Annotated in this window: 65 protein-coding genes (2 of these 65 only partly in view); 8 read left to right on the top strand and 57 right to left on the bottom strand. The window is 37.0% G+C overall.

All coding sequences use genetic code 11. From position 1 onward, the window contains the following. The 13 genes from era to rpsU all read right to left on the bottom strand — a co-directional run. Positions 1-11, bottom strand: partial view of a GTPase Era gene (gene era / locus BLE01S_RS03655; protein WP_066137403.1) — the beginning only. Its footprint begins 907 nt before the window's first position; 11 of the gene's 918 nt are visible here — the first part of the coding sequence; it begins with the start codon at positions 9-11; its stop codon lies off the left edge, out of view. Next, a complete protein-coding gene (locus BLE01S_RS03650; RefSeq protein ID WP_274379894.1) occupies positions 4-426 on the bottom strand; it encodes a cytidine deaminase in 423 nt (140 codons plus the stop codon). Before BLE01S_RS03650 ends, era begins: the two co-directional genes overlap by 8 nt. Before the next feature lie 212 nt (positions 427-638). Then, positions 639-1019, bottom strand: coding sequence for a diacylglycerol kinase family protein (locus BLE01S_RS03645; RefSeq protein WP_231955912.1), 381 nt, complete (start codon positions 1017-1019; stop codon positions 639-641). Then, entirely contained in the window at positions 1009-1476 is a 468-nt protein-coding gene (gene ybeY / locus BLE01S_RS03640; RefSeq protein ID WP_066137395.1) for an rRNA maturation RNase YbeY, read from the bottom strand. The genes BLE01S_RS03645 and ybeY overlap by 11 nt, the downstream gene beginning before the upstream one ends. Continuing rightward, positions 1463-3643, bottom strand: a complete 2181-nt coding sequence (locus BLE01S_RS03635) for an HD family phosphohydrolase (protein WP_066137393.1) — start codon at positions 3641-3643, stop codon at positions 1463-1465. The genes ybeY and BLE01S_RS03635 overlap by 14 nt, the downstream gene beginning before the upstream one ends. 120 nt (positions 3644-3763) lie before the next feature. Next, a complete protein-coding gene (locus tag BLE01S_RS03630; RefSeq protein ID WP_066137391.1) occupies positions 3764-4738 on the bottom strand; it encodes a PhoH family protein in 975 nt (324 codons plus the stop codon). A 3-nt stretch (positions 4739-4741) separates the two neighbouring features. Further along, on the bottom strand, positions 4742-5938 hold the full coding sequence (gene yqfD / locus BLE01S_RS03625; protein WP_326255679.1) for a sporulation protein YqfD: 1197 nt from the start codon (positions 5936-5938) through the stop codon (positions 4742-4744). 3 nt (positions 5939-5941) lie between these two features. Beyond that, positions 5942-6226 (bottom strand): sporulation protein YqfC, encoded by a 285-nt coding sequence (yqfC, locus tag BLE01S_RS03620; protein ID WP_066137388.1) that lies wholly within the window; start codon positions 6224-6226, stop codon positions 5942-5944. 72 nt (positions 6227-6298) lie between these two features. Next, on the bottom strand, positions 6299-6781 hold the full coding sequence (locus BLE01S_RS03615) for a YqfB family membrane protein (RefSeq protein ID WP_066137386.1): 483 nt from the start codon (positions 6779-6781) through the stop codon (positions 6299-6301). A 34-nt stretch (positions 6782-6815) separates the two neighbouring features. Then, entirely contained in the window at positions 6816-7814 is a 999-nt protein-coding gene (gene floA / locus BLE01S_RS03610; RefSeq protein WP_066137384.1) for a flotillin-like protein FloA, read from the bottom strand. Between the two features lie 33 nt (positions 7815-7847). Then, positions 7848-9149 (bottom strand): NfeD family protein, encoded by a 1302-nt coding sequence (locus BLE01S_RS03605; protein WP_066137382.1) that lies wholly within the window; start codon positions 9147-9149, stop codon positions 7848-7850. Between the two features lie 184 nt (positions 9150-9333). Next, entirely contained in the window at positions 9334-9780 is a 447-nt protein-coding gene (locus BLE01S_RS03600) for a GatB/YqeY domain-containing protein (protein ID WP_066137380.1), read from the bottom strand. A gap of 14 nt (positions 9781-9794) precedes the next feature. After that, on the bottom strand, positions 9795-9968 hold the full coding sequence (gene rpsU / locus BLE01S_RS03595; protein WP_017380145.1) for a 30S ribosomal protein S21: 174 nt from the start codon (positions 9966-9968) through the stop codon (positions 9795-9797). A 179-nt stretch (positions 9969-10147) separates the two neighbouring features. On the opposite strand from rpsU, the gene BLE01S_RS03590 reads away from it, so the two are divergent. Then, positions 10148-11077 (top strand): Na/Pi symporter, encoded by a 930-nt coding sequence (locus tag BLE01S_RS03590; protein ID WP_066137378.1) that lies wholly within the window; start codon positions 10148-10150, stop codon positions 11075-11077. Positions 11078-11087: 10 nt separating this feature from the next. Here the strand turns inward: BLE01S_RS03590 and deoC are convergent, their stop codons facing one another. The 10 genes from deoC to lepA form a co-directional block, all read right to left on the bottom strand. Next, a complete protein-coding gene (gene deoC / locus BLE01S_RS03585) occupies positions 11088-11759 on the bottom strand; it encodes a deoxyribose-phosphate aldolase (RefSeq protein ID WP_066137376.1) in 672 nt (223 codons plus the stop codon). A gap of 339 nt (positions 11760-12098) precedes the next feature. Next, positions 12099-13451 (bottom strand): tRNA (N(6)-L-threonylcarbamoyladenosine(37)-C(2))-methylthiotransferase MtaB, encoded by a 1353-nt coding sequence (gene mtaB, locus BLE01S_RS03580; protein WP_066137375.1) that lies wholly within the window; start codon positions 13449-13451, stop codon positions 12099-12101. Positions 13452-13455: 4 nt separating this feature from the next. Further along, positions 13456-14208 (bottom strand): 16S rRNA (uracil(1498)-N(3))-methyltransferase, encoded by a 753-nt coding sequence (locus BLE01S_RS03575; protein ID WP_066137373.1) that lies wholly within the window; start codon positions 14206-14208, stop codon positions 13456-13458. 12 nt (positions 14209-14220) lie between these two features. After that, on the bottom strand, positions 14221-15159 hold the full coding sequence (gene prmA, locus BLE01S_RS03570; protein WP_066137372.1) for a 50S ribosomal protein L11 methyltransferase: 939 nt from the start codon (positions 15157-15159) through the stop codon (positions 14221-14223). A gap of 21 nt (positions 15160-15180) precedes the next feature. Next, a complete protein-coding gene (dnaJ, locus tag BLE01S_RS03565) occupies positions 15181-16296 on the bottom strand; it encodes a molecular chaperone DnaJ (protein WP_066137370.1) in 1116 nt (371 codons plus the stop codon). A 189-nt stretch (positions 16297-16485) separates the two neighbouring features. Continuing rightward, complete coding sequence (gene dnaK / locus BLE01S_RS03560; protein ID WP_066137368.1) at positions 16486-18318, bottom strand: molecular chaperone DnaK; 1833 nt, start codon at positions 18316-18318, stop codon at positions 16486-16488. A 30-nt stretch (positions 18319-18348) separates the two neighbouring features. Next, positions 18349-18942 carry a nucleotide exchange factor GrpE gene (grpE, locus tag BLE01S_RS03555; protein WP_066137366.1) on the bottom strand — a complete coding sequence of 198 codons (594 nt, stop codon included), beginning with the start codon at positions 18940-18942 and terminating at the stop codon, positions 18349-18351. 146 nt (positions 18943-19088) lie between these two features. Next, positions 19089-20117, bottom strand: coding sequence for a heat-inducible transcriptional repressor HrcA (gene hrcA / locus BLE01S_RS03550; RefSeq protein ID WP_066140834.1), 1029 nt, complete (start codon positions 20115-20117; stop codon positions 19089-19091). A 120-nt stretch (positions 20118-20237) separates the two neighbouring features. Further along, positions 20238-21368: a radical SAM family heme chaperone HemW gene (gene hemW / locus BLE01S_RS03545; RefSeq protein ID WP_066137364.1), complete on the bottom strand. Its 1131-nt coding sequence runs from the start codon at positions 21366-21368 to the stop codon at positions 20238-20240. 140 nt (positions 21369-21508) lie between these two features. Continuing rightward, positions 21509-23344: a translation elongation factor 4 gene (lepA, locus tag BLE01S_RS03540; RefSeq protein WP_066137363.1), complete on the bottom strand. Its 1836-nt coding sequence runs from the start codon at positions 23342-23344 to the stop codon at positions 21509-21511. A gap of 136 nt (positions 23345-23480) precedes the next feature. Here lepA and BLE01S_RS03535 point away from each other — a divergent pair, with 136 nt between their 5' ends. Then, positions 23481-23924 (top strand): hypothetical protein, encoded by a 444-nt coding sequence (locus tag BLE01S_RS03535; protein ID WP_066137361.1) that lies wholly within the window; start codon positions 23481-23483, stop codon positions 23922-23924. Between the two features lie 16 nt (positions 23925-23940). Here BLE01S_RS03535 and BLE01S_RS03530 read toward each other — a convergent pair whose 3' ends face one another. Continuing rightward, the gene (locus BLE01S_RS03530) at positions 23941-24267 is read right to left on the bottom strand and encodes a DUF3679 domain-containing protein (protein WP_066137359.1); all 327 of its coding nucleotides are present in this window, start codon (positions 24265-24267) and stop codon (positions 23941-23943) included. Positions 24268-24328: 61 nt separating this feature from the next. Continuing rightward, the gene (gpr, locus tag BLE01S_RS03525) at positions 24329-25462 is read right to left on the bottom strand and encodes a GPR endopeptidase (RefSeq protein WP_066137357.1); all 1134 of its coding nucleotides are present in this window, start codon (positions 25460-25462) and stop codon (positions 24329-24331) included. 200 nt (positions 25463-25662) lie between these two features. On the opposite strand from gpr, the gene rpsT reads away from it, so the two are divergent. Beyond that, on the top strand, positions 25663-25926 hold the full coding sequence (gene rpsT / locus BLE01S_RS03520; protein ID WP_066137355.1) for a 30S ribosomal protein S20: 264 nt from the start codon (positions 25663-25665) through the stop codon (positions 25924-25926). A gap of 47 nt (positions 25927-25973) precedes the next feature. Here rpsT and holA read toward each other — a convergent pair whose 3' ends face one another. Further along, positions 25974-26993 (bottom strand): DNA polymerase III subunit delta, encoded by a 1020-nt coding sequence (gene holA / locus BLE01S_RS03515; protein ID WP_066137353.1) that lies wholly within the window; start codon positions 26991-26993, stop codon positions 25974-25976. A gap of 315 nt (positions 26994-27308) precedes the next feature. Between holA and BLE01S_RS20300 the strand changes: the two genes are divergently transcribed. Beyond that, positions 27309-27443, top strand: a complete 135-nt coding sequence (locus tag BLE01S_RS20300) for a YqzM family protein (protein WP_082788572.1) — start codon at positions 27309-27311, stop codon at positions 27441-27443. A 77-nt stretch (positions 27444-27520) separates the two neighbouring features. On the opposite strand, the gene BLE01S_RS03510 is transcribed toward BLE01S_RS20300, so the two are convergent. The 3 genes from BLE01S_RS03510 to BLE01S_RS03500 all read right to left on the bottom strand — a co-directional run bounded on the left by BLE01S_RS03510 (position 27521) and on the right by BLE01S_RS03500 (position 31052). Continuing rightward, positions 27521-29848 carry a DNA internalization-related competence protein ComEC/Rec2 gene (locus BLE01S_RS03510; protein WP_066137351.1) on the bottom strand — a complete coding sequence of 776 codons (2328 nt, stop codon included), beginning with the start codon at positions 29846-29848 and terminating at the stop codon, positions 27521-27523. Between the two features lie 55 nt (positions 29849-29903). Further along, positions 29904-30362 (bottom strand): ComE operon protein 2, encoded by a 459-nt coding sequence (locus BLE01S_RS03505; protein WP_066137349.1) that lies wholly within the window; start codon positions 30360-30362, stop codon positions 29904-29906. A gap of 75 nt (positions 30363-30437) precedes the next feature. Next, positions 30438-31052, bottom strand: coding sequence for a helix-hairpin-helix domain-containing protein (locus BLE01S_RS03500; RefSeq protein ID WP_066137347.1), 615 nt, complete (start codon positions 31050-31052; stop codon positions 30438-30440). An 82-nt stretch (positions 31053-31134) separates the two neighbouring features. Between BLE01S_RS03500 and comER the strand changes: the two genes are divergently transcribed. After that, positions 31135-31959, top strand: a complete 825-nt coding sequence (gene comER, locus BLE01S_RS03495) for a late competence protein ComER (protein WP_066137344.1) — start codon at positions 31135-31137, stop codon at positions 31957-31959. Positions 31960-32202: 243 nt separating this feature from the next. On the opposite strand, the gene BLE01S_RS03490 is transcribed toward comER, so the two are convergent. Genes BLE01S_RS03490 through BLE01S_RS03455 form a run of 8 tightly spaced genes read right to left on the bottom strand, consistent with a single transcriptional unit; the run spans position 32203 to position 37257 of the window. Beyond that, complete coding sequence (locus tag BLE01S_RS03490; protein WP_066137340.1) at positions 32203-32964, bottom strand: class I SAM-dependent DNA methyltransferase; 762 nt, start codon at positions 32962-32964, stop codon at positions 32203-32205. Next, complete coding sequence (rsfS, locus tag BLE01S_RS03485; RefSeq protein WP_066137338.1) at positions 32961-33317, bottom strand: ribosome silencing factor; 357 nt, start codon at positions 33315-33317, stop codon at positions 32961-32963. The genes BLE01S_RS03490 and rsfS overlap by 4 nt, the downstream gene beginning before the upstream one ends. 1 nt (position 33318) lies before the next feature. Then, on the bottom strand, positions 33319-33888 hold the full coding sequence (yqeK, locus tag BLE01S_RS03480) for a bis(5'-nucleosyl)-tetraphosphatase (symmetrical) YqeK (protein WP_066137335.1): 570 nt from the start codon (positions 33886-33888) through the stop codon (positions 33319-33321). After that, positions 33878-34447, bottom strand: coding sequence for a nicotinate-nucleotide adenylyltransferase (locus BLE01S_RS03475; protein WP_066137333.1), 570 nt, complete (start codon positions 34445-34447; stop codon positions 33878-33880). The genes yqeK and BLE01S_RS03475 overlap by 11 nt, the downstream gene beginning before the upstream one ends. Positions 34448-34459: 12 nt before the next feature. Continuing rightward, a complete protein-coding gene (gene yhbY / locus BLE01S_RS03470; protein ID WP_066137331.1) occupies positions 34460-34753 on the bottom strand; it encodes a ribosome assembly RNA-binding protein YhbY in 294 nt (97 codons plus the stop codon). Then, complete coding sequence (gene aroE / locus BLE01S_RS03465) at positions 34747-35589, bottom strand: shikimate dehydrogenase (RefSeq protein WP_066137329.1); 843 nt, start codon at positions 35587-35589, stop codon at positions 34747-34749. The genes yhbY and aroE overlap by 7 nt, the downstream gene beginning before the upstream one ends. Positions 35590-35632: 43 nt before the next feature. Next, positions 35633-36739 (bottom strand): ribosome biogenesis GTPase YqeH, encoded by a 1107-nt coding sequence (yqeH, locus tag BLE01S_RS03460; protein WP_066137326.1) that lies wholly within the window; start codon positions 36737-36739, stop codon positions 35633-35635. Then, positions 36736-37257, bottom strand: coding sequence for a YqeG family HAD IIIA-type phosphatase (locus BLE01S_RS03455; RefSeq protein ID WP_066137324.1), 522 nt, complete (start codon positions 37255-37257; stop codon positions 36736-36738). Before BLE01S_RS03455 ends, yqeH begins: the two co-directional genes overlap by 4 nt. 335 nt (positions 37258-37592) lie before the next feature. On the opposite strand from BLE01S_RS03455, the gene BLE01S_RS03450 reads away from it, so the two are divergent. Next, entirely contained in the window at positions 37593-37742 is a 150-nt protein-coding gene (locus BLE01S_RS03450; protein ID WP_066137323.1) for a sporulation histidine kinase inhibitor Sda, read from the top strand. 37 nt (positions 37743-37779) lie between these two features. Here BLE01S_RS03450 and BLE01S_RS03445 read toward each other — a convergent pair whose 3' ends face one another. Then, on the bottom strand, positions 37780-38568 hold the full coding sequence (locus BLE01S_RS03445) for a phosphatidylserine decarboxylase (RefSeq protein ID WP_066137321.1): 789 nt from the start codon (positions 38566-38568) through the stop codon (positions 37780-37782). A 110-nt stretch (positions 38569-38678) separates the two neighbouring features. Between BLE01S_RS03445 and pssA the strand changes: the two genes are divergently transcribed. Then, the gene (gene pssA, locus BLE01S_RS03440) at positions 38679-39218 is read left to right on the top strand and encodes a CDP-diacylglycerol--serine O-phosphatidyltransferase (protein WP_066137319.1); all 540 of its coding nucleotides are present in this window, start codon (positions 38679-38681) and stop codon (positions 39216-39218) included. Between the two features lie 496 nt (positions 39219-39714). On the opposite strand, the gene sigK is transcribed toward pssA, so the two are convergent. Then, the gene (gene sigK, locus BLE01S_RS03435) at positions 39715-40449 is read right to left on the bottom strand and encodes an RNA polymerase sporulation sigma factor SigK (RefSeq protein ID WP_066137317.1); all 735 of its coding nucleotides are present in this window, start codon (positions 40447-40449) and stop codon (positions 39715-39717) included. 130 nt (positions 40450-40579) lie between these two features. On the opposite strand from sigK, the gene BLE01S_RS03430 reads away from it, so the two are divergent. Next, positions 40580-42388, top strand: coding sequence for a M3 family oligoendopeptidase (locus tag BLE01S_RS03430; RefSeq protein WP_066137315.1), 1809 nt, complete (start codon positions 40580-40582; stop codon positions 42386-42388). A gap of 82 nt (positions 42389-42470) precedes the next feature. Here BLE01S_RS03430 and BLE01S_RS03425 read toward each other — a convergent pair whose 3' ends face one another. The 18 genes from BLE01S_RS03425 to recD2 form a co-directional block, all read right to left on the bottom strand. Then, the gene (locus BLE01S_RS03425) at positions 42471-42752 is read right to left on the bottom strand and encodes a hypothetical protein (RefSeq protein WP_066137313.1); all 282 of its coding nucleotides are present in this window, start codon (positions 42750-42752) and stop codon (positions 42471-42473) included. A gap of 76 nt (positions 42753-42828) precedes the next feature. Then, positions 42829-43983, bottom strand: a complete 1155-nt coding sequence (locus BLE01S_RS03420) for an anti-sigma factor (RefSeq protein WP_231955910.1) — start codon at positions 43981-43983, stop codon at positions 42829-42831. Beyond that, on the bottom strand, positions 43976-44464 hold the full coding sequence (locus BLE01S_RS03415) for a sigma-70 family RNA polymerase sigma factor (protein ID WP_066137312.1): 489 nt from the start codon (positions 44462-44464) through the stop codon (positions 43976-43978). Before BLE01S_RS03415 ends, BLE01S_RS03420 begins: the two co-directional genes overlap by 8 nt. Positions 44465-44646: 182 nt before the next feature. Continuing rightward, on the bottom strand, positions 44647-45336 hold the full coding sequence (rpiA, locus tag BLE01S_RS03410; RefSeq protein WP_111703621.1) for a ribose-5-phosphate isomerase RpiA: 690 nt from the start codon (positions 45334-45336) through the stop codon (positions 44647-44649). Between the two features lie 168 nt (positions 45337-45504). Beyond that, positions 45505-46197: a 5'-methylthioadenosine/S-adenosylhomocysteine nucleosidase gene (mtnN, locus tag BLE01S_RS03405; protein WP_066137308.1), complete on the bottom strand. Its 693-nt coding sequence runs from the start codon at positions 46195-46197 to the stop codon at positions 45505-45507. 29 nt (positions 46198-46226) lie between these two features. Then, on the bottom strand, positions 46227-46859 hold the full coding sequence (locus BLE01S_RS03400) for a YrrS family protein (protein WP_066137305.1): 633 nt from the start codon (positions 46857-46859) through the stop codon (positions 46227-46229). A 282-nt stretch (positions 46860-47141) separates the two neighbouring features. Continuing rightward, complete coding sequence (gene greA / locus BLE01S_RS03395; RefSeq protein ID WP_066137304.1) at positions 47142-47618, bottom strand: transcription elongation factor GreA; 477 nt, start codon at positions 47616-47618, stop codon at positions 47142-47144. 138 nt (positions 47619-47756) lie between these two features. Then, positions 47757-48392 (bottom strand): uridine kinase, encoded by a 636-nt coding sequence (gene udk, locus BLE01S_RS03390; RefSeq protein ID WP_066137302.1) that lies wholly within the window; start codon positions 48390-48392, stop codon positions 47757-47759. Further along, a complete protein-coding gene (locus BLE01S_RS03385) occupies positions 48389-49045 on the bottom strand; it encodes an O-methyltransferase (RefSeq protein ID WP_066137300.1) in 657 nt (218 codons plus the stop codon). The genes udk and BLE01S_RS03385 overlap by 4 nt, the downstream gene beginning before the upstream one ends. After that, the gene (gene mltG, locus BLE01S_RS03380) at positions 49038-50225 is read right to left on the bottom strand and encodes an endolytic transglycosylase MltG (RefSeq protein WP_411825153.1); all 1188 of its coding nucleotides are present in this window, start codon (positions 50223-50225) and stop codon (positions 49038-49040) included. Before mltG ends, BLE01S_RS03385 begins: the two co-directional genes overlap by 8 nt. Before the next feature lie 313 nt (positions 50226-50538). Further along, complete coding sequence (locus BLE01S_RS03375) at positions 50539-50829, bottom strand: DUF1292 domain-containing protein (RefSeq protein WP_066137298.1); 291 nt, start codon at positions 50827-50829, stop codon at positions 50539-50541. A gap of 13 nt (positions 50830-50842) precedes the next feature. Further along, a complete protein-coding gene (ruvX, locus tag BLE01S_RS03370; protein WP_066137296.1) occupies positions 50843-51259 on the bottom strand; it encodes a Holliday junction resolvase RuvX in 417 nt (138 codons plus the stop codon). Positions 51260-51262: 3 nt separating this feature from the next. Continuing rightward, positions 51263-51529, bottom strand: a complete 267-nt coding sequence (locus BLE01S_RS03365) for an IreB family regulatory phosphoprotein (protein WP_066137292.1) — start codon at positions 51527-51529, stop codon at positions 51263-51265. A gap of 89 nt (positions 51530-51618) precedes the next feature. After that, on the bottom strand, positions 51619-54252 hold the full coding sequence (gene alaS / locus BLE01S_RS03360) for an alanine--tRNA ligase (protein WP_066137290.1): 2634 nt from the start codon (positions 54250-54252) through the stop codon (positions 51619-51621). 611 nt (positions 54253-54863) lie between these two features. Continuing rightward, positions 54864-55940 carry an AI-2E family transporter gene (locus BLE01S_RS03355; protein ID WP_066137287.1) on the bottom strand — a complete coding sequence of 359 codons (1077 nt, stop codon included), beginning with the start codon at positions 55938-55940 and terminating at the stop codon, positions 54864-54866. Between the two features lie 110 nt (positions 55941-56050). Further along, positions 56051-56239, bottom strand: a complete 189-nt coding sequence (locus tag BLE01S_RS20295) for a YrzR-like zinc ribbon domain (protein ID WP_082788570.1) — start codon at positions 56237-56239, stop codon at positions 56051-56053. Then, positions 56199-56738 carry a PRC-barrel domain-containing protein gene (locus BLE01S_RS03350; protein ID WP_231955942.1) on the bottom strand — a complete coding sequence of 180 codons (540 nt, stop codon included), beginning with the start codon at positions 56736-56738 and terminating at the stop codon, positions 56199-56201. The genes BLE01S_RS20295 and BLE01S_RS03350 overlap by 41 nt, the downstream gene beginning before the upstream one ends. Positions 56739-56767: 29 nt before the next feature. Next, positions 56768-57671: the 3' portion of an SF1B family DNA helicase RecD2 gene (gene recD2, locus BLE01S_RS03345; protein ID WP_066137283.1), read on the bottom strand. The gene runs 1496 nt beyond the window's last position; the window shows 904 of its 2400 coding nt (coding positions 1497-2400); its start codon lies off the right edge, out of view; the stop codon is at positions 56768-56770.

Here is a 57671-nt window from a genome sequence, read left to right as displayed (position 1 = left end):
GCGTTATTCATGTAAATCCTCCGGTGAAAAAGCAAAAGGTAATAATGCTTCTACTGTTATTTCTTTTATTTCTCCCTTACCATTAGATAGCAACACTCTCATATCTTTTGGGCATAACTCAGCAATCACTTGCCTGCATGCTCCACATGGTGGAACAGGACGTTTCGTATCCGCGGTAACTGCTAACATAGAGAATTCGGTTTCTCCTTCAGAAATTGCTTTAAATATAGCTGTACGTTCCGCACAATTGCAAACACTATAAGCCGCATTCTCAATATTACAGCCGTGATAAACCCTTCCTGCTCTTGTCAACAAGGCAGCCCCAACTGGAAATTGTGAGTATGGTACATATGCATTGTTTCTAGCTTGTTCCGCTTCTTGGATTAATTCTTCTGCACGCATTCTTTGTTTCTCCTTCGACTTCATATTTTCATTTTACTACATTTTGAAGAAAAAGTTATCGAATACCGAAAAGATTTTTGATAATTTAAACTTCGGGTGGAATTTTTTATTATTTAGTCTGTTAGATCATTTTATCCTACTCATGCACCATATTCAAATTCTGCACCATAAAAAAAACCACCTTAAAGGCAGTATTTTTTCATCGAGACAGAATCTCTGTATAAAACATGTAATTTTTACCACAAAGCTAAAAGTTTTGGTCCTAATATGATCAAACCAATGATAGCAGCCATGATCGCATATAGAAGCACTGCTGTGGCAGCAATGTCTTTCGCCTGTTTTGCCAATGGATTTATGTCAAGTGTAATAAGATCAACTACACGTTCTACAGCTGAATTAACAAGCTCAAGTACCAAAACCCCAAAAATAGATATAATAATAAAAAGCCACTCTAATCTACTAATATTAAGGTAATTAGCTATTATAATAATAAGAATGGCGATTATCATGTGAATACGAAAGTTTCTTTCATGAATTATCACATGTTTTAAACCTTGAAAAGCATATTTGAAAGAAGCTGCAAGCCGACGTCCAAATAAAGTTTGTTTATCTTTCAAGGCCATAACCGTCAAGAATCATTTTTTGCCTAGAAAACATTTTCTTTTCATCTTCCTTATTTATATGATCATACCCTAATAAATGTAATAATCCATGAACAGCTAGGAATCCAAGTTCGCGGATGAAAGTATGTTCATACATATCAGCTTGCTCTTCTGCTCTTTCTATAGAAATAATAATGTCTCCTAGCATACGAGGAATCCCTTCTCCCTTGATGATTATTTCTCCCTCACCAAGCTCCTCCATAGCGAATGAGATAACATCCGTTGGTTCGTCTTTCCCACGGTACATTTTATTAATTTCTTGTATTTCTGAATTCGTTACAATCGTTACAGATACTTCACTATCTTCTTCTACACCCTCTTTTTGTGCAGCGTAATTTAAAATTCCTTCTATCATTTTCACATGTTCTTTATCTAGCTTATCCGTTTCATCGATAATATCAATTTGTAGCATTACCATTCACCACCTTTTTTTGCTTAAAATCAGGATACTCTATTCTCGAATGAAATATTCCATTTAATATCTCGCAAAATGTCTTATTTACCAATTCTATTTCCTTTAATGTAAGATCGCATTCGTTAAACTGTCTATCCACTAGTCGGTCTTGAGAAATATTTTGTACTAATGCCCGGATTTCTTCAGATGTCGGTTGATTCATAGAACGAACAGCCGCTTCCACACTGTCAGCAAGGCTTATTATAGCCGCCTCTTTTGTTTGGGGTTTAGGGCCTGGATATCTAAAGTCTTTTTCACTCACATTCTCATTTTCCTCTTTAGCTTTAAAAAAGAAAAATTTCAATAGAGTTGTTCCGTGGTGTTGTTCTGCAATATCAATAATTTCTTTTGGCATCTTATGCTTTTTTAATTCTGCTGCTCCATCAGTAACATGTGCTATTATAATATCTTTACTTGTATCAGGCGGAAGGCGATCATGCGGGTTTTCAATATTTATTTGATTCTCTATAAAGAAGTGTGGCCTCTTTGTTTTTCCTACATCGTGATAATAGCAAGCGACCCTGGCTAGTAACCCATTTGCGCCAATTACTTCACATGCTGATTCCGCTAGATTGGCGACCATCACACTATGATGATATGTTCCGGGTGCTTCTGTCAATATTTTTTTTAATAGCGGGTGGTTTGGACTTGAAAGCTCAATTAATCTGATGGTTGACAACATACCAAAGCCTGCCTCGAAAAAAGGAAGAAGACCAATCGTCAAAATGGCTGATACAAGGCCTGATACCACTGCAAATAAAACGTAATAAGTATATTCTATTAAGGTGAATTGTCCACTCCCAATTAATTGCAAGAAAAAAACAAGTAATATATTTACTACAGAGATAAATAATCCTGCACGTAAAATTTGGGTTCTTTCATTTCGCCCAGATAAAAATAACACGCCTGCTAAACCACTAAATAATATATACACGGCAATTTCCACATCTATCGTACCGGAAATACCATCATGAAAGACAATACTTCCGCAAGCAGCCATTAAAATAGTCATAATGAGTGCAAAACGCTCATTAATTAAAATTTTTATTAGCATCGGAGCCATAGCAGCAGGAAAGATATAAGCGATTTCATATAGATTTACATCTTCCATTAGCCCAATTATTTTCATAATTATTAAAGAGCAAATAAAAATTAAACTAACTAGTAACAAATAATTTTGTTTTTTCTCTTCTGTTTCTTGTACTCTGGAAAAATGAATATATAACGTTCCAATTGCTATAACGACGAAGATAGCCAGTCCAATTAAAGGTTTTGGTGTAGGATTACTTTTTAGTAAACCTAACATTTCTAATTGTCTATATGTTTCCCTGTCAATTAAGTGACCCTCTTGAACAATAATTTGTCCTTGTAGAATCTTTACAGGCTCTACATCTTGCATCGCTTGTTTTTTTCTCTCTTCTGTAAGTTCCGCATCGAATAAATCATTGGGTACGATAGCGTATTGACCTAATTGTAATGCCGCCTCTTCGACTGAAGCGGGAAATTTCGCAGTTTTCATTTGATCCACGAATCGTTCTTTCATTTTTGCAAGCTGTTCTTCACGGATTCTTTCATTCATTAATTGTTCTACATTAGAAATTAAGGTTTCTTTTGTATTTTCAAGCACAGATATATCGGCCTGCAATAAAGCAGTTAACGTTTCAACAGAAATAGAATCCGTAATATCTTCAGAAACATTTTCTGTTAATTTAGTCTTTAATAATTTTAATCTTGGCTCAATGGTAGCAACAGGATCCTCTTTAGTTTGTTTTTTCCCCTCTTTTACTTGATCAAGCTCATGATTCGTATCTTTAACAAAATCGAATATGGATGTTAATAACAATACTCTATTTTGAGCCATTTCCTTTTTCATTACATAAACGCTTTCTACTTCTTCGGCAGCGTTTTCTTTTTCTTCTTGCGTTTTGTCTTCATCTTCCACTGTTTTAGGTGCACGAATGGTATTTTCCGCTATCGAAAATAGTTCCATATCGTACGTGATAGGTTTAACATTATGATACAAAACTCCAAACAATAAGATTGCTAATACACCGTAGATAATTGAAGTAAATACTTTATAATTTAATATTTTTCGGATTTTACTTATATATTGTTGGAAATCCATCTAACTCCCCCTACTCCCATCATTACCGAAATAATTCACTTATGTTAGATGATAGCAGTTTTTTCTACAGAATACATCCGTATTTTTACATTTTTTAAAAAGCATAGAAATACCCGGAGCTCATTGTCCGGGTATTTTGTCAATCCGCTCGTATGCTTCAATAATGCGTGCTACAAGAGGATGCCGTACTACATCATTATGGGTTAGGTGAATAAAAGAAACACCGGATACGCCATTTAAAATCGACTCAGCTGCAACTAGGCCTGATCTTGCACCTTTAGGTAAGTCAACTTGTGTAGAATCTCCTGTTATCACCATTTTCGATCCGAATCCAAGTCTAGTTAGAAACATCTTCATTTGTGCTTGTGTAGTATTTTGCGCTTCGTCTAAAATAACAAAAGCATCATCTAAAGTCCTCCCCCTCATATATGCGAGCGGGGCAATCTCTATTGTCTCTCTTTCAATAAGTCTTTGGGTATGTTCAGCTCCAAGGACATCATGAAGAGCATCATATAACGGACGTAAATATGGATCAACCTTTTCCTTTAGATCTCCCGGTAAAAACCCAAGACTTTCACCAGCTTCGACAGCTGGTCTAGTCAAAATGATTTTACTGATTTGATTTTTCTTCAAAGCATTCACTGCCATAACAACTGCAAGGTAGGTTTTCCCAGTACCAGCTGGTCCAACCCCAAATACAAGGTCTTTCTTTTTAATTGCATCAATATATTGGCGTTGTCCTAATGTTTTGATGCGAATTGCTTTCCCTTTTATGTTACGAGCAATCTCTTCTTCGAACAACTCAGAAAAGTATTCTATCTTATCCTGCTTGGCCAATTGCACAGCATACACTACATCACGTTCATTAATATGGATTCCATTTCGAATAACACGAATTAACTGTTTCAATGTCTCTAATGTCATAATAACCGAGGATGTCTCCCCAGTGATGTTCACTGTTTCTCCACGGGTTACAATCGCTACATCAAATTCTTTTTCTAACAATTTCAAATTAACATCTGCATTTCCAAATAAAGTGAATGCCTCATCAGCATTTTCTAACTCAATTTTTTGAGAATCTAATTCTTCTGTCATGCGCTAGTCTCCTTGAATAATTGCTTTTTCTTCCGCAATATTTTCAACCACTTGGAAGTTTATTGATAGTTTAACTTTACCATTCTCTACTTCTTCATGCAAAATATATTCTTTATCCAGAGTGGCATCTTCAGGAATATTTATTCTCAAGTCTTTCCTTGCTAATTCTTTCGCAGCTTCTTTCGCTTCCTTGTTCGTTAATGATCGTTGAATTTCTTCTTTATCTCGAAGTGTTTTCTCTATATACTTTACAGGGAGTTCCCACCCTAAAAAATGCAAAGAATGATCTTCTTTTTCTATATCATAGTCCTTGAAATCGATCTTTCCAAATCCCCACACAGGTATATTTAACTTACCTACTGTTAAGGAATGGACCCTTTTTTCTTTACCACTATATACTTGAAAGGAAGACTCTAACGGAAACTCTACTTTTGAATTATACCAGGTGAGCCCCCATACTTCGCCTTCAGCTGGAACATTCACCTCTTTTTCTTCCGTTCCAATCGTACCAGAGACAAGTAGTTGACCCTTTTCCACGTATTGATTGATTTTTACGAGCGCTTTTCCTTTTTCAACGAACATATGTGAAATAATTGCTTTTTTCTTAGCCACAAGATGACCTGGACTTTTTTCATCTTTTAGTTCTGGTTCCGTCTTTTGAACCACTTTAAAATGAAAGGTTGTCCCTTTTAAGTTTACACCAATCCAAGTTAGATTCTCAATCCTATTTGATAGCTCTTTTTGTATCTTTTTAGGATCATTATTTAAAAAGTGCAAGGCTCCAACTTTCACACCAATTGCATCTAATTCTTTGCGAATTTTATACTCTGTTTCAGGGTTAGCCCCCTCAATTTCAATACCCCAAGTGACATTAGACAAGAACAGTACTAAGATAAAGGAAAGGAGGAGACCTAAAACAAATCCACTATTTTTTTTAGTTCGCTTCCATAAAAATGGCATGCCTTCTCCACGCATAAAGGAAATTTGACAGTCAAATTCGCGAGCAATTTTCCTCAAAGTATGTAAATCATATAGTGAAATATAAAATATGAGCTCTTTATTCGTTTTCTTTTTTAATTTCCACAAGAAGACATTCGAGCGAGCAAGTTTATTAATTAAAAGCTCTAATCCATCTCCTTGTGCTTTTACTAAAATCCTGCCAGAAAAGAATGTAAACCAATGATTTTTCAACCGACTCATCTCCTATTCATTTAAATAAAGAACTTCTTCTATTTTTCCTTCCAATAATAATTCTTCTGGCAGAATCGTTTTAATTACGAATGAATCACCTTTAATAAGCAACTGCCCTTGTTTTAGCAACAGCCGCAGCTCACTATCAGTAAAGGTAAGGAGGCCTTTGTGATTTTCTATATAAATATGCAGTTGACCGACCATTGTCACCCGTGGTAAATCCATCATGACGTCCTCAGGAAGGTCCATTCTTGTTGTCACCCATTTTCGCAAGCGATGAGTCCACTTTTTGGCCATAAAAAAGAACCCCCTTTCCTCTCATATGTATGAGGGGAAAGAGGGTTTCATCACATATATTTACATATTAGCTTAATATCTTCGACGATATGGTTTCTTGGAACGTGGAGCTCCTAAAACCTCTGCCATTATAATTCCATTTAAAATATCCTTAGATTGGAAAGCTGACATACCTTCTTTTCGTTTTTCATCCAAATTACTTGAATGAACTACTTGAACCTGCGCAACTTTTAAACGATGGGCTTCTTCTTTCTTCTTCAATTCTTCCATTTGTAGTGTCATTTCTTCCTGTTTACTTTTAATTTTCGGTTTTGCTTTAGTAAACATGGCCTCTGCCACTTCCTCCAATCTTTTAGATGGAGTAGGCTCAGCTTGTGTTACAGGAGCCACAGGTGAACGAGCAATATCTCTACGCTGTTCTTCGTGCCTATGCACCGGTTGAGCCGTCTGCTTTCTTTGTACCGGACGTTGCTGCTGTTCTGAAGGTTTTTCTTTCTTCCTATTAAGAACCAAGCTTATAATTCCAATGATAAGAAACAGTAAAAATTGTTCCAAAGGAGTTACCCCCTTTCTTCGCTTAAATAAATTTTTACTCTAATTTATTGTCTTTATCCGTTTTTGTCATACGACCAATGGAATCGCGCATATCTGTATCAGCATCAATATTTTGTAAAGAGAAATAGTCCATTACACCTAAATTTCCTGCTTTTAATGCTTCTGCCATCGCTTGTGGTACTTCCGCTTCCGCTTCAACCACTTTTGCTCTCATTTCTTCTACTTTCGCCTTCATCTCCTGCTCATTAGCAACAGCCATTGCTCTTCTTTCTTCTGCTTTTGCTTGAGCAATCTTCTTATCTGCTTCCGCTTGATCTGTTTGCAATTGAGCCCCAATGTTTTTACCGATGTCCACATCTGCAATATCGATCGAGAGAATTTCGAAAGCTGTACCAGCATCAAGTCCTTTCGACAGGACTGTGCGGGAGATAGAATCTGGGTTCTCAAGTACTTTTTTGTGTGTATCACTAGAACCGATCGTTGAAATGACCCCTTCACCTACACGCGCGATGACTGTGTCTTCTCCAGCACCACCGACAAGACGTTCAATGTTAGCCCGAACTGTGATTCGTGCTTTTGCTTTCACTTCAATCCCATCCATTGCCACACCTGCGATAAACGGTGTTTCAATAACCTTAGGGTTAACACTCATTTGAACAGCTTCAAGCACATCACGACCTGCAAGGTCAATAGCAGCTGCACGTTCAAATGTTAATGCAATATTCGCACGTTGAGCCGCAATAAGCGCATTGACAACCCTGTCTACATTACCACCTGCTAAATAATGACTTTCCAATTGAGGGGTTGAAACATTAATTCCAGCTTTATGCGCTTTAATAAGTGGGTTGATCACACGATTAGGAATAACTCTTCTTAATCTCATTCCAATCAGGGAAAATATCCCCACTCTAACACCTGCTGAAATCGCAGAAATCCACAGTCCAACTGGTACAAATGTAAATAGTACCGCTAGGACAATAATGCCAATTACAATTGCTACTAATAAAAAAACTGTTTCCGGACCTATAACCATACTCATTTCCTCCTTTATATCAAGGCAAATCTATTATATTTCGCGAACAACAATGCGAGAGCCTTCTACCTTTACAACTTTAACTGCTATATCTTTTTCAATAAAACCACCTTCTGCTACAACATCAAGTCGTTCATCGTCTACGTTAACTGTACCAGATGGCCTAAGAGCTGTCACTGTAATTCCTTCACGCCCAATCAACTCTAGTCGATTGACATTTGAAACATAGCCACTTTCTGTGCTTGTTGAATCAGTTAAAATGAGTCGTTTGAATATATTCATACGTTTACCAAACACCTTTACCATTATAATGATTGATACCGAAGCTAAAAATAAGGCGATAATGATAGAAATTGCCATATGGACTACATTTCCACCAGCCATTAATATACTGCCGATGACTGCCACCACCCCAAGAAGCCCGGCAATTCCTCCTGGGAGAAAAAACTCTGCTACAATAAGAATAACCCCGAGAATGAACAGAATCATTGATTCGTATCCTGCTAGACCTGCAGCATAATGTCCATAAAAGAATAGAAGCAGTGCACTAATTCCCATTCCACCTGGCAAACCAAATCCTGGGGAATATAATTCTAATACTAGACCAAGACTTGCAATGGATAATAGGATTGGAACCACGACTGGGTTGGTGATAAGTCTTGCGAATGATTCCGCAAATGTTGATTTAACAGTTTGAAAATTAGCATCAGGGTATCCAAGCCTTTCGAGCAATTCGTCCATATTCTTTACAGTACCTTCTGAATATCCTACTTTTAAAGCCTGATCAGAACTTAATGTTAATAAATCTCCCTTTGCTTTCAATTCCGGTAAATCTATATCGCCTTTTGCCATTGCTTTAGCAATATCAGGATCACGGCCACTTTGCTTCGCAGCAGCCTCCATTGCTGCAAGCCACATACTTTCTGCTTTTTCACCAGCAGTGTTCCCTTGTTGGTTAATAACTGCAGACGCGCCCATAACAGCATTAGGAGTCATATAAATCTCATCTGTGTGCAAAGCAATATACGAGCCTGCAGAAATAGCCCAAGAGTTAACAAATGTGACAGTTTTCACATCAGTTTTAGTAATGCGGTTTCCAATATCTCGTGCTGCATCTACTGCACCACCTGGCGTATTCATATCGAATATAATTAAATCAGCATTATTTTCCTCTGCAGTTCTTATTGCCCTATCAAGATATGCATTCAATCCTTTTTCAACATCATCTTTAATCGGTATTACATATACATTAGCTTCATCACCACTAGCTTGAACCGGCAACAAGGATATTAAGCCTGCTGCGAGTATACAGATGACAACCAATAGTTTTCTCATTCGACCCCCTCCTCTCTCGAAATATATGTATTAGTATTACGTTCAAAAGATGTAAAGGTTTCAATTAATTTTGATACATTAACATTATTATAGCTGATTTCCATCTAAAACACTCATTATTACTCTTCATTTATAAATGTGAAAAAGCCGATAAGCGTGTGCTTACCGGCTTGTTAACTGCTAATTATGATAGATGCCTTTGTACAAGGCTACTTACTAGAGATCCGTCTGCCTTGCCTTTAACTTTCGGCATTAGTACAGTCATCACTTTTCCCATATCAATTTTTGTTGATGCTCCAGTTTCTGCAATTGTCTCGAGGACTACAGCTTCCACTTCTGCCTCAGTAATTTGATTAGGTAAATAATAATCTACATAAGCAAGTTCAGTTTGAATTTTATGAACAAGATCTTCACGACCTGCGTTTTCAAATTCCTGGAGGGAGTCTTTGCGTTGCTTTACTTCGCGAGAAAGGACTGTCAACTCATCTTCTTCCGATAAAACTTGCTTGCCAAGCTTAATAGATTCATTTTGCATGGCTGCTTTTAACATTCGAACGACAGAGAGCTTTTCTTTTTCTTTGTTTTTCATCGCATATTTCATATCTTCATTTAAACGCTCAAGAAGACTCATTTGTGCACCCTCTTTTAGAACTTGCGCTTTCTAGCAGCTTCAGATTTCTTTTTACGTTTCACACTCGGTTTTTCATAAAACTCGCGCTTTCTAATTTCTTGTATTGTTCCACTTTTGGATACAGTACGTTTGAAGCGGCGAAGAGCATCTTCAAGTGATTCGTTTTTTCGAACGACAGTTTTTGACATCTCTCTTTCCCTCCCTCCGAACATAGCGATAACATGTTCATACATGGAAACCCATGTACTTTGCAATTATAATATAAGCCTATTAGCAGGTCAACAATCTTTATTGCAAGAACAAGAGATTTTCTTATATTCTGCATGTCTAATGACTAAAATTCATATGATTTACTGAGGTGAAGGACATGCTATATATATTATTTTTTATCGTTTTAGCGGCTTGCTTTTTGCTAGGTATGACATGGATGAGAATTGGCTTATATAATTTATCAGGCAGTGCGATGGAAAATTGGCTTCGCGAAATAACAGGGACACCCATAAAAGGACTATTCGCAGGCATTATAATGACCATAATTCTTCAAAGTAGTTCAGCTGTAACCGTGATTGCTGTAGGACTGGTCGCAACTCGTATCCTGTCCTTCCCACAAACGATAGGTATTATTCTCGGGACAAATATTGGGACAACTGTTACCCTCGAATTTCTATCTTTTGATATGTCAAATATTATAATACCGCTACTCATAACTGGTACTATAATGCAGTTTCTTCGAGGAGCTAAAGTAAAAAGTAGTGGTTTCATCTTACTTGGTATAGGCATTATTTTTGCGGCCATGAATGGCTTTGAATGGTTGTCAGGCCCCCTAGCAGAAATCGACTATATACAAAATCTTATTCTTTTAATGAGTAACAATGCATTGATCGCTTTTAGTACTGGAATTATTCTTACAGGTCTCATTCAATCGAGCACTGTAATGACAGGCATTGCCATGAGCTTTCTTGCAGCAGGGCTGTTTCCATTTGAAACAGGCATCGCAATCATGCTCGGTTCAAACATTGGTACTTGTACTACTGCTCTTCTTGCTGGCATCGGAGCTGGGCGCGAAGCTCGACTCACGGCATATGCTCATATGTGGCTTAATATAGGCGGAGCTTTATTGTTTTTGCCTCTCATTCCAGCCCTATCAAATATAAGCAGTTTACTTACGACTTCTCCTGATATTCAGCTTGCACATGCTAGTGTGCTATTTAATGTTACTTGTTCCTTAATCGTGCTACCATTCGCTAATCAATTCGGGAAATTTATTATGATCATTCACGGCAAAAAGATACCATGAGCCTTTATGATCAATAATCAGTTTCTCCAGCTAAGCCTTGTACAATTGCCACACCAGAGCTTGCGCCGATTCTTGTTGCACCAGCTTCAATCATTTTTTCTACATCTTCAAGGTTGCGAACTCCTCCGGATGCCTTCACACCTAGATCTTGCCCTACTGTTTTTCGCATTAGAGCAACATCTTCAATCGTTGCGCCACCAGTTGAAAATCCAGTTGATGTTTTTACAAAGTCAGCACCTGCTTCCTTTGCAAATTTGCAGGCTTGTCTTTTTTCTTCATCCGTTAAAAGACATGTTTCAATAATAACTTTTACTAGCGCTTTACCTTTTGCAGCTGCACAAACAGCAGTAATGTCTCTCTTGGCTAGTTCTTCGTTACCGCTTTTTAAAGCACCAATATTTAATACCATATCAATTTCATGTGCACCATTCTCAATGGCATTTTTCGTTTCAAAAGCTTTTGTTTCCGGTGTATTAGCCCCTAACGGAAAACCGATCACCGTACATATTTTTACATCTGTTTCTTTTAATAAACTACTCGCATACTCAACCCAAGTTGGATTAACGCAAACAGAAGCAAAATGATACTCTTGTGCTTCTTTACATAATATTTTTATGTTATCCTGAGTTGCATCTGCTTTTAATAACGTATGATCGATCATTCGAGCTATGTTTTGTGACATTGAAAAGTCTCCCTTCTGTTTACGAATGAATGTGTACATATATATTTTATCATTCTTAGGTATAAAGTAAAAAAGCATGCTTATAAGTGTTACTATGCTGTTATCTTTTTCATAAATTACATCTTTATTCTGTTATTTACGGACCATTTACGCTCCGTTACAAGCGTTGGAATATTTTATATTTTTTTGTGCTGATTTTATAAATCACTGAACCAGATTTATCGGTTCATCTGCTTCGCATGTAAAAATACAATTTAAGCAAAATAAGACTGCAGCTATTGGTTACTGCAGTCTCATTTGCTATATTTATTCTTCTACGTGCACGTGCTTACACGATTCTTAGATAACTAGTGATTTCGGCTCTTGTGCGATATCCATCACCCGGACAAATTGACCTTCGTTATAAGGATATCCTGCTTTTGTAATTTTTACTTTTACAAGTTTCCCAACCATATCTTCTGTTGCTGGAAAAACTACTTTTAGGTAATTATCTGTATAACCTTCGTATAAACCGCTATCTGGATTTTCTTTATATGCTTCTTCAGGAATAACTTCTAGCACTTCATTTTCAAAACGAGATGCGTATTGCTTCGCTAATTGATCAGACAATGCGATCAGACGGTGCACACGGTCATTTTTAACATTCTCATCTACCTGATCTGTCATCCTCGCTGCAGGCGTTCCAGTTCGTTTGGAGTAAGGGAACACGTGTAACTCAGAAAATTGATGTTCTTTAATAAAGTTGTATGTTTCCATAAATTCTTCTTCTGTCTCACCTGGAAACCCAACAATTACATCAGATGTAACAGCGAGCCCAGGCAATGCTTTTTTAAGCAATTGCAAACGTTCCGCGAAAAATTCCATCGTGTATTTACGTCGCATTCTTTTCAATACAGTATTAGAACCAGATTGCAGAGGAATATGCAGATGCCTAACGACAAGGTTTGATTTGTCGATTACATCAATTACTTCGTCCGTTAACTGACTTGCTTCGATGGACGAAATACGGATTCTTTTTAATCCATGAACTTGCTCTTCTAAATCACGTAGAAGCGCAGCCAAATTATAATCCTTCATATCTTCCCCGTATCCACCTGTATGAATACCAGTAAGAACAATTTCCATGTATCCAGCATCAACTAATTGCTGAGCTTGATGAATCACTTCTTTCGGATCCCGAGAACGCATTAAGCCTCGAGCCCAAGGAATGATACAAAATGTACAGAAGTTATTGCAACCTTCTTGGATTTTCAAAGAGGCGCGTGTTCGATCCGTGAAAGCTGGAACGTCAAGTTCTTCATACACACGGTTTTTCATAATATTGCCGACGCCATTAATCGGCTGTCTTTCCTGCTTGAATTGCTCTATATACTCGAGCATTTTCACACGATCTTGCGTGCCGACAACTACATCCACCCCCGGAATTGCCATAATCTCTGCTGGAGATGTTTGCGCGTAACATCCTGTTACACATATTACAGCATCCGGATTACTCCGGATAGCACGACGAATCACCTGACGACTTTTCTTGTCACCTGTATTTGTGACAGTACAAGTATTTATTACATAAACATCCGCCCTAGCTTCAAATTCCACTCGATCATAACCGTTATTCTTAAATAATTGCCATATTGCTTCTGTTTCATAATGGTTCACTTTACAACCTAATGTATGAAATGCAACAAGAGACATAAGATCACCTCATTAATTCAAAATGGTAGGAAATAGCAGCCAATGCGTATAAAGGCGCCGTTTCCGTTCTCAAAATCCTTGGACCAAGACCGCATAATATAAACCCATGAGCATGTAGTTCATTCGCTTCTTTTTCTGTCATCCCGCCTTCAGGCCCGAACACAAGTAACACTTTATTTCCTGGTTCGGTCTTATTTAAGGCTTCAGCAAAATTGCTTTGCTCGCCATACTTTGCTACTTCTTCATAAGCAACTATTTTTCGTTCACATTGCTCGCCTAATTGAATCAGTTCTTTGAAAGACAACGGCGCATGTACGGAGGGCAGGATTTGCCGGTGAGATTGTTCTGCAGCTTCTTTCGCGATCTTGTTCCAACGTTCTAGTTTTTTAACAGCTTTTTTCTCTTCCCATTTTACAATGGAGCGGCCAGCAATGAAAGGGACAAACTCAGAAGCACCCAGTTCCGTTCCCTTTTGAATGATCCATTCCAATTTATCCCCTTTTGGCAGCCCGCTCGCAATAACAATTTGAACGGGTAATTCTTTTGATTCTTCTTCCCAAGAGGTAACACTAGCTTCGACAGATACATCTGTTACTTGCTCAATGCTAGCTGTCGCGACTTTTCCATCATTAGTGACAATTAAAATTTCATCTCCCATTTTCATTCGCATAACACGAACAATATGGTGATAATCATCCCCAGTAATTTCTATCCTTTTTTGATTTACAAAAGGTTCATTAATAAAATAACGTTGCATCATGCCACCTCATTATTTCCTTCTTGCTATAAATGCAACCCAATCTTCCATGACAAGCGTCTCTTCTACTTCAAAACCAGCAACGACAATCGCTTCTCTCACTTCTAGCTTTTTCTGCTGAATAATTCCAGAGGTAATAAAATAACCATTTTTCTTCACTGTTTTTGCAGCGTCTTTAGTTAATTTCATAATAACTTCTGCTAGAATGTTGGCTACAACTACATCAGCTTGCTCATCGAGCCCATGAAGTAAATCGCTTTTTTTCACTGTTATTCGTTCAGCTAATCTATTTAATTCTACGTTCTCCTGCGCCGATTTTACCGCCACTTCATCTAAATCTAGCGCGGTTACATTGCTCGCTCCCAATAAAGCGGCAGCAATACTTAACACCCCTGAGCCTGTGCCAACATCTACAACAAAGTCATCCTTTTTTACTGTCCTCTCTAATGCTTGGATGCACATTACAGTTGTTGGATGTGTTCCTGTCCCAAACGCCATACCTGGATCAAGTTCAATTATTAATTCTTCTTTTGTACTTGGCACATATTCTTCCCATGTCGGCACAATTGTAAAAGTTTCCGATATTTTCACTGGGTTATAATACTTTTTCCATGCAGTTGCCCAATCTTCTTCATTTACTTCTGCCGTTGTTACCCGATTATTGCCAATATCTATATTAAAATTTGCTAGATCCGTAATTTCTTGCTTAATCGCATCAATCGTATCCACAATAAAACTGTTGACAGGCAAATAAGCTTTAATTACTACACCCTCATCGGGATAGTCAGCTGGGTTCAATTCGTAAATTTCGCCAAATACATCTTCGCGTTCCTTAAACAATTCAGCTGGATCTTCAATTACAACCCCACTTGCTCCATTTTCATGAAGAAGATTGGAGATAGGTTCCACTGCCTCATTTGTTGTATGAATGCTTATTTCAGTCCATTTCATTACATTAGACCCCAATCATAATTACTCACTTTTAAAAGCTCGCTTTACTTTATCAAAGAAACTTTCATGTTGTTCATCTGGGACATTACCACTTACATCAGCAAAATCGCGAAGCATTTGCTTCTGTTGTTCCGTTAATTTAGTTGGTGTAATAGTTTTCACTAGGATATGTTGATCACCAACACCATACCCTCTGACATTCTTCACACCTTTACCGCGCAAACGGAATCTAGTACCTGTTTGTGTACCTGCTGGAATTTTCAATTTTACTTTTCCATATAAAGTAGGAACTTCAATCTCATCTCCAAGTGCCGCTTGAACAAATGTAATTGGCATCTCACAGTAAATATCATCTCCATCACGTTCGAAAAACTCATGATCGCGTACTTGGAATACTACATAAAGATCGCCAGAAGGCCCACCATTCATTCCAGGCTCCCCTTGCCCCGCAACTCTCATTTGCTGTCCGTCATCGACACCTTGAGGTATTTTGACATTGATTTTTTTACGTTTTTTTACTGTGCCATCTCCACCGCATGTGCGGCATTTTTCTTTAATTATTTTTCCTGTTCCTTGACAATAATTACAAGCTCGTCGATTAACAATGCGGCCAAAAGGCGTATTTTGTTCTACATTCAATTGACCGCTACCATTACAATGTGAACATGTTTCAGGTGATGTGCCAGGTTTCGCACCGCTACCATCGCAAGTTTCACAAGTTTCTTCTCTCGGTATTTCAATTGTCGTATCTTTACCAAAAACAGCTTCTTCAAATGTCATAGACATCGTGTATTGGAGATCTGCCCCTTGTCTCGGCGCATTAGGGTCACGTCGCCCACCGCCACCGAAAAAAGTACTGAATATATCTTCAAACCCGCCGAAGCCGCCACCAAAGTCCGAACCACCGCCAAAACCTTGAGGTCCCTGATGTCCGAATTGATCATATTGAGCACGTTTTTGATCATCATTCAGTACTTCATATGCTTCTGTAAGCTCTTTAAATTTCTCATCTGCTCCAGGTTCTTTATTAATATCTGGATGGTACTTTTTAGAAAGACGCCTATATGCTTTTTTAATCTCATCTTTTGATGCACCCTCTGTTACACCTAACACTTCATAATAATCTCGTTTACTCATCTCTACACACTCCCGAATCTTTTCACATAACGTATATTTTAACACATCGGACATAAGGATTGAAAGAAACAAATACCTACATAAGAAAAGTCAAAGCCGTTTATGACAGGCTTTGACTTTTAGATCCGCATTGGTGGGACACATTGACTTCGCCAATTGCCAGTTTAGCCAATGTGTCACCATATATGCTTACTTCGTTTCTTTGTCGTCTTCTACTTCTTCGAACTCAGCGTCAACAACATTATCATCTGCGTTTCCGCCTTCAGCACCTTGCTGTGCTTCTGCTTGTTTCGCAGCTTCCTCATATAGCTTCATAGATAGATTTTGCACGATTTCTTGAAGAGCATCTTTCTTTTCACGGATTTCCTCAAGTTCGTTTTTCTCAATTGCAGCTTTCAAAGCATCTTTCGCTTCTTCTGCTTTTTTCACTTCTTCTTCGTCGACTTTTCCTTCAAGATCTTTCAACGTTTTTTCAGTAGTGAAAACTAATTGGTCTGCTTCATTTCTAAGTTCTACTTCTTCTTGACGTTTTTTATCAGCTTCAGCGTTTTCTTCTGCTTCTTTTACCATACGCTCTACTTCTTCATCAGATAGACCAGAAGAAGACTTAATCGTAATATTTTGCTCTTTACCAGTGCCCATATCTTTTGCACTTACATTAACAATCCCGTTCTTGTCAATATCAAATTTCACTTCGATTTGTGGCACGCCACGTGGTGCAGGAGGAATATCAGCTAATTGGAAACGGCCAAGCGTTTTATTATCTGTCGCCATCGGGCGTTCTCCTTGCAATACATGGATATCAACCGCTGTTTGACTATCTGCAGCTGTTGAGAAAACCTGTGCTTTCGATGTTGGAATTGTTGTATTACGATCAATAAGTTTTGTAAATACTCCACCCATTGTTTCAATTCCTAGTGAAAGTGGAGTAACGTCTAGAAGTACTACGTCTTTCACATCTCCAGTAAGGACTCCCCCTTGAATAGATGCACCCATTGCAACTACTTCATCAGGGTTAACGCCTTTATGTGGATCTTGGCCAGTTTCTTTATGAATAGCTTCTTGTACCGCCGGGATACGTGTTGAACCACCAACAAGAATAACTTTATCTATTTCTGATGCCGATTTACCTGAATCTTTTAGTGCCTGGCGAGTTGGTGCCATTGTTCTCTCAACTAGTTCTGAAGTCAATTCATCAAACTTAGCGCGAGTCAATGATATTTCCATATGAAGAGGTCCAGCTTCACCAGCTGTAATAAACGGTAATGAAATTTGTGTAGATGTTACACCAGAAAGATCTTTTTTTGCTTTTTCAGCAGCATCTTTTAAACGTTGTAGAGCCATTTTATCTTTAGAAAGATCAATGCCATTTTCTTTTTTGAATTCTTGAACAAGATAATCAATAATTTTCTCGTCAAAGTCATCTCCACCAAGACGGTTATCACCTGCTGTTGCAAGCACTTCAAATACTCCGTCACCAAGTTCCATAATAGAGACGTCAAATGTTCCGCCGCCAAGGTCATACACTAAAATTGTTTGATCTTCATCTGTTTTATCAAGACCGTATGCTAATGCAGCTGCTGTTGGCTCGTTAATAATACGCTCCACTTCAAGGCCAGCAATGATTCCAGCATCTCTCGTAGCTTGACGCTCTGCATCGTTGAAGTATGCAGGAACAGTAATAACAGCTTTGTCCACTTTTTCACCTAGATAATCTTCAGCATATGATTTTAAATATTGAAGAATAATCGCAGAAAGTTCCTGTGGGGAATATTCTTTTCCTTCAATTTCTTCTGTATGGGTAGTTCCCATATGACGCTTGATAGACATAATAGTATTTGGGTTAGTAATTGCTTGGCGCTTTGCAACTTCCCCTACTTGACGCTCTCCATTTTTAAATGCAATGACGGAAGGCGTTGTGCGGTTACCTTCTGGATTAGGGATAACTTTCGCTTCTCCACCTTCAAGCACTGCCACACAAGAGTTGGTAGTACCTAAATCAATACCAATAATTTTACTCATGTTCATGTACCTCCTATAATATGTAAACTATTATTTATTTACTTTAACCATTGACGGTCTGATAACACGATCTTTTAATTTATACCCTTTTTGGAACTCTTCGACAACAATATTAGGTCCATATTGTTCCTCTTCTGTTTGCATTACAGCTTGGTGGAGATTTGGATCAAACTCTTCTCCTACAGCTTCAATCTGCTCTGCACCTTCTTGTTTTAACGCATCGATGATACCGCGATAAACCATTTCTACACCAGTAAGTAACGATTTCGCCTGTTCATTATCAAGATCCACTTGCATTGCTCGCTCGAAATTATCGATTGCTGGCAAAAGGTTTGTTACTAAATTTTGTGCTCTATATTTTTCACCCGCTTCCCTGTCAAGTTGGGAACGACGGCGGAAATTTTCAAAATCCGCATACAAGCGCAAGTAACGGCTTTCTGATTCTGCTAGTTTTGCTTCAAGCTCTGCAATTTTCTGATTCGATTCATCAGATTCGCTTTCAGTGATATCAGCCTCATCTTCAACAACTTCTACTTCCTCTAGAATTTCTTCTTCAGTAGTTGCAATTGACTCCTCATCTGTATCATGCGCTTGTTCGGATGTAACCTTCGTTTCATCTATCATGACTTCACCTCCTTAAAATACTAAGACCTCTAGCCCTAGTTATCCATCCACAAGTAGATTGACTTATGGGTGGATGCTTGAGCTAAATACTATACATGAAAGACTAGGGCAGGAACGCTAACTATAGAGCGATATGTTCCAAAGTTTTATTGTTGGTATAACCTAGATAGAGCTAGACTCATATCTTTGCTTAAAAAATCAAGCAACGTAATGACTCGTGAATATTCCATTCTTGTTGGCCCCAAAATGGCAATTGTACCAACCGGTTCCTGTCCAATAGAATATGTTGCCGTAATCAGGCTGCAATTTTCCATTATTGAATGATTATTTTCTTTACCGATTTTAACATGTATCCCACTAGGTATGTGCTTGAATAATTCATATATTCCCTGTTCTTGTTCTATCATATCCAATAATCCACGAACTTTATCAATATTATGGAATTCAGGTTGATTCAACATATTCATTTTTCCAGCAAAAAATAGTTTTTCTGCTAGTGGTATATTCACCGTTTCCGTAATTGTCTTCAGTATATAATCATATTCCTGTATATTTTGCCGTAAAAGATCTGCAACTTCTTTAAGCATTGTATCCTGAAGTTCAGAGATCGGGATACCTTTTAGCTTATGATTTAATATATTAACAAGCTTTTCGATTTCTTCAGGTACAATATTTGCCGGAAGCGTAAAGATTCGATTCTCGACATGGCCCGTATCTGTAATAATTATCGCAACTGCCGACTCTTGATTAAGTGGGACGATTTGCAGTTTTCTTAATCTATTTTCTTTGACTGCAGGGCCAAGCAATATAGCTGTATAATTAGTCAGCTCCGACAATATCCTTGCTGAATTTTGAACAATGTTCTCCAACTCATAAATTCTCTCTGCAAAAACGGAATGGATTTTATTGATGTCATCAGCGTGTAGCGCATGTGGCGATAATAAATGATCCACATAATAGCGATACCCTTTTTCAGAAGGAACTCGCCCAGAAGAAGTATGTGTTTTTTCAATAAATCCCAAAGCTTCTAATTCAGCCATTTCATTTCTAATTGTTGCTGAACTTAAAAGTATCCCTTGTTTTTCGGAAAGGCTTCGTGAGCCAACGGGTTGAGCAGATTGGATAAAGTCATCAATAATTACCTGAAGTATAAGTAGTTGACGATCCGTTAACAACATTTATCACCTCTGTTAGCACTCTATTCACCTGAGTGCTAAATCTATAATAAAAATAACAAAATGTATGGTTGCTGTCAACGGTTTTACTCACTACAAACATATATTAAGCATCAGAGGTCAGAGAAGAAATGATTGAAATACTTCATTACCAAGAAAACGGCCTTTCTCCGTCAGACGTAGGTAACCTTCTTCCTTAATTAAAAGCTCTCTTCTTTCCATTTCCGAAATAGACGATTTAAAAACATCTAAAAGACTTTCACCATATTTTTCTTTAAAATGTTCTAACTCTACACCAACTGTTTTTCTTAATCCAAGGAACATCTCTTCTTCCATCATTTCTTTCTTCGTTACTTGGTTCTCCTCAAAAATTGGGAGCTCTCCATCTTTTAGTGGATCCATGTATTTTTTTATTGGACCTGCGTTGGAATATCTTTTCTTATTTATATATCCATGAGCACCTGCTCCAAATCCAAAGTACTCCTCGTTATTCCAATATATTAAATTATGTTTACTTTCAAAACCTGGTTCAGAGAAATTACTGATTTCATATTGCCTCAATCCCTTTTTCTCCATTTCCTCCATTAATATTGTGAACATCTCTGTTTCTGTGTCTTCACCAGGCAAGTGCAATTTGCCTTTTCTCTTTAAATTGTAGAAAACAGTTTTAGGCTCCACAATCAAAGAATAACCAGAGTAATGAGGGAGATCTAAAGCAAGGGCTTCAGATAATGTTGCTTTGAAATCCGCTGTAGTTTGTGTTGGTAAGGCATAAATTAAATCTATACTAATATTCGAAAACCCAAGTTTTTGAGCTTTTTCAATTGTTGTATACACATCTTTCACACGGTGTGCCCTACCTATTTTCGCTAATAATTCATCATTAAAAGCTTGGACACCGAAACTTAAACGATTCACACCATGATCAGCTAGGATTTGTAATTTTTCAACAGACATATCCCCTGGATTTGCTTCAAATGTAAATTCTCCATTAGGCATGATTGGTAAATACTCTACTATCCCCTTACAAAGAGCTTCCAATTGCATTTCATTTAAAGCAGTTGGCGTTCCACCACCAACAAAGATTGTCTCTAATTGGTCGAATGGATGTTGCGTAGTTGCTATTTCAAATTCCTTTTTTAATAAACTAATATATTCGTCCACTGGTTGTCCTTGAAGAAACACTTTATTAAAGTCACAATAATGACAAATATGCTCACAGAAAGGAATATGGATATATGCTGCTTTCATTTTGTTCACATCCCTTTATGAAATTGAAACACATACTATAATGAATTTCATGTGCTTCTCGAATGACGAAAGAAATAATCCTATCAATAAAAGGGAAGTGCAGCATGATTATGCATCAGGCTTTACTTCCCTTGATTAGCTCAGCTATTTTTACCTGGTTCATCTCTTTTCAATACGGCCATAAAGGCTTCTTGTGGGACTTCAACGGAACCAACTTGTTTCATGCGTTTTTTACCTTCTTTTTGTTTCTCCAATAATTTACGCTTCCGTGAAATATCTCCACCATAACATTTCGCCAATACGTTTTTCCCCATAGATTTGATCGTTGATCTTGCCACGATCTTTTGACCAATAGCAGCTTGAACTGGAACTTCAAATTGTTGACGAGGTATAAGCTCTTTCAACTTTTCTACAATTGTTTTTCCACGTTCATAAGCAAAGTCTCGATGGACAATAAAGCTTAATGCATCCACTTTTTCTGTATTAAGTAAAATATCCATCTTCACTAAATTCGATGGTTGATAGCCTATCAGTTCATAATCAAACGAAGCGTAACCCTTTGTATTAGATTTTAATTGGTCAAAAAAATCATATACAATCTCAGCAAGTGGAATTTCGTAGACGACATTTACACGAATATCGTCAAGATATTGCATGTCTACAAAGTTCCCTCGCTTATCCTGAGCTAATTCCATCACTGCTCCAACATAATCATTCGGAACCATCATGGATGCTTTTACATATGGCTCTTCTACATGATCGATCTTTTGCGGATCAGGCATATTAGATGGATTATCAACGGAAAGTTCCGTTCCATCTGTCATATACACTTTGTAAATAACACTTGGTGCTGTTGTAATTAAATCTATTTTAAATTCACGTTCAATTCTTTCTTGTATGATCTCCATATGTAATAGACCTAGAAAACCACAACGGAATCCGAAACCTAGCGCTTGTGACGTTTCTGGCTCATATTCTAACGCCGAATCATTTAATTCTAATTTTTCTAAAGCTTCTCTCAAGTCATTAAACTTTGCGGAATCAATTGGATATAGCCCACAAAACACCATAGGATTCATCCTTCTATATCCAGATAAAGGTTCCGCTGCAGGATTATTTGCGTGAGTAATTGTATCTCCTACTGTTGTATCGCCGACTTTTTTAATAGCAGCGGTTAAAAAACCAACATCTCCCACAGTTAATTCATCTACAAGTACCGGTTTTGGTGCATGTACACCAACCTCTAATACTTCGAATTCTTTTCCTGTGGCCATCATTTTAATTTTATCGCCGACTTTTACGGTCCCTTCCATTATACGAATGGATGCGATAACGCCTCGATAAGCATCATATATCGAGTCGAAGATTAAAGCTTTTAAAGGTGCACTTGGATCACCTTGAGGCGCAGGTACCTTTTCAACAATTTGTTCAAGAATATCTTCGATACCTATGCCTGCCTTGGCAGAAGCATGGACCGCTTCTGAGGCATCTAAACCGATCACATCTTCAATTTCTTGTTTCACACGATCTGGTTCAGCAGCAGGTAAGTCAATTTTATTAATGACAGGTAGAATTTCCAAGTCATTGTCTAATGCTAAATAAACGTTCGCTAAAGTTTGCGCTTCAATCCCTTGAGCAGCATCTACAACAAGAATTGCCCCCTCACAAGCAGCAAGACTCCTAGAAACCTCATAGGTAAAATCTACGTGTCCAGGTGTATCGATTAGATGAAGAATATAATCTTCACCATCTTTTGCACGATATGTTAATTGAACCGCATTTAATTTAATAGTAATGCCCCGCTCTCGTTCCAAATCCATGGAATCAAGCAGTTGGCTTTTCATTTCGCGTGAAGTCAATGCCTTCGTCTGTTCTAAAATTCTATCTGCTAATGTCGATTTCCCATGATCGATATGGGCAATAATCGAAAAGTTACGGATCTTTTCTTGTCTTTTTAATTTTTCATCATGATTCATCTTCTTCACTCCTGTTAATCGGCGCATGTATGCTAGGTTAAATTATATCAGCGAATAAATCAATGAGCAAATATAGAAAAGCGAAAGCGTTTGTTTAGCGACGTACAAACTGAGCTTACGTGTAGGTGCGTAGGCGTTGTCACAGGACGTGGCGGCTTTAGTCCAAAGTACAAAGATAGAGGAAACATTGACTAGAACCAAAACTTTTAACCACGATTCTACTTTTGTTATAAAAGCTAGACAAGAAAAAAGTACATCCATTTGGATGCACTCATCATACATAATAATCTTTCTGTATACACTTAACGAACTAGGGTTAACAAATTTCTCTATCCCTTATACATCATTTTCCATGCTTACTGGCCGTCGATGCGTATTTCAAGCGGTTACGATACTTATACTAGCTGTCAGAAGTTTCTTACTAGCAATGGATAAACGTTTACTGGCCATAAACGGGAGAAAACAAGTGAACATTATTACGTTACAGTTAGATATATTTCCAGGCATTTCGCATGATCGATGTACTAAAACGTTCCGTACGATCAAACTAAGACAGAGTAATGCCTTTTTATACAATTAGATCTATTAAAAACTCTTTAAATTAAATTAGTTAAAACATCAATTACTTTATTTACTACTCCTGTAACTACAGAGGCTAATATCTTTCCGGCCTCAGATAAGTAGCTAACTTTATCTTTATTTACCTGAAGCTTTTCTTCCTCGTCAATCAACTCTCTATTATTTTTCATCAGTGTAGCTTCAATTTCTTTGGCATCATTTTCATTTATATGACTAGGTGATTGAAGTGAGTAAATTTCATAACTACTTTGCTTTTTCTCATCACTGGATTTTTCCATTCCAATTAGAATTCCTGCATACAATACAAGTATTAATAGCATGCATTTCACAATGAAATTCCTCAAACTCGCCACCTGCCTTCTAGCATATTTATATGCTTTTCTTTAAATTGATAGAACTGCTATTTTACCTTGTTTTGAAACCTGCATCTGTCTTGTCTACGGCGGAATGAAGAGCCGCATTTAACCCTGTTGCAAGCAAATTTGCCATGTCTTCTATGAAAACATCTACCTCTTTCGGTGTGACCATTAAATTATGACCAAGGGGGGCTAAAACTTCTTGAATTAATTTCCGCTTATCCTCTTCTTCTAATGTTCCGACGATACCCAAAAAAGTTTTTCTTTCTTTCTCTTCTGGTAAATCCTCATCTGTTAACTTGCGTTTCTCACCAAATGTAAGACCGGCTGGAGCAAGAGATCGCGAAGGTCTACCTGATTCCTCAAGTTCCTTGCCGAAATGCTTTAATAAAAAATCGATCGTATCACTAGTAATTGTTACTGCATCCACAACCGTTGGTACACCTATGGAGATAACAGGAACACCTAATGTTTCTTTGCTTATCTCTTTACGTTTATTACCAACACCGGAACCAGGATGGATGCCCGTATCAGAAATTTGGATTGTTGAGTTCACTCTCTCGATCGATCGCGATGCAAGCGCATCTAGAGCAATAATAAAATCAGGTTTTGAATTTTTGGATACACCGAAGATAATATCACTTGTTTCTATCCCCGTAATCCCCATCACACCTGGGGATAGAGCACTAACAGATCTATAACTCTCCTCTACATGATCTGGCTCTAGCTCAAATAAATGTCTTGTTACGATTAGATTTTCACAAACAAGGGGTCCCAGCGAATCTGGAGTTACATTCCAGTTTCCAAGACCTACAACTAAACAACTTGCCGTTTTAGGGATATTACACATTTCTAAAAAAGAACTAAATTCTCGCGTAAATATTTCCTGTGCCTGTTGTTGTACAACACTATCTTGCGTTCTTATCCCTTGCACCTCTATCGTTAAATAATTTCCTTGCTTTTTCCCTAATCTAGCGGCACCCTCTTGCGTAATCTCTGTGGAAGTTATCTTTACATCCCCTTCCATTTTTTCTTTGAAAATAACTCCTTCAATTTCTCTATGCTTAACGATATCTTTATCACTTTTATTCATAGCTAGTTGTGCAAGTGCCATTTCAAATGCTTCAGATGCTAAGTCCGTTCTTACATTGTAAGAGCTTAAATCTAATTCACCCTTTTCCATCTATTAGAGCCTCCTAAATATAAATACTTTACTTTCAAGCTTTTCCCAATGGCTTATTTTCATTCAAAAATCTATTTGCTCAGGGAAATTGTATTGCATTCTCCTCACTGGTTTGATAAAATATCTCTTGTTCTTATTATTAATGAACCGTGAAATTCGAGTGACAATAAAACCTCGATATTCGTCAGGAGGTGAATGCATTGCCAAACATCAAATCAGCTATTAAACGCGTGAGAATCAACGAACAAAAAAGCGCACAAAACATTGCAGTTAAATCTGCTATGCGTACAGCTGTTAAGAAATTCGAAACTGCTGTAGACCAAAACGAAGAAACTGCGAAAGATTTGTTTAAAGTTGCTATCAAACACTTAGACAAAGCTGCAACAAAAGGCTTAATTCATAAAAACACAGCTAACCGTCAAAAAGCACGTCTAGCAAAAAAATTAAGCAAAGCAACTGCATAATATGGCAACAAAAAAACGACCCCATTTTGGAGTCGTTTTTTATTTTTTTACACTTTCAAGCTCCCAAGTTTAAAAAGAAAAAGTTCAAGTGCAAGATCCCGACTACTCGCACCGGTTTTTAGATGTTCATCGCTATTAGCGAGCAAATTCATAATTTCTCCTAGCGCTTCTTCCGAAAAAGAACGTGCTTGACCAGATGCGAGCTTTACACGAAATGGATGAGTTTTTAATGTGGAAGCAATTTGCTGCTGTCCATACCCCCTTTTCATTAGCTCCTTCACCTGATAAATCAACCTGAACTGACTCGCTAAAAGTGCGAGTATTTTTATTGGCTCTTCGTTTTGTTTACGCAAATCGTAATATATTCGAAACGCTTCGTCCATTTTACGCTGAACTACCTTGTCTACTAAAGAAAAGATGTTTTGTTCAATCGACCTAGATGTCAAATCTTCCACCATGTTCTCATCTATTCTTTTCGTATCAGCAGCAAACAAAGATAATTTTTGAATTTCAGTATCTAGCTTCATTAAATCTGATCCAACCAAAACGAGTAAAAAATCAATTGCTGATTCATCTATTTGCACTTCATTCTCAGCAGTTTTTTCTCTGATCCATACTTTTAACTCAGGTTCCCCCATCTTTTTCACTTCAATAACTTCTGCTGTTTTCTTAAGCAGCTTTGTTATTTTTTTGCGTTCATCTAATTTTTCATATGTACTAGCAAATACAACAATCGAATATGATGGAGGTGTTTGTAGATAGGCCTCCAATTTTTTTACGTTATGCTCTATTTTATTTTTCTGTTTTTCTGCTGTTAAAAATACGGGATTATGCAGAATAACTAACTTTTTCTCTCCAATGAATGGAATTGTTTCTGCATCCTCTAAAGCTACTTCAATTGGGGTTTCCTCTAAATCATATACAGATAAATTAAAATCTAAATCCTCTTTCGTTAACACATTCGCCACTAATTTTTGCTTTGTCTCATTGATTAAAAAGCTCTCTGTTCCGTATAATAAATATACAGGCGAAAATTGTTTCTGTTCAATCTTTTTCCATGCATTCATAAAATTAGTGCCCTCTCTCCCAAAGCATTCTTTCTATATCGTATGGAAATTTAGCTCATTTGACAAGGGGTAAAGAGGACAAACTTCTTCGAAGAGTGCCCTCCAATCTATGATGAACGCTTCTAAATAAGGCCTAGGATACTTAATCAGAAGCGGTAACCATGAGTAATAATTAGCAATTGGAATATCCCGTTAATCATAGTGTAGCCTTTCTTAGCAAAAATATGGTTGTCAACTCTTGTCAGCAGTGGTAATTGAACAGTGGATTTTTCTACTATATTCGTCTATACTAGAGTGGAAATAGGAGGGGTAGTTGTGAACGAATTTGAACAAAATGTCCAATCGAAGCGTAATGACGCGATCGATTCAGGAATTGGCTTTGTCGTTTCATTTGTATTCTTCACAGCAATATTTGTGATTGGAACGGTCATTCAATTGCTTGGAAAGTAACAAAATTGCAAGCGTCTTGGAACGTTAAGCATAGGCATCTGGCTTGTGTCTAACGGAATACAAGGCGCTTGCATTTTTTATTCCTGTATCTCTATTGCTTTATCATATTGCCATTGGGTTCTAAAGGTTCCGCCTTTCTTCGTAAATTCGTAATGAATTGCTCCATGTTCACCTGTCTGAAAAATAGAAGTATTGGAAGCTTGAAGTTCAGCTATTACTTCAGCATGCGGATGACCGTATCGATTATTCCTTCCAGCAGAAATAATAGAGTATTTAGGTTGAAGGAGCGCTAAGAAATCGGATGTTGTGGAGCTATTGCTACCATGGTGTCCAACCTTTAAGACATCAGCACGCAAATCACCATACCTCTTAATAAATTCCTCCTCACCTTCCTTTTCAAGATCTCCAGTAAATATCCAACTTAAACCACCAAATACTCCGTATAACACCAGTGAATCATTATTTCCTTCATATTCATCATCAAAAGGGTAAAGAAAATGAAATTCACCTGATTTATTTTGCCAACTAGATCCTGCTTTTTCCTGCTTGACACTGATTCCTAATGATTGAGCCTCCGTAACTAAATCAGCCATCATTTTCTTTTCCCACGAATTAGGTGAAATCAATATTTCTTTTATCATCACTCTGCCTAGCAATTCCTGTGCAGCACCCATATGGTCTACGTCACTATGTGTCAAAATCAGCTTATCAATTTTATTAATTTTTTTACTTTTTAATAAAGGCAACAGCACATCTTCACCTACTTTGAAGGATTTACTTCGCTCTTGCCAATCTGCTACAGGAAAATGCAGAGTCCCACCCGTATCAATTAAGTAAGTACCTCGGTTATAAGGAAGCTTAATCAAAATGCTATCCCCTTGACCAACATCAATAAAAATAACTTCTCCTTTTACTGGAAATTGATGAACCAAAAACGATATAAAAAAAACAAGAATCAATGGGCAGGCCGAGTAAAGATAAGATTTTCCTTGCTCATTAAATAATAAGAATAGAAATACACCTATAATCATCAATACCATCATGATGATGTCTGGTTTCCCTACGGTTATCATAGCGAACTTTAATGTACTTCCATATTTCGCTATTTGTTCCGAGTATAACAGCAGTCGCGAAGTCCACTCCGAAAAAATGACAAACAACGGCCAATGGATGAATTGCAGAATAAACAGGAAGAACATTAAGGGTAGTACAACAATTGTATAAAAAGGTACATAAACAATATTTGATACGATACTAATAAGGGAAAATTCATAGAAGTGAAAAGCAAGAATAGGAAGCGAGGCAAGCATAGAAACTACAGAAATATCGAACATGTTTTTGAAGGAAGAGGTTTTCTTCCGAAGAATTTGTTGCGAAGAGATAATTAATGCAAAACTTACACTGTATGTAAGTTGAAATCCGACATGATAAATAAGGTAAGGATCAAAAAATAAAAATACGATGAAGCTAATCGAAAATGCGTCAAAAGTTGTATATGGCAGCCTCCATTTTTGTTTTGCTAACAACAGTAAAGACATTATTACAGCCCTTATGACTGGAGGATTTCCACCTGAAAGGATCGTATATATCGGAAGAATACAACAAAGTAGCCAGAAAACAGTTTCTTTCGTCATTCCTATACGTAACAGACAAAAGTATAAGATTCCAACTAATAAACCAATATGCAAGCCCGAAATAGCTAATAAGTGAACGACCCCAATTTCCTGATAAGCCCGATATGTTTCATTAGCAAAATCAGAGCGTTCACCAAAAATCAATGCATTCGCATACGGTGTTACTTTTTCAGGGAAATTTTCTGCAACAGTTTTTATGCCTTTTTCTCTTATATTTTGGAATACGTGCTTTATCGTCCTTCCTGAGACAGAACAATTTTCTATTGAGAACGCCTCTACTTCAAGTTGCCAATGAATATTTTGTCTATATAAATATCTTTGATAATTAAATGCGTGTTCATTACTATTTGGTAAAGGGATGACTAGCTCTCCATTAGTTCGACAGGATGAACCTGCTACTAATTTATCTTCTAACCGATATTTGTCCTTTTCATTTTGAATGTTGTGTGAGAGCATTAATTTCTCTTCGTTAGACGTTGTAACGATGGCTCTTAAACGATTACCATCAATTTCAGGGGATTCTTGGAAGGTGACATAATCGTGGATATTGCCTTCAGAAAAAGATGAACGCTTATCTTTTTCACTATTCAAACCTAAAATAATAAACAAGAACATAATTGAACAAAATAAGATCAATAAATGTTTATTTCTTTCTTGAATTACTCGAACGATAACTATACTCGCCAATATCAGTGTCAAGAGATGATATTCCAGTGAAAGTAATATTCCAACTAATGCGGCACAGGCTATATGATAACATTTACCAGCCATATATACTCCTTTTTATATTATTTAAGAGGCTGAAATACAGCCCCTTATTTCATTATTACTCCTCCGCAAATGAAAGAAAAATTTCTTTATTTACAGAAACTTTTTCTACTTTTACTTTCGCTTCTTCAAACAACTCAATCGCGTGAGGATGATTTTTGTAATCCTTCGCATAGTAAACAGCTTTTATTCCTGCTTGAATAATCGCTTTGCAACATGGGAGGCATGGAAAATGCGTAACATAAATTTCTGCATTTTCTGTTGGCACACCAAATTTAGCACATTGCAATATCGCATTCATTTCAGCATGGATTGTTCGCACACAATGATTGTCAATGACATAACAGCCTTCATCGCTGCAATGGACGCCTCCTGCAATGGAACCGTTATATCCCCCAGCAATAATCCTTTTATCTCTCACAATTGTTGCTCCAACCGTAAGTCGTGTACATGTACTTCTATAAGACAGTAATTGGCTTTGTGCCATAAAATATTGATTCCATGAAATTCTTTCCATCCTGTTCTTCTCCCTTTGCTGTTTTCTATAGTTTATCGAGGTTCTTTATACTAAGTCAATCGTTCTGAATTTCCTTCACTTTACACTTATTAAATTTTGTAGTTTTTCAAATGATTTTGGTCCAATCCCAGATATTTTTTTTAAATCTTCTATTTGCTGATAAGGACCATTTTGTTCCCTATATTCAATAATCGCAGCTGCCTTTGCGGGACCAATACCAGGCAATGTTTCCAATTCGGTATTATCGGCTTTATTCAAATTAACTTTCTCGTCTTTCTTTGATTGCGTACCCGTGCCTTGAGGAACTTCATCGAAAATTTCACCTATTTTGGGAATATAAACGATCATTTCATCATGTATTTTTTCAGCAAAATTAATCTGGTTTTCATCAGCTTCTTCAAGTAATCCACCAGCAAGCTCGATTATATCAAATACGCGGTCATCATCTTTCGCCTCGTAAAGTCCAGGCTTTTGAACCCACCCTTTTACATCTACAAATATACGTATGTTTGCCTCTTCGTTATCTCCCAGTATATCTTTTGGAGTATCTTCATCTTGCCATTGTAACCCCATGTCAACAGGGTCTTGCAAGGCTTTCTCCTCTGGTCTACTTAAATAAAGAAAACCCGCTAATAGGATCACAATTACGCAAATTAACATTGTTTTATATCTTTCAATCCAAATTTTCATTAAGGATCACCTCATAGGAATGGAATATTATTTTAGATGCGGCATACATTTGGTAGGAGTAGACTTAGAAGGAGGGAAAAGCATGAAAGTCGGGATCATTGGAACCGGAAATATGGGGACAATTTTAGCTGAAGCATTGCTAGAAGGAAAAGCTGTTTCTCCTTCAAATTTAGTTGTTGTTAATCGTACAAAAGCCAAAGCTGAGAAGCTTAAATATAAATTTAAAGGAATACATGTTGCCTATAATTCTGAAGAAACAATAAATTCCGCAAAACTAATTTTTATTTGTGTTAAACCACACGACATCTTACCACTTCTCAAGCAAAATCTGCACCATTTAACGCCGGAACATTGTATTGTATCCATTACTAGCCCTATAAAGGTTGAATGGTTAGAAAAGATTGCTCCTTGTTCATGCGCAAGAATTATTCCAAGCATTACGAATAGAGCACTTTCTGGCATCTCTCTCTTAACAATTGGTAGAAGATGTGACGAAAAGTGGAAAAATCGTCTTATAGAAATGTTCTCTAATATATCAGTTCCATTAGAAATCAATGAAGATATTACTCGTGTTGCTTCAGATATTGTCAGTTGCGGACCAGCTTTTTTTAGTTATTTGACGAGAAGATTTATCGATGCAGCTACAACAGAAACGAAGATTGACAAAGAGACTGCCACTATACTTTCCGAACAAATGTTAATAGGGCTTGGGGATTTGTTGAAAAAAGGGTATTATTCATTACCTACTTTAGAAGAGAAAGTATGTGTAAAAGGTGGTATAACTGGAGTTGGCATAGATGTGTTAGATACTGAATTAGAGGATGTATTTGAAAAATTATTTCAAGCAACACACAAGAAGTTTAATATGGAAGTAAATGAAATTGAGGCAAAACATATTCCTTTATAAGTATAATTCTGCACTGATACTAAAATTCCTTCTTCTTTTTTTAAATAAGTGGTAAAAAATCTGCCTTTTTACCACTTATTTCGTTACTTTAAACGGGCGCTTTCGCTTTTCTTTTGTCCAGCTATAGAGCCCAACGACTTGCAAACTTCGGTACTCCTTCCTACGATAAGTCAACATCGATTCGCCTTTGGCTCATCGTGTTTCCTTTATCTCGTACGGAAGCACCTCCAGTTTGTTCGTCGTTTAACGGGCGCTTTCGCTTTTCTTTTTACATGTAAAAAAGATTCGCTCTGATGTCTCAGTTGGGGGTTGATTGGTAAAGTCTGCTGTGACAGATAGAACAGTAAAGCCTGCTTCATCGAGCCATAATGTATAATCGTTGATCGAATATGTACGTTGTTTGTGCAATTCTTCAAATCGTTCATATAGTCCCGACTCTTCTTCTAATACAAAAAATGATAACTCATGTTCTACCGAATATTCATGTTCCCCAACAAAACTATCCCAAATGTATGCTATTTTTTCTTCATTTAAAGTAAAAGTTTCATTCACATACCTGTAATCCATTTGATAAGTAGAATGTACATCAAATAAAAACAAGCCGTTTTCATCCAGATGCCGGTGTGCATGAGAGAAAGTATTTTTTGTATCCTCAGGGGTCTGTAAATAATTAAGCGAATCACAAAAAACAGTAATTACATCAAATGTATCAAGTCCTTCAAGTGCACTCATATCTTGCTGAAACAAGTTTATTGTCACTTTTGCTTGCTCCGCTTTTTCCTGTGCAACCATCAACATGTCACTCGATAGATCAACACCAGTTACTGTAAGTCCTTCCTTAGCAAGTTGAACAGACATTTCGCCTGTTCCACATGCTAAATCAAGCACTCTATTGCCATGAACTTGATGGCGCTGTTTTTCTTCTTTAAAAAAGTGAAGCCACTTCTCATATGGAACATTCGCCATTAAAGTATCATATACATAAGCTAGTCGCTCATAACTCACTTCGTAAGTTCCCCAAGCACATCTTCAAATGGAGCGTCTCCCCAAAGTCGTTCTAGATTATAGTAACTGCGCTCATCACGATGGAAAATATGAGCAATAATATCTCCCATATCCACTAAAATCCATTTCGCTTCATCAAAGCCTTCCAATTTCTTCACTTCGATTTCTGCTTCTTGAGCCGCATCTCGCATCTCTCGAGCAATAGCTTGTACCTGCTTATCGGAATTACCATGACAAATGATAAAATAATCAGCAATTAATGAGATACCCTCCATATTTAATACAACGATATCTTCTGCTCTTTTATCATCTGCTGCTTTTACTACTGTTTTCAATAATTCTTTTGTTTCCAAATTACTTTTCCTCCCTTTCAAAAATCAAATAGTTGTATGCTTCAAATGTGTCTGGAAAAACCAGAGCATCTTTTGCAACTAAAAATGCAATGGTATTGCCTAGCGCTTTAAGTAGGGCTTTATTGAGATCGTAGCAAGCAAGTTCTCTTACTTCCTCTACCCCAGGAAAGCTGCGACCTGGCTCTATATAGTCTGCTACATATATAACTTTTTCAAGCAGTGTCATATTCGCTCTGCCTGTCGTATGATAGCGAATGGCATTTAATATGTCTTTATTGTGTATAGCAAATGTATCAGAGACGATTCGAGCAGCTACAGGGCCATGCCATAACTCAGGATGGTAACAAAGCAAACGTGAATCTTCTCTTGCATCGTTCATATTTTCTTTTAACTCGTCAATAGAAAGAAGCTTTGCATAATCATGAAAGACTGCTGCTATTTCAGCCTTTTTTACATCTGCATCAAATCTTTGGGCTAATTCACGAGCTGTATCTAAAACTCTTATCGTATGTTCATAACGTGGACCTACTAATTTTCCATTAACAACCTTTAGCGCTTGATCAATATCCATATAAATGTTGCTCCTTAATATAGCTAATAACTTTATCTGGAAGCAAATATTTCGTAGAAATTCCTTGTTGTAGTTTTTCTCTAAGCAAAGTCGAAGAGATATCAATTTGCGGGACTTCCATTTGAGTGATTGGATAATTAGTTTCCAGTTTGTAACCGGGCCTATTCACACCTACAAACTGAATCAACTTAACAAGCTCATCCACCTTGTGCCAATTCGGCAAATACTCCACCATATCCGCTCCAATGATAAAGTAATAATCATAATCCGGATTCGTTTCCTGTAAAATTTTCATCGTATCTATTGTATAGGAACGTCCATTTCTTTCTAACTCTATTTTTTCAACCAAAAATTGGCTGTTTCCAGAAATAGAAAGCTCGAGCATCCGAACTCTATCTTCAGCCGTCGTACCACTCACCCTATTTTTATGAGGCGGTTCTTGATTCGGCATGAAATGAATTTCGTCCAAAGCTAAATGATGAAGTACTTCATTTGCGATAATTAAATGTCCCAAATGTGGAGGATCAAAAGTTCCTCCTAAAATGCCAACTTTTTTCATAATCATCAGTCCTTAAACAGGCAGATTAATGGTTTTATGTTCGTCAGATTCCTTATACAGGACAATAATCTTTCCAATAATTTGTACGAGCTCCGCTTTTGTATCCTTTACTATCGCTGCGGCAACAACCTCTTTATCTTCCTCACAGTTTTGTAAAATACTTATTTTAATTAATTCTCGTACTTCTAAAGCTTCGCTAATTTGTTTCGTCATATTTTCATTTACTCCACCTTTTCCAACTTGAAAAATCGGGTCCAGGTGATGTGCTTTAGATCGTAAATAACGCTTTTGTTTTCCAGTTAACATGATGTTCCTCCTAATTTCCTTGTTACAATATTAGTCATTCGTTCGACATCGGGCATTACCCCTGTCCACATTTTAAAAGCATCGGCACCTTGATGGATAAACATACCGATCCCATTTTGTATCTGTGCGCCTTTTTGTCTCGCTTCTTGTAAAAATGCTGTCTCAAAAGGATTATAAATAATATCAGAAACAAATGCGGATGACCTTAAATTCCCAAGATGTAGCGGGCTAATAGTTATTTCAGGATACATGCCGATAGAAGTAGTTTGGATAATGAGATTATAATTGTCGAGTTCCAATTCTGCTTCTTGAAGTGATAAAGCTTTAGAGACACCTTCATAAGGACAATCTTCAATTAATCGTTCTGCATTCGTTACTGAACGGTTACAAATATCAACATATGTCATCCCTTTTGCTAGTAGCGTATAATAAATGGCTTTCGCCGCCCCACCTGCTCCTATAATCAACGCACGTTCATTCAGAAAATCCTCTTTCCATGCACTTTGAAGTGCTTGAATAAACCCTGTTCCATCTGTGTTATAGCCACGAAACTCCCCACTTTCACGAACTACTGTATTAACAGCGCCAATGGCTCTAGCAAGTGGATCAATGCTATCCAAAAAAGGCATGATCGTGGTTTTATGGGGGCTCGTCACATTAAATCCTTCCAGTCCTATTACTTTCATTCCCTCTACAGCCGTCTTCAAATTGCTTTCTAATATATGGAATGGTTGATAATATGCACTCATCCCCAACTGTTGGAACTCTTGATTATGCATGAGCGGTGACATTGACTGTGCGATTGGATCGCCAATGACTCCATAAAGTTTATGCAATCTCCTCACCCTATCTTGTAGAATTAATCATTATAGAACAACCTCAAATGAGCGAGCGACGTAACATGACACTTACCCCTTTTGGTACATACGCAGCCACTTTTGCGCCTGGATCATTGACCGTTACCCATCCAAGGCCAGAGAAAACAATATCTGTTTTTCCTTCCTTAATCGTAAATTCGTGACGTACGAGTTTTGGAAAAGTATCAAGTTCATCTTTACGTGGTGGCTGAAGCATATCACCAACATGTTTATCATACAATTCATCGGCATTTTCTAGTTTCGTTCGGTGTATTTGACTCGCATTTCCTAAGTAACATACAAGGGATCTGCGTCCCCCTTTCAAATAATCCAATCTAGCTAAACCACCAAAGAATAGTGTTTGTTCTTCATTCAGTTGAAACACTTTAGGTTTTATTTCTTTATTTGGCGTTATTATTTTCAAATCCTTTTTATCAACAAAATGCGCCATTTGGTGATGATTAATAATTCCAGGGGTATCAAATAAAGCATTCCCGTCATCAAGCGGGATTTCTATCATATCAAGTGTTGTCCCTGGAAAATGAGATGTTGTAATCACATCTTCTCCGCCCGCTACATGCTTAATAATCCTATTAATAAACGTTGATTTCCCTACATTTGTACACCCTACGACATAGACATCTTTTCCAGCCCGATACTGTTCAATTTTCTCCATCGCTTCTGCAATATGCAGGCCTTTTGTCGAACTTACCAAAAGAACATCGATTGGCTGTAAACCCAGTTCCTTTGCTTGTCCCCTCATCCATTGAGTCAATTTATTTTTTTTAATTGACTTCGGAAGTAGGTCTACTTTATTACCGATCAGCAAAATTGGATTCTTCCCAACAAACCGATGGAGCCCTGTTAACCAACTGCCATTAAAGTCAAATATGTCAATGACCTTTACAATTAAACTATCCGTGTTTCCTAATCCATTAAGAATATTTAAAAAGTCTTGATCTGTAAGTGATACATCTTGTACTTCATTATAGTTCCTTAAGCGGAAGCATCTTTGGCAAACAACCTCTTCTTTTTCTAGTTGAGAAGAAGGGGTATATCCTATAGTACTCGGGTCTTCGGTTTGAATTATGACCCCACATCCGATACAACTGATATCTGTATTTTTCACTTGTCATCCTCCCAATTTATTAATCCATTTCTCTTAAAATTCGACATAATTCTTCGCTCAACAGCTCTATTAAAACGGGTAAAAAAACCGTCAGATTTTGCTACTGGAACGACAAGAATTGTATAAAAGCCCGCTCTGTTTCCACCTAGAATATCAGTTAATAGTTGATCTCCAATTATAACCGTTTCATCTCTTGATGTCCCCATTGTTTGCATAGCTCTTCTAAATGCAGAAACAAGTGGCTTTCTCGCTTTATGAATAAATTGGAGCCCAAGTGGGTCTGAAAATGCTTTAACGCGCTTTTCGTTATTATTTGATACAATTGTAATCTTAATATTATGTTGCTTCATTTTATCAAACCATTCAATAAGCTCAGGAGTCGCATAAGGCCTGTCCCATTCGACGAGAGTGTTATCCAAATCAGTTATTATTCCTTTTATTCCTCTTGCTTTTAAATCATCAGGTTTTATTTGAAATATACTTTTAACATATTCACTCGGCAAAAATTTTTTTAACAATCTATTACACCTCTATTTAATCTCTGTCATTATGTTTATTTTACCCAATAATCATTTCGTTCGCACCTTTTATCAAAGTTGCGAAAAAGTTTTCGACATTTTTCTACTTTTTCTATAATTGTGGATAACTTTACGAACATTAAGAAGCTTATAAAGTCTACTGAGTAATTAGTTATTATCTTTTTACCAACAGGTTATCCACCATCACCTGTGGATAAAGGAACGCTTGTTCCAATTCGTTTATTCTGATAAAGTAATGGGTAATAAAGAGACAACTTACTAATTTATTCAATATATGTTTGAATTAGAACTTAAAATTTCTGGAGGTGAAGCTAATGAACAGATTATCAGATGAATTACTAATTGAATCGTACAAAAAAGCAAAAGAATTGAATCTAAGTTCTGATTTTATTAATTTGATTGAATCTGAGCTTCAACGAAGATCATTGATAAACCAAATAAAAATGTCTTATATGATCGGATAGCATAAATATAGATAAGATAGCGCCTGTAAAAGGCGCTTTATTTATTATATAAAAACTTTCCTAATTTCTCCCCCATCCGTACTTCACTCGGTATAGTTAATGTTTCTTCTAACTGAAAAGTTTCTTTTTCAAATATAAGGATAACCGTCGAACCAAATGAGAAATAGGCTACTTCTTCTCCCTTTTTCCATTCTCGATGATGATTGACCATTTCGACAGAATTAATAAACATTGCCCCAACCTTTACCATTGCTAAGGAAATATTATGATGTTTGAGCTCTGTAACCACTCGGAAGTTTTTTGATAATGCAGCATCTCCATATTTCAAACCCAATCGATTCACAGGAAATGATCTTTCCCCTATAGAATATGTAGAAATAACTTCACTATCAGCTGGGGAATGAATCCTATGATAATGGGCAGGACTTAAATAAAGAATCATATAAGTACCACCAATATATGTAGTCGCTGTTTTGGTACCCCCTAGCATCTCTGCAATGGAATATCTCTTCCCCTTCACAATGATCTCACTTGTTGGAGATATCTCTCCACAATCCTCCAATACTCCATCGACTGGACTACTTACAGTATCCGCCTTTGAATCGATAGACCTTGCCTGCGCCTTCAGTCTTCTTGTAAAAAAAGCATGTAAACTAGGGTAACTTTTTATATCTTCATGCATTTCTTCTAGGTTAATTTGATAAAATTTTGCATAAGGTTTAATAAGGAACTTACTATAGTCAGAATAAGCAAACTTTAACAATATCCTTGAGGTCGCGGGACCATTTATTAGGCGAATAAGCGATCGATATAACTTTGCTCTCAATACTCTCCCTCCTTTTCAAAAAAAATCTTAACTTTGATGTCTAAAAGGCATATAATTAAGTATTAATAGATACTAACCACTAACACGAAAAAATGAAAGGAGGAATTCAAATGCTTTTATCAGACGTGATTGACAATACGGTTAGAAAAGTAAAAGCACAAACTGCAAATGTTCTTACTTTAGCAAACCTAGGATTAGGCAGCTTCGCGATCATTGCAGGTATTAATGGCCAACTTCATTTAAGTGTAGTTTTTATCTTTATCTCTGCACTCGCGGATCGTTTTGATGGAATGGTTGCTAGGAAACTCCAAATAGAATCCGATTTGGGCAAACAACTCGATTCTATGAGTGATATTATTTCCTTCGGTGTAGCACCCGCTTTGTTATTATATCAGGGTGCCTTACATTTATTTGGTTTTCCCGGAGTATTTTTCACCATATTTTATATGGCCTGTGGCGCTTTCAGATTGGCTAGATTTAACGTTACTGAAAACAACGGCTATTTCACAGGACTTCCCATTACTGCTTCAGGGTGCTTATTGACGCTTAGTTATCTATTTATCCCTTACTTACCATCGTACTTATTTATATTTATTTCTTTTATTCTATCTTTAATGATGATCAGCACGTTTACATTAAAAAAGGTTTAATATAGATAAGCGGAAGCATCCGTTTAGCGAAGTACAAACTGGACCTGCCGTTGCGGGTCCTTTAGACGTGGCTATTTTAGTCGAGGAACCCTAACGTAAGAAGAAGCACAAAGCTTGCTAGTCGCTTGACACTGGATATTCACACACAAGAAAGATAAAATATAATCGTCTAGGAAGAAGCATAAAACAAAAATGGCAGGAGCGACCTTCTGACGGATGATGACCTCAAGCCATTAGCGCCCATAGCTAGATAAAAAACTAAATTTCCATTGAAATTTTTCAAAAAACATTATTACTTCAATCATTAGAAAAGACGCCTGCAATTATGCAGGCGTCTTATGCGTTTGCGGCGAAAGACCACATGTTCACATCATGTGCGCATTGAAGCATGTCAGTCGACTTATGCAAATCAGCTCATCGCTATTTAACTATAACACGCTAGACTATGATTGGCTATAATTTTTTTCAAATCTACACCTATTTTTTACTACACCAATTATTGTTCTTCCTCTTCTTGTGCTTTTTTCATTTTTTCCTTTTCTGCACGATAAAACTCATGAAACATTTTCATTAATGCTCTTTTTTCAATTCGCGATACGTAACTTCTTGATATGCCAAGTTCTTTTGCAATTTCCCTTTGAGTCCGCTCCTTTTCCAAACTTAGGCCAAATCTTCCAACGATCACTTCTCGTTCCCTTTCATCTAATACACCGACATATTCTTTCACTCTCTCCAACTCCATGTTTAATTGGATCGTGTCAAACACATCTTCTGCTTCAGACTTTAATACATCGATAAGGGATATTTCATTACCCTCTTTATCTTGACCGATCGGGTCATGTAATGAAATATCCTTTTTCGTCTTTTTCAATGCCCTTAGATGCATGAGAATTTCATTTTCTATACATCGGGCCGCATATGTTGCAAGTTTTGTTCCTTTTCCAAAAGAATAGCTTTCAATTCCTTTGATCAAACCAATCGTCCCAATGGAAATCAGGTCTTCAGAATCTTCACCAGTATTTTCGAACTTCTTCACAATATGCGCGACAAGCCGCAAATTATGCTCAATTAGAAGATTACGAGCATTGTCATCTCCTTCAGCCATCTGCTGTAAATATTTCTTCTCGTCTTCAGGTGAAAGCGGCTGAGGAAATGCATTGTTCTTAACATATGAAACTAGAAAGACAAGTTCTTTAAATAAATAGCCAATCGCCGTAAGAATACCGGACAACTCCCCACCTCCCCCAGTTTTTGCCTATATGTATATATATGTTTGCAACTTCACTGACATGACCTGAATGAAGGATATGAAGTATTGGGTGTTTTTCAAATATTCGCGTATAATATAATAGATACATATTATGGGAGGGATTCGTTTGAGTACTAATAAGTATGATTTAACATGGGATCTCGATGTTTTTTTTAAAGGTGGCAGTACCTCTCGCCAATTTATCGCTCATTTAGAAAAAACGAAGAAGCAATTGGAACAGTTCCAGTTAGCGGTTGATGAATGGGTAATCCCTATTACTGCACAGGACAAAAGTCTTTCTGGTTTACTCGATTTATTTCAAGATGCATCACAAAGTCTGAAACAAGCGGGTGCTTACGTAAGTTGTCTTCAAGCTCAGGACATGAATGATTTAAAAGCGAATGAATTGCGTGGTATGGTAACTACGTTAAGCTCTAGATTAAGTACACTTTTGACAAACTTTGATGAAAAGCTCTCTCTTATTAATGAAGAAACTTGGAGGGAGCTTCTTAAACAAGATTCAATGAAGAAAATTAACTTCATATTAAGCGAACGTCGTAAGAATGCTGCTGAAAAACTTCCAAAAGAACAAGAAGCATTAATTAACGCTTTAAGCATCGATGGTTATCATGGATGGGGAGAAATGTACGATAACATCGTTTCTCAAATTAAAATTCCATTTAAAGAGAATGGAAAAAAAATTGACTTATCTGTAGGACAAGCTGCCAATAAGTTTTCTAGCCCTGATCCTAAAATAAGAAAGCATGTTTTTAAGGAATGGGAACAAGCTTGGGATAAGCAATCAGATTTACTGGCAGGTACATTAAACCATTTAGCAGGGTTTCGGTTATCCGTTTATAAACAGCGTGGTTGGGATCATGTATTAAAAGAAGCACTCACATATAACAGAATGAAGCAAAAAACACTAGATGTCATGTGGGAAGTAATCTCTGACAATAAACAACCCTTTGCTGAATTTCTGAAAAAGAAAGCAGAATTGCTTGGAGTAGAAAAATTAAGTTGGGCCGATTTAGATGCACCTGTGGGAGAGGCAAACACAACATATGATTATCAGGAAGGCGCAGCATTCATTCTTAAGCATTTTGATAAGTTTGGTGACAAACTCACCGCATTTACAAATAAGGCATTTAAAGACCGCTGGATTGAAGCAGAGGACCGTGCTGGAAAACGACCAGGTGGATTCTGTACATCCTTCCCTTTAAGTAACCAATCTAGAATATTTATGACTTATTCAGGCACTGCGTCAAATGTTTCTACACTTGCTCATGAACTTGGCCATGCTTTCCATTCTTATGCCCTAAAAGACACGCATCCTTTAAATAGAGGCTATGCAATGAATGTAGCGGAAACCGCTTCTACCTTTGCAGAAATGATTGTGGCCGATGCTGCGGTAAATAATGCGGAGAATGAAGAAGTAAAACTCGCTTTGCTTGAGGATAAGATCCAACGCTCTATTGCTTTATTAATGAATATTCATGCACGCTATTTATTCGAAACACGCTTTTATGAAGAACGCAAAAAAGGCATGGTAAATAAAAACAGATTGAATGAACTGATGGAAGACGCTCAAAAAGAAGCATATGCAGACTCGCTCGAGGAATACCATCCTTTATTTTGGGGTTCTAAACTACATTTCTTCATTACCGGTGTCCCTTTTTATAACTTCCCGTACACGTTTGGCTATTTATTTTCATTGGGAATCTATGCTCAGGCAGTAAAAGAAGGTAAAGGCTATGAAAAGAAATATATGGCGATGCTTGAAGACACTGGTTCAATGACAGTAGAAGACCTCGCGCAAAAACATCTCGGTGTTGATTTGACAAAACGTGATTTCTGGGAAGCCGGCGTCAAGCTCTGTATTAAAGATGTTGAAGATTTTATGGATTTGGTGAATAAATAAATGCTTCCATCGACATCATTATAGATTCACAGCTAAAAAGAGTTCTGATGATATTCATTCTGAACTCTTTTAGCATCCATTCTCAGGTCCTAACCAAGCCAATCAACTCTTCATTCGTATCCACAAAATAAAACATTACGAATCCAAGGAGCGCTAATAGAAATAACAATGATTGAATGCATATTCCTACAATGCTTAATACCTTTCCAGAAACAGCTAAGGTATTGCCTTTACCATTTTCCCTAATAACTTTACGACCTAATACTAATCCTATAATACCAATAATTAATCCTATATATGGAACAATTATTGATAGTATGCCTAATGTAAAAGTAATAATTGATTCACTATTTGCTTCTTTCATTTTATTCCCCCCTCATAGAATGAATGTAAGCTACAATTCAAATCCCCCACTTACATAACAATTAAGTGTATCCAACTTACCAGTTCCATAAATCGACCTCATCGACAACCATAGAACTTATTAAATTCTCTTCTTTGAGTTTTAATATTTCCTTAGTTGGACCTGTAACAACAATTCCATAATGATTTATTCCATTTTTCTCAAGAAATTCAATTCTTTCATGAAGATTTAAGTCTTGCCCTCCATATAACTTTTCAGCTAACTTTTCATGTTTTCCTAGGAATTTTAATGTTTTTAAAAACTGGGTGTGGAGTACCTCATCATCTCCAATAGTATATGAAGGTGATGAATGACCTTCTGAGATTATTTTGCCAAATAAAAATCCCTTTGTTTCTTCACGCGAATCGAGAATCATATCGTCATCATGCCAAATTGGGTATTCAGAAAATCCAATTGGATCAAATACCACACCATGATCCCAATCGTCTTTTCCCTCGACCCCTGTATCAACTGCAAGCCATACGATATTTAAATCTTTTTCGCCAAATCGATTAAATACTTCAGTTGTTTCTACTAATTCATTAAATGATAGATAGGCAGAAACGACTGTTCCTTCCGGAAGTTTTTCTAGTTTATCCCACTCTGACATTTCACGATCTCCATACCCTGGATATATAAATGCCGGTTGGTTTTGCGAAACTTTCCCCATGTAATTCCATTCCGGAAAACTCATGAGTGAAAAGAGAAAGTTAACCTTTAGCTCTCCAACTGTCGTATGTTCTTTTCCAACTATCTTATTCAAATCTCTCGTCATTTCCGCTCGAAAAAATGGTTTGGCATTCGTACTGGTATTTCCGAACCCTCCGTATGGATCTGTAACTGCTATAGTATGATCCATCACGTTTGCGAGCACTTCACTGCGATCAGGATTCCCCCATGAATAATAAACAGCAGTGAAGATTGTAGATACAATCATGACAATGATAAAAATACCAACTGCTACCATAGCTGTTTGCAAACGGGCTTTCCATTTACTTTTTCTTAAGATTTTCTTTTGCTTTTCTCCGCTTATCGGAATTTGGTATTCCAAATTATCTCCTTCAAGATGCTCCTGAAATTGTTCTAATTTCTCTAACTCCTCTTCAAACTCCGCTAGCTCTCGTCCTTCTAAATGACCATGTTCATATGCTTCAAGTTTGCTTTTAAATTCATCACTCATCTTTTCATTCACCTTTCTTCCTTCTCATCGCTTGGCGGCCACGATATAAAATTACTTTGAAGTTGGCAAGGGATACATTCATAACTGCAGCTGCTTCCGAATAACTTAATTCATGAAAATCGTGCAAGAGAACAGCGTATTTTTGTTTCTCTGGTATACCATCCAATAAATTAATTATCTCTTGGATATCCTCTCGAATAACGATGGTTTCTTCTGGCGTATTTCTTTTATCGAATAGATTTGAAAAGAAACCTTGCTTTTTCACTTCTACCCTTTTTTGTTTGCGATAATAATCAATAAATACATGGTGTGCGACAGTAAATAGCCATGACTTTATGCTTGCATTCTCGTTATTTTCCACATGTAAATACGCGCGCAAAAAGGTTTCCTGAACTAAATCCTCTGCCGTATGATGGTCACGACTGAGCGAAAGGAGAAAGCGGTAAATATCATTAAAATAATAATTATAAATCGATTCAATTGATTCCTTCATTTCTCCTCCCCTCACTGATAACACGATTGAAAAGAAAAAAAGTTACACGATTTAATTAAATAATCGTTTCGAATATAGCATGGTAGTAAACGATTTTACAATGGATTGTATTTCGCGCATAAAACTCAATTAAAAAAACGTTCCTACTCAGTGTAGAAACGCCAAATCAGCATATAAGTGAACTATTTTTCTTGACCTAAAGTATTTTTTAATAGAGTCTCTATACCGCCATCATCAAACCCTAAAAGAACTATATCTGTCATACCTACAAATAGTCCATTGTCTACTACTCCGGGAATCATATTTATGTAAATGGCTAATTCTTTTGGTTCTTTGATCTTCTTAAATTGACAATCAAGTATGTAGTTCCCGTTATCAGTAAGAAAAGGTAGATTATTATCCATTCTTAAACTAGGTCTGCAACCCAATTTCAATATTTGTTTATATACCAATTTCCATCCAAATGGGACCACCTCTATCGGTAAAGGAAAATCCCCTAAAACAGAAACATATTTTGTATGATCAGCAATAATAATATTTTTTCGCGAATTGGCGGAAACAATCTTTTCACGTAATAATGCTCCACCACCACCTTTTATTAATTCTAAATTAGCATTCACTTCATCAGCACCATCTATCGTCAAATCGATTTCATCCACTTCTTCAAGAGTTACTAATGGGATTCCCATTTTAATAGCAAGCTCTTCTGTGCTTAGAGAAGTAGCCACTCCTCGAATAGATAAACCATTTTTAACCAACTCACCGAGCTTAAGGATTGTCCAATAAACGGTAGAACCTGTTCCTAAACCTACTATCATTCCATCCTTCACAAATTCAACTGCTTTTTCCCCAACAACCTTTTTAGCATTTATATCCATCACCCCCTCTCGCTGATTAAAATCTATTTTTCATATTAGTAAAAGCCGCTAATGATCCTTTTTAAAGCATAATCTCAAAATTGGATTATCCTCTTAGGGTGGTAGGAACAAAGCAAAACAATATAAAACAAACCAAGAACAGATTGCCCTTGGTTTGTTTCCTCATATTGCTTTAATAATCCCCAATACTAAATTCGCAGAGTTAACCGCTGCTGTCTCCAAGTATTGATCAAAAGAGATATTTGACTCCTGCCCCGCAATATCTGATAGAGAACGAATGACAACAAATGGCACACTGTACTGATGCGCCACTTGAGCAATCGCTGCCCCTTCCATTTCCACAGCTTGTAGATCGGTGAATTTTTCACGGACAAATTCTACTCGCACTGGATCATTCATAAATGAATCACCTGTAGCGATCAAACCAGTTACAGCTTGAATATCTTTTAGCTTTAATGCAGCATTTGTTGCAGCGTCAATTAAATTTTGATCTGCAATAAATGCTGGTGGAAGTTGTGGTACCTGTCCATACTCATATCCAAAAATCGTAACATCGACATCATGATGACGAACCTCTGTTGAAATAACAAGATCTCCTACATTTAATTTCGGATTATATCCGCCAGCAGATCCAGTATTAATAACTACATCCGGTTGGTATCTTTCCATGAGTATCGTTGTCGACATAGCCGCATTTACTTTACCGATACCAGATCGTAATAAAATAATCTCTTTATTACCAAGTGTACCTACGAAAAATTCACATCCCGCAATAACTTCCGTTTGTTTATTTTCTATTTGCTCACGTAATAAAGAAACTTCTTCTTCCATCGCACCAATTATAGCAACTTTCATCTTAAAAACCCCTTTTCTCCATGCCTACATTACTGTTTTTTATCATTTTCAATTAGCTTTTTCACTTCGGTCGGTTTCCAGCCCTCACCATCTACCCATTCAATATACACTCTATAGACATCCGATCCAGCTACTTTTTCAGATACAGTTAGGATTGCTTCTTTTTCCCTATCACTTCCACCTTCGACCCACCATGGCGTCATATTATCAACGGAAATACCTACTGCATAGGCTGCGGCACTTAACTTTTCATTCCAATCTACTGTTCCCATATTGTATGAAGACTGATGGCCAGAAGCTTGTTCTGTTCCAATCGGTTTCCAGGAAGGATCTTTGATTACTTTTTCTACATTTGGTTCATCACTTTCGGTCTCAATCGGTTCATCTTTTTCTGAGTCGTCATCGTCACTTTTTTCATCATCCGTGGTTTTCTCATTTTTATCTTTTGGTTCTTTAACTTCTTCACTTTGTGTTGTATCTTTAGCATTTGATACCTCACTAGCCTGATCTTTATTATTATCTCCACCGAAAAAGATATAGCTACCAACAAGTATGATTAGAATAATAACAATGACAATCAATGTATTGAGTATAATGTTCGTTTTTCTTCGTTTTGCTCGTTGGGCATAGCGCTCCCCAGAGTTTTTGAAATCAATTGGCATTGTATCTCCCCCCATTTCTATATTCATAATAATATCATGGACGCTACAAAACGTGAATCAATAACCTTTTCCTTGTTAGTCAAACTTTACTTCTATTTATAGAATAAAAAAACACGGCTATAACCGTGTTTTTTAATGAAAAGAATTGTCTAGTTGTAAGCACCCAGCGACTAGCAAGCTTCAGGAATCTTCCTATCCACGCTTAAAAACGCCGAGGGACCCAGCCCAGTATCCTGCGGGTCTAGCTTGTACGTCACTATACAGGTGCTTTCACTTTTCTTATTAACTAATGGATATTAGTCTCACTTTCATTTCTCCACCCGGAGTTTGAACTGAAACTTCTTCATTCACTTTATGTCCTAATAAACTCTTAGCAATCGGCGAATCATTTGAAATTTTCCCTTCAAATGGATCTGCTTCTGCACTACCAACGATTGTGTATGTCTCCTCGTCGCCATCAGGTAGTTCAATAAATGTAACAGTTTTCCCAAGTGTTACTTTATCAGAGTTTAATTCATCGTCTTCAATAATTTTTGCATTACGAACCATATGTTCAAGTGTTGTAATCCGCCCCTCAACAAATGATTGTTCTTCTTTTGCTGAATCGTATTCGGAGTTCTCTGAGAGATCCCCAAAACTCCGTGCAATTTTGATACGCTCTACAACTTCTTTTCGTTTTACTGATTTTAATTGTTCTAATTCTTGTTCGAGTTTTGCTTTACCCGCTTCTGTCATTGGAAATACTTTTTCTGTAGCCATTTCCCTTCACTCCTTATCGTTTCACCACCTCAAAAAAGCTCAAGGTGTTTTTGTGTATGTAATACATGATAGCGCGCCCTTAATTAGGCGCGCCCTTCGTTTCATGACAATACATATATTAGTATCTATGCTATCGTATTACAAAAATGACTTTTGTTCAAGAATAGTTTGGATCTTTGTTGCTACTAAATCGATCGCAACATGGTTTTGTCCCCCTTCAGGGATAATTACATTCGCATATCTTTTCGTAGGTTCAATAAATTGATTATGCATTGGACGAACGACATTTACGTATTGGTCAACAACAGAATCAATGGATCTTCCTCGCTCTTTCATATCCCGTTGGATACGGCGTATGATTCTCAAATCTGCATCTGTATCAACAAATAACTTAATATCCATTAAGTTGCGCAATCTTTCATCTTCTAATACTAAAATTCCTTCAAGTATAATAACTTCCTTCGGTTCTACATGAATTACTTCTGAAGAACGTGTATGCAAAGCATAATCATAAACAGGTTTTTCAATTGCCTCAAACTGCAATAATTTCTCTACATGTTGTATTAATAGATCATTATCAAAAGCAAATGGATGATCATAATTTGTTTTTAATCGTTCTTCAAATGGTAAGTGTGCCTGATCTTTATAGTAAAAATCCTGTTGCAAGATAAGAATCGAATGTTCTTTAAATATTTCATAGATCGTATTTGTCACACTTGTCTTCCCTGATCCGGAACCGCCAGCAATGCCAATAATTAATGGTCTTTTTTTCATTCGTTACCTACACCTGTCCTTTTTCTACTAACTGCTAATCCGTCCCCAACTGGTAAGATTACAGTATCGAATCTCTTATTGTCCATGAGCCATCTATTATAAGCATTAATCTTCCCGACTAAACTAGCCAATCGTTTATTCGGAGTATCTGTTTGTGCAACAAGTCCTTTAAATAAAACATTATCTGTATATATACAGCCATTTTCAGTTAATAGCTCCCTATACATCTCAAAGAATTTGATATATTGGCCTTTAGCCGCATCAATAAAAATAGCGTCGTACATACCATGAGCTGCTACCTCATCATAAAGATTAAGTGCATTCCCCTTTATTACCTTGATCTGCCGCTCCACTCCAAGCAATTGGATATTACTTAAAGCTTGTTCTACCCGAATATCGTCCATTTCTAGTGTAACCACTTTTGTGTCAGGGAGCGCATCCGCCATACGTAAAGCAGAATATCCTATCGCTGTCCCTATTTCTAAAATCTGCTTTGGTTTTTGGATTTTCATCATTTGTAACATAGCCGCAATACCAGTAGGCTCCATAATAGGGACACGATGTTCCTTCGCAAACTGTTCAAGTCCTTGAAAAAATTTATTTCTAACAGGAAGCAAGTCTTCAAGATATTGTTTTATTGCATCATCATTCATTTTTTTTACTGCCTCCATCAGATTCTTTCCGTTTATTTGTAATATGTTTTTCTTTTAGTTTATTATGCTCTTCTAAAGTTGAAGCAAAATAGACATCACCTGTTCCATATTCGGCCAAGAAATAAAGATAATCTGATTTCTCCGGATTTAAGGCTGCCTCAATTGAAGCTTCTCCTGCATTAGCGATCGGACCAGGAGGAAGACCTTGATTCTTATATGTGTTATATGGTGAATCTACTTCCAAATCTTCGTAAAGAGTCCTATCTAGGTGTTTTCCAAGTGCATATGCAACGGTTGGATCAGTTTGCAATGGCATTTTATTTTCAATCCGATTGTAAAAAACACTTGATATTAAGTGTCGATCCGCTTTTTCTGTCGCTTCTTTTTCTATTAATGAAGCCATCGTAAGCAACTCATGTGTGGACATATTTTTTTCTTTCATTGTTTCCGCATATTTACCTATAACCATTTGGGTTTGCTTTAACATCGTATCTAATACCGATTCAATAGATGGTTTCTCTTCGTAAAATGGATAGGTTGCTGGAAATAAATAACCTTCAAGCGGATGTTTTATTTGTTTTTCTAAAATATCTTCAGTAAGTAAATCAGGATATTTTTCCATTAGGCGCTTCAACGTTTTAGTATCTGACATCGTTTTACTTACTTCTTCCGGAGCTACATCTATACTCTTTGCAATAATTTCACTAATTTGATCTAACCAAAGACCTTCTGGAATAGCCATTTTAATAACTGCTTCTCTAACAAGTTTTCCTGTCTGTAAAGTTTGGGTTATTTCATCCAAGGTCATGGATGGCGCAAGGTCATATTTCCCTGCTTGAAATCCTGAAATATTATTTACCTTCACATAATATTTAAAAACTGTTGCGTTTTTAATAATGCCTTTGTCCTTTAATAAATTTCCAATTGATGTAGTGGATGATCCAATTGGCACTTCTATATTCGTTTGTTTATTATTTTCAGGATCAACGGGCTTTAAGGCTGATTTAATATATATATAACCGCCCAAGGCCGTACCTCCAGCAATAAGTATTATAATAAGTGCAATAACTGCTACTATTTTTCTGATTATTTTCGCCTCATTTCGCCTTTCAAGTAAATTATTTCTCATTGCCGTTCTTATATTCAGCTTTTCCTTTTCCCGGCTCTCTTTATTTGCCACTTCGGCAACCCCCTTCCGGACGCAAATACGCTCCTTCGGTCAAATACACTTGTTCATTATACTATATTTTTTGTTTTTTTCACTCGAAAATTGTAAAAAGAAAAGCGGAAACGTCCGTTAACCGATGTATATACCGTGCCTAGAGAATAAGGAATTCTTAATTTTGCTAGGAACTGGCCTATACTTAAAACAGTAAAGAAAAGCGCAAAGCACTACGCACGCATAAGACACCAAGGAGACAAGGTCTCTCCTTACCTTTTTCATTATGTGATCAAATAAAAAAGCCGATCCACTAATGTGGACCAGCTTTTTGTTATTCAGCTGTTTCTTCCTCTTCAAGGAAGGTATTTAACATTTCCTCGATCATATCCCACTCTTCATCGGTCTCGATCGGCTGTAGGCTACCTTCTGCACCTTCTTCATTCTGAACATAAGCAGACGCTTGAATTTCAATTTCTTCATTCTCATCCTCATCTGCACCTACTGGGAAGTATAGAACGTAAGATTTATTAAATTCATCTGAATCAAATGTAAATAGAATCTCATACAATTGTTCATTCCCGTTTTCGTCTACTACTGTAATATGTTTTTCGCCATTTTCCATTGTATTCACCTCATTATTGTTGACTATCTAGAAAGCCTTGCAAAATCATGGTTGCCGCTAATTTATCAATAACCTTCTTACGCTTTTTTCGGCTCACATCCGCCTCAAGTAGAACACGTTCTGCAGCAACGGTACTTAAGCGCTCATCCCAAAGTTTAACTGGGAGCTCAAATATTTCTGTTAATTTCTCAGCATAGATTTGGGATGCTTCTCCACGTGGACCAATCGTATTATTCATATTTTTCGGGTAGCCGACAATGATTTTTTGTACATTGTACTCATTAATAATTTCACCAATTCGCTGGAATCCAAACCTTTTTTTTTCTTCATCAATTGCTATTGTCTCTAAACCTTGGGCGGTCCAACCCATTTCGTCACTCATCGCCACACCAATTGTTTTGGTTCCAACATCCAAGCCCATAATTCTCATCTATTATCCCTCGCGATGTTGTTTTAAATACGATTTCACCAGTTCCTCAATGATCTCGTCTCGTTCTAGCTTTCTGATAATATTGCGTGCGTCTTGATGTCTTGGAATATATGCAGGGTCCCCAGACAATAAGTAGCCAACAATTTGATTAATTGGATGATAACCTTTTTCTTGGAGAGCACCGTGTACATGAAGAACCACATCTTTCACTTCTTGCTCCATTGGATCTTCTTGAAAATCAAAACGCATCGTTTTATCAAAAGAGCTCATTGACAACACCTCTCTTAAGACTATCATTTGTTGATAGACCTAATTGTTAAATTGACATTACTTTCATTGTACATGAATTTGCTATAGAATCAAACGGTTTTTACCCAGTCTGTCACAGATGCAATTGCTTCTTCTATTTTACTAGGGTCTTTTCCACCAGCTTGGGCCATATCTGGGCGCCCGCCACCCCCACCACCACATCTAACAGCTACTTCTTTGACTAGTTTTCCAGCATGATATCCTTTTTCGATAAGATCTTTAGTAACAGCCGCAATAATATTTACCTTATCATTCTGAGCAGACGCTAAAACAATAATTCCCGAACCTAATTTTTGTTTTAAATCATCAGCCATATTACGTAGTGTATTCATATCTGCGGCCTGCACTTTATTAGCCACAACTTTTATTCCATTTACTTCTTGAATATGATTAAGCATACTTCCTGCTTCAATATTTGCTAACTTGGCTATTAGAGATTCATTTTCACGTTGGAGATCTTTCAAATCACTAAGCAAGATTTCAGTACGATGCACAATATCATTTGGCTTCGTTTTTAATAGAGTTGCAACTGTTTGAAGTCGCTCCATTTCTCCATTCATCAGTTGATAAGCGGCTTCACCTGTCACAGCTTCAATTCTACGGGTTCCTGCACCAATCCCTGCTTCAGATACTATTTTAAATAAACCAATTGCAGAAGTGTTTGTTACATGACAGCCACCACATAATTCTAAACTATAATCATCAATGGCCACTACTCTAACAATATTACCGTACTTTTCACCAAATAAGGCCATTGCGCCCATCTCTTTAGCTTCTTCAATATTTTTTAATGACGTTTCTACAGCGATATTAGCCCATATTTTTTCATTAACAATTGTCTCAATACGAATTAATTCTTCAAGTTTCACTTGACCAAAATGGGAAAAGTCAAAGCGAAGACGTTCGGGTCCAACAAGAGATCCAGCTTGGTTCACATGAACACCTAGAACATCTTTTAATGCTTGGTGTAGTAGATGTGTTGCGGTATGGTTTTTGATGACTTTACTCCGTTTATTTTCATCAACCTCGGCAGTCACCTGCATACCTGTCTTTAATGTACCTTGCTCAACAATTGCGAAATGAAGGTTTTGTCCATTAGGTGCTTTTTGCACTTCTGTCACTTGAACGAGCAATCCTTCCGCAGTTATTACTCCTTTGTCAGCAATTTGTCCACCACTTTCCGCATAGAAAGGTGTTTCGTCCAGAATGAATTCTATTTTATCTCCCGCTTGTGCCAAATCCACTAATTCATCATTTTTAATAATCGTATTGAGGACTGTATTAACTGACAATTGATTGTAACCAATAAATTCACTTGTAACTTTCACATTACCTAGTATTCCGCCTTGCACTTGCATGGATCCAGAATCTTGACGAGCGGAACGTGCTCTTTCACGTTGTTTTTCCATCTCTGCTTCAAATCCATCATGGTCAACTTGCATATGTTCATCTTCTGCATATTCTTCCGTCAATTCTACCGGAAAACCGTAAGTATCGTATAACTTGAATACATCTGGACCAGAAATCATATTTTTTCCTTCGGCTTTTGCCTCACGAATAACAGCGGACAAAATGGCGAGTCCATCATTCAAAGTTTCATGAAAACGTTCTTCTTCATTTTTGATCACTTGTTGAACGAATTCTGTTTTTTCAACGACGTTTGGATAATAATCGTTCATTACTTCCCCAACTACCTGAACTAGTTCGTACATGAAAGGCCTATTTATATTAATTTTTTTCGCATAGCGAACGGCGCGACGAAGCAGCCTTCTCAAAACATATCCTCGCCCCTCGTTAGAAGGCAATGCGCCATCTGCAATAGCAAATGTTACAGTCCGAATGTGATCAGCGATCACTTTAAATGCGGTATCTGTTTCATCGTTCGTTCCATATGAACTTCCGGAAATCTTCTCCGTTTCTTCAATAATCGGGATAAATAAATCTGTATCGAAATTCGTCGGGACATTTTGAATAACAGAAGCCATACGTTCTAGTCCCATCCCTGTATCAATATTTTTCTTCGGTAGTGGAGTGTACGTTCCATCAGGATTATGATTAAATTGGGAAAATACTAGATTCCAAATTTCTAAATATCGTTCATTTTCCCCACCTGGGAATAATTCCGGATCATTAGGATCATTGCCATACTCTGGGCCACGATCATAGAATATTTCAGTATTCGGCCCACTTGGTCCCTCACCGATATCCCAGAAGTTTTCTTCTAAACGGATGATACGTTCCTCTGGTAATCCGATCTTCTTATTCCATAACCCGAACGCTTCTTCATCTTCAGGATGAATGGTAACAGATAGCTTTTCTTGGTCGAATCCAATCCATTTTGGACTCGTCAAAAATTCCCATGCCCACTCAATTGCTTCTTCTTTAAAATAATCTCCTATAGAAAAATTACCAAGCATTTCGAAAAAAGTATGGTGTCTTGCCGTTTTACCGACATTTTCTATATCATTCGTTCTAATTGACTTTTGTGCATTTACAATACGGGGATTTTCCGGTATTTCCCGTCCGTCAAAGTATTTTTTTAATGTAGCAACTCCACTGTTAATCCACAATAACGTTGGATCATCGTGTGGAACAAGAGATGCACTAGGTTCAATCTGATGTCCTTTTTCTTTAAAAAAGTCTAAATACATTTGTCTAATTTGTGAACCAGTTAACTTTTTCACTATTCATCAACCTCCAATTTATTTATGACAAAACCAAAAGCGCAAGCGCCTTGGTTATCGACGTACAGGGTCGCCTTCGTAAGTGCGTCTACGTTGCGTAGAGACACTATTTATAGAGCGTGATAAGGGAAGCACGTTGAGCTAAAGACAAATCATTATTTACTGATTGTGGGGTGGGGTTCTGAAGTCCGTTAGTCGATACATTGACGATCTTCTTCGCCCCACGTCCTGTGGCACTAATACATCGTGTACATCGAAGCTGGACGAAGAATCAATTTGTAAAAACTCATTCACTTTATTTTCACAAATATTTGGCAACAAAAAAAACCCGTCCCTTGACAGGGGCGAATTTTTGATCGCGGTACCACCCTGATTTTAAAAGAGCAATAAATTTTCTCTTTTACCTCAGTACCTTAACGCGGCGCACGGCAGGGGTTAGCTGCTCTCAGGATTAGCGAATGTTATCCTTCATCTAGAATTTCTTTCAGCCATGGAAATTCCTCTCTTTTGCAAATATTGCTCAGATGGGTGTTAACACTATAGATCCGTCCTCAATTTTTTCATATGAATGTATATCAAAATTATAGGAATGAAAAGGAAACTTGTCAATGCTAAGGTTGTTTTTCCTTGATTAAATAATCACGGGAATGAATAACAGCAATTTTTATAATAGCTAATATTGGAACTGCAACGATTAATCCAATCACTCCAGCAGCCTCACCACCAATAATTAATGCCCCTATAATGAATAATGGGTGCATTTGCAAAGACTTCCCCACAATATATGGCGATAATATATTTCCTTCGATAAATTGTAAAACAAATACAATCACTACTGCAATGACAGCTAGTTTTACAGAAGTTAATAACGCAATTATTAATACAGGAATTGCTCCTATGAGTGGACCGAAATATGGAATAATATTTGTTAAAGCAATCACAGCACCAAGCAAAATAGGATATTGAATGCCAAAAGCCCAAAATAAAACCGCTGCAGCCACTCCAACAATCCCACATACGAGCAGCTGCCCTCTTACATAACTACCAAGCGAGATGTTTACTGCTGACATAAATTCATGTGCATTGTTACGCCATCTTTTTGGAGTCATATACCATGCTGCTCTTTTTACAAGATGAATATCCTTTAACAAGTAAAAAGAAATGAAGGGAATAACTAATAAAACCAAGATAAAATTTAGAAGCCCCATTAATACTTTTATACTTTTTTCAACAAAACCATTTAGCCACAATTCAAAATCATTAATTCGTTCTTCCATTTGTGTTTGTACGCCATCAGGCCATCGGGAGGTCGTTGCTTCAAGGCTTTGAATCCATTCCTTATAATATCCAGCCAATTCAGGGATTTGCTCGGAGAATTCTCTCATTTGCTCTATTAACAATGGAAAACCTAAATATAAACCGTAACCTAATCCACCAAAAAACAAACAATAAATAATGGTAATCGCCCAAATTCTTTTCATTCCAATTGCTTCTAATTTTTCTACAAGTGGATGCAATAAAAAAGCGATAAACCCGCCTAATAAAAAAGGAATCAGTCCAATTAGCAAAGTCAACAAAATCGGCTTCCATAACGGCTTTAATAATAAAAAACAATATAATGTTATAAAAATAAGTAAAATAAGACCAAATCGATAAATAATGGTTAATCTCTTTTGTTTCACATTCATTCCCCTCCATGAAATTAGCTTTCCAAAAGCATGGAAGAATATGAGTGCAAATAACAAAAGACTAACTGGAAAATAAAAGCCGCCTCAAATGGGCGACTTTTATTCTCTCTTCAACCTAATTGTCTTGCCTGTTCATCGAATAAATCATCCAAAGAACTTAGAGACCCGTCTTCTTCGACTTGGTGAGTATGAATCGTTTTAGCGCCAACGGAAAGCTCAATAAAGCAGTTCCAGCAATAATATTGATTGACGCCTATTTTACCTAGGTCCTTGCTTTGGCAATTCGGACACTTCATCATTAGTTTTGCCACCTCGCAGCTTATTAACTGAGACGACCATGGCATCCTTTCCAATCTGTGGTGGATTGGGAGTCCGAATTACTCGTTTTCCTTGAGCTATGTCAGAAAAGAAACCATCCGTCAGTTCATATCCTACGATTGTGCCCACTTCTTCCAAAAAATATACATCATCTAGCAAACCGAGTTGCTCGCCATCGTTGGAGAGTATATTCTTTTTTATAATAGGCTGTGCATGATGCATCGTAAATTCGGATTCGTCTTCCTTATATGTCGGAAGATCACCCTGATCCGAAATCATTATCGCATTTTCTCCAAAAGAAAATATCTGATCAATGGGGAGCCTAAATTTCTTCCCAATCAAACCTTTTCTCTGTAGTAGAATGTCCGATACTTTTCCATCATCTCTAATGCAAATGTCACAAACTTCTCCAAGCATATTGCCCTCTTCACCATAAACAGGCATCCCTTTTAAAAGAGAAAATGTCCGCAAAGAATCCACCACCCTTCCGAACATTTCTATTATTTCTCTCAGTCAACAAAATCATAAGGTGAAACATTTTCCATGCCAATCATTGGATCAATTAAATGCATGGACTCTTCTTTGAGAAAGGTAGGCATGTCCGATTCAGCTTCATTCACAGATTCAGCAGGAGTTACTGCGGTTAATTTTTCAAAAAGTGAAGTTTTTCTTTTTTGATCATCTTCTCTTTCAATACCGATACGAAAAGCACTTTCTTCTCCACATAAAATGAGAAATTGCTTACTTCGTGTAATTGCCGTATATAATAAATTTCGTCGAAGCATTCGATAATAACTCTTCACTACCGGGAGTATGACAATTGGAAATTCACTTCCTTGCGATTTATGGATGGAGCAACAAAAAGCATGGGTGATTTGATTTAAGTCAGCCCTTGTATATGTCACTTCCGTCCCTTCAAAAGCAACGATAACCATATCTTGTTTTTCTGTATTTTCTTTCGCATAAAAAATGGAGATAATTTCTCCCATATCGCCATTAAACACATGTTGCTCAGGTTGATTAATAAGTTGCAATACTTTATCGCCAATTCGATATTTAACGTCACCGAACTTTAGTTCTTTCCTTTTACCATCCGGATTTGCGTTGAAAATCTCTTGTAGTATTCGATTCAAATTATCAATACCAGCTGGGCCGCGATACATGGGGGCCAATACTTGGATATCTTTTGCTGTATATCCCTTTTGCTTTGCATTTTTAACAACTTTCTCAACAGCTTCAGCAATTTGGGAAGATTGACACCTAATAAATGATCGATCTCGTTGTGGTTTTATAAGATCAGAAGGAAGTTGCCCTTTTTTTATTTCATGTGCCAGTTCAATAATAGAAGAACCTTCTGCCTGCCGATATATATCAGTTAATTGCACAGTTGGAATGGTTCCAGATTTAAGTAAG

It is taken from the genome of Lederbergia lenta NBRC 16444, assembly GCF_001591545.1.
Classification (GTDB): domain Bacteria; phylum Bacillota; class Bacilli; order Bacillales; family Bacillaceae_C; genus Lederbergia; species Lederbergia lenta.
This window is presented reverse-complemented; position numbering and strand designations above follow the sequence as displayed.

What these genes read in the sequence shown, in the direction of transcription:
- BLE01S_RS03650 (WP_274379894.1), bottom strand. Translation starts at nt 426, where the DNA reads ATGAAGTCGAAGGAGAAACAAAGAATGCGTGCAGAAGAATTAATCCAA.
- ybeY (WP_066137395.1), bottom strand. Translation starts at nt 1,476, where the DNA reads ATGCTACAAATTGATATTATCGATGAAACGGATAAGCTAGATAAAGAA.
- BLE01S_RS03635 (WP_066137393.1), bottom strand. Translation starts at nt 3,643, where the DNA reads ATGGATTTCCAACAATATATAAGTAAAATCCGAAAAATATTAAATTAT.
- BLE01S_RS03630 (WP_066137391.1), bottom strand. Translation starts at nt 4,738, where the DNA reads ATGACAGAAGAATTAGATTCTCAAAAAATTGAGTTAGAAAATGCTGAT.
- yqfD (WP_326255679.1), bottom strand. Translation starts at nt 5,938, where the DNA reads ATGAGTCGGTTGAAAAATCATTGGTTTACATTCTTTTCTGGCAGGATT.
- yqfC (WP_066137388.1), bottom strand. Translation starts at nt 6,226, where the DNA reads ATGGCCAAAAAGTGGACTCATCGCTTGCGAAAATGGGTGACAACAAGA.
- floA (WP_066137384.1), bottom strand. Translation starts at nt 7,814, where the DNA reads ATGGTTATAGGTCCGGAAACAGTTTTTTTATTAGTAGCAATTGTAATT.
- BLE01S_RS03605 (WP_066137382.1), bottom strand. Translation starts at nt 9,149, where the DNA reads ATGAGAAAACTATTGGTTGTCATCTGTATACTCGCAGCAGGCTTAATA.
- BLE01S_RS03600 (WP_066137380.1), bottom strand. Translation starts at nt 9,780, where the DNA reads ATGAGTCTTCTTGAGCGTTTAAATGAAGATATGAAATATGCGATGAAA.
- rpsU (WP_017380145.1), bottom strand. Translation starts at nt 9,968, where the DNA reads ATGTCAAAAACTGTCGTTCGAAAAAACGAATCACTTGAAGATGCTCTT.
- BLE01S_RS03590 (WP_066137378.1), top strand. Translation starts at nt 10,148, where the DNA reads ATGCTATATATATTATTTTTTATCGTTTTAGCGGCTTGCTTTTTGCTA.
- deoC (WP_066137376.1), bottom strand. Translation starts at nt 11,759, where the DNA reads ATGTCACAAAACATAGCTCGAATGATCGATCATACGTTATTAAAAGCA.
- mtaB (WP_066137375.1), bottom strand. Translation starts at nt 13,451, where the DNA reads ATGTCTCTTGTTGCATTTCATACATTAGGTTGTAAAGTGAACCATTAT.
- BLE01S_RS03575 (WP_066137373.1), bottom strand. Translation starts at nt 14,208, where the DNA reads ATGCAACGTTATTTTATTAATGAACCTTTTGTAAATCAAAAAAGGATA.
- prmA (WP_066137372.1), bottom strand. Translation starts at nt 15,159, where the DNA reads ATGAAATGGACTGAAATAAGCATTCATACAACAAATGAGGCAGTGGAA.
- dnaJ (WP_066137370.1), bottom strand. Translation starts at nt 16,296, where the DNA reads ATGAGTAAACGAGATTATTATGAAGTGTTAGGTGTAACAGAGGGTGCA.
- dnaK (WP_066137368.1), bottom strand. Translation starts at nt 18,318, where the DNA reads ATGAGTAAAATTATTGGTATTGATTTAGGTACTACCAACTCTTGTGTG.
- grpE (WP_066137366.1), bottom strand. Translation starts at nt 18,942, where the DNA reads ATGATAGATGAAACGAAGGTTACATCCGAACAAGCGCATGATACAGAT.
- hemW (WP_066137364.1), bottom strand. Translation starts at nt 21,368, where the DNA reads ATGAAAGCAGCATATATCCATATTCCTTTCTGTGAGCATATTTGTCAT.
- lepA (WP_066137363.1), bottom strand. Translation starts at nt 23,344, where the DNA reads ATGAATCATGATGAAAAATTAAAAAGACAAGAAAAGATCCGTAACTTT.
- gpr (WP_066137357.1), bottom strand. Translation starts at nt 25,462, where the DNA reads ATGGAAAAGGGTGAATTAGATTTAAGCTCTTACAATGTAAGAACGGAC.
- holA (WP_066137353.1), bottom strand. Translation starts at nt 26,993, where the DNA reads ATGAATGCATGGAAAAAGATTGAACAGAAACAATTTTCGCCTGTATAT.
- BLE01S_RS03510 (WP_066137351.1), bottom strand. Translation starts at nt 29,848, where the DNA reads ATGGCTGGTAAATGTTATCATATAGCCTGTGCCGCATTAGTTGGAATA.
- BLE01S_RS03505 (WP_066137349.1), bottom strand. Translation starts at nt 30,362, where the DNA reads ATGGAAAGAATTTCATGGAATCAATATTTTATGGCACAAAGCCAATTA.
- BLE01S_RS03500 (WP_066137347.1), bottom strand. Translation starts at nt 31,052, where the DNA reads ATGAAAATTTGGATTGAAAGATATAAAACAATGTTAATTTGCGTAATT.
- comER (WP_066137344.1), top strand. Translation starts at nt 31,135, where the DNA reads ATGAAAGTCGGGATCATTGGAACCGGAAATATGGGGACAATTTTAGCT.
- yqeK (WP_066137335.1), bottom strand. Translation starts at nt 33,888, where the DNA reads ATGGATATTGATCAAGCGCTAAAGGTTGTTAATGGAAAATTAGTAGGT.
- BLE01S_RS03475 (WP_066137333.1), bottom strand. Translation starts at nt 34,447, where the DNA reads ATGAAAAAAGTTGGCATTTTAGGAGGAACTTTTGATCCTCCACATTTG.
- yhbY (WP_066137331.1), bottom strand. Translation starts at nt 34,753, where the DNA reads ATGTTAACTGGAAAACAAAAGCGTTATTTACGATCTAAAGCACATCAC.
- BLE01S_RS03450 (WP_066137323.1), top strand. Translation starts at nt 37,593, where the DNA reads ATGAACAGATTATCAGATGAATTACTAATTGAATCGTACAAAAAAGCA.
- pssA (WP_066137319.1), top strand. Translation starts at nt 38,679, where the DNA reads ATGCTTTTATCAGACGTGATTGACAATACGGTTAGAAAAGTAAAAGCA.
- BLE01S_RS03430 (WP_066137315.1), top strand. Translation starts at nt 40,580, where the DNA reads ATGGGAGGGATTCGTTTGAGTACTAATAAGTATGATTTAACATGGGAT.
- BLE01S_RS03425 (WP_066137313.1), bottom strand. Translation starts at nt 42,752, where the DNA reads ATGAAAGAAGCAAATAGTGAATCAATTATTACTTTTACATTAGGCATA.
- BLE01S_RS03415 (WP_066137312.1), bottom strand. Translation starts at nt 44,464, where the DNA reads ATGAAGGAATCAATTGAATCGATTTATAATTATTATTTTAATGATATT.
- mtnN (WP_066137308.1), bottom strand. Translation starts at nt 46,197, where the DNA reads ATGAAAGTTGCTATAATTGGTGCGATGGAAGAAGAAGTTTCTTTATTA.
- BLE01S_RS03400 (WP_066137305.1), bottom strand. Translation starts at nt 46,859, where the DNA reads ATGCCAATTGATTTCAAAAACTCTGGGGAGCGCTATGCCCAACGAGCA.
- greA (WP_066137304.1), bottom strand. Translation starts at nt 47,618, where the DNA reads ATGGCTACAGAAAAAGTATTTCCAATGACAGAAGCGGGTAAAGCAAAA.
- udk (WP_066137302.1), bottom strand. Translation starts at nt 48,392, where the DNA reads ATGAAAAAAAGACCATTAATTATTGGCATTGCTGGCGGTTCCGGATCA.
- BLE01S_RS03385 (WP_066137300.1), bottom strand. Translation starts at nt 49,045, where the DNA reads ATGAATGATGATGCAATAAAACAATATCTTGAAGACTTGCTTCCTGTT.
- BLE01S_RS03375 (WP_066137298.1), bottom strand. Translation starts at nt 50,829, where the DNA reads ATGGAAAATGGCGAAAAACATATTACAGTAGTAGACGAAAACGGGAAT.
- ruvX (WP_066137296.1), bottom strand. Translation starts at nt 51,259, where the DNA reads ATGAGAATTATGGGCTTGGATGTTGGAACCAAAACAATTGGTGTGGCG.
- BLE01S_RS03365 (WP_066137292.1), bottom strand. Translation starts at nt 51,529, where the DNA reads ATGAGCTCTTTTGATAAAACGATGCGTTTTGATTTTCAAGAAGATCCA.
- BLE01S_RS03355 (WP_066137287.1), bottom strand. Translation starts at nt 55,940, where the DNA reads ATGAATGTGAAACAAAAGAGATTAACCATTATTTATCGATTTGGTCTT.
- BLE01S_RS20295 (WP_082788570.1), bottom strand. Translation starts at nt 56,239, where the DNA reads ATGATGAAGTGTCCGAATTGCCAAAGCAAGGACCTAGGTAAAATAGGC.